Consider the following 56,879-nt stretch of genomic DNA (forward strand, 5'->3'; position numbering starts at 1 on the left):
TCTGCATATCAGGTTCACGCATGACATCTTCCTCCCAGATTGATGTGGCGTTTCTTCGGATACATTCGAAGACTTGAAAATACTCCTGAGCGTAGTCGTAAGCAACGACATAGCAAGGCGAAGTAATACTCGCCCTGCTTGCAAAAATAGATCTTATTATTCTGAATTATCTCAGCTTTTATCCTATTTGCCGCGGACTTCAGCCAGCGCGAGCCAGTTCTTTTTCCAAAACGGAGAGCAGGCGCGGATCGTCGGCTGTTACATCAGGCGCAAAGCGGGCAACAACGTCGCCGTCGCGACCGATCAGGAACTTTTCGAAATTCCAGACGATGCCCCCGTTCTGCCCGGTCTCGAGGCCATGTTTGGCGAGCCGTTCGCGCATCGACCCGTCTCCTACCGTCTCGACGCTGGAGGCGATCAGGCTGTCATAAAGCGGATGGCGGTTTTCACCTGTCACGGCGATCTTGGAAAACATGGGAAACTGCACGTCATAGGTCAGCGTGCAGAACTCCAGAATCTCTTTATCGCTACCCGGCTCCTGGCCCTTGAAATCGTTGGCCGGGAAGCCGGCGATGACAAGACCTTCGTCCCGCTTTTCCTCATAGAGCTTTTCCAGCCCTTCATACTGCACCGTCAGGCCGCATTTGGACGCGACATTGACGACCATGATGACCTTGCCGCGATAGTCGGCAAGCGTCGTATCGCTGCCGTCGATCTTCTTTACCGGAATATCGAGCACGTTATCGGTCATATCATTCACTCCAAAATGATTTTGATCTACCCTATAATACGCTGCGATCCCAAAGTACACTACGATATCAATATGTTGCGTTGACGGATTGTCGCATTTGCCGCTACCTTTATCCTCCCATTTCCCATCGCGGTGGTATCCCGGTGGCACCCTGACCAAGGTCCTGGAGGTAGTATGTGGGCAAGCGAAGTACGGTACTTCTGACGAAACGTGTCGTCGACGCGGCTCGTCCTGATCGTGACCGGTATCACATTTGGGACAGCGAGCTTCCAGGCTTCGGTCTTCGTGTCGCACCCTCAGGCGTGAAAACCTTCATCATCAAATATCGAACGGATGGCGGTGGGCGATCAGCGACCCAGCGTATCATGTCCATAGGGCATTTTGGTCCGATCACCGTCGAACAAGCAAGACGAGCCGCCAAGACCAAACTTGGATGCGTTGCGGCTGGTCAAGATCCTGCCGAAGATCTCCAGATCAAGCGTCGCGACATGACAATCAGCGACCTCATTGATCTCTACGAGAAGCAGGGCTGCTTCGTCCGGCACGGTCGGCGGCAAGGCGAGCCGATGAAGCCGAAGACCAAGACCGAAACCGTGGCGCGGCTGCGTAACCACGTCATGCCTCTGCTCGCCCAACGCAAGTCGCGGAGCCTAAACCCAGGCGACATCGAGGGACTTGTCGCGGATGTGGCGTCCGGAAAGACTGCTCGCGAGGTTAGGAACAGAAATGGCAGGCGCATCGTTTTAAGAGGCGGAGTGGGGATGGCGGGTAAGGTGGCACGCGACCTCTCCGTCGTTTTCAGTTTTGCCATCCGGCACGAAATCGTCACCACGAACCCGGTTACGCATGCAATCTTTCGAAAAATTGACAATCGAAGGATGCGATTTCTCACCGTTGAGGAGCTTGCCAGCCTGGGCGCTGCCTTGGATGAACTCGAAATGGGAAAATGCAACCCCAAGGGCATCAATATCATCCGCCTCCTGGCTTTGACGGGTTGCCGCCGCAGCGAAATCGCCGGACTGGAATGGTCGGAAGTCAATTTAGCGAAAGGACTGATCGAACTTGAAGACAGCAAGACAGGACCGTCGACCCGCCCCCTGGGCGGGGCGGCGATTGATTTGCTGAAATCAATCCCGAAGGAGGGCAGCAAGTTTGTTTTTCCTGCTGAACGAGGAGAAGGGCATTTTACACAGACGCCCGTGGTGTGGTGCAAGGCAGTAGCAAAGGCCCAGATCTCCGGCGCAACGCTCCATACACTGAGGCATACAGTCGGTTCCATTGCTACTTGCTTAGGAGAGAGCCTGGCGTTGACTGGAGCTATTCCTGGCCACGCGAGACTAAGCTCGACCGAAGGTGTTCTGTTGCAAAATTTGATGTAGTCGCGTCGGCCGATTGCCACGGCTGCTCAGAACGCGGCAGCCAGGCTCTCAACCTGATCAGAGATTGACGGATTGGCAGCGTAAGCGTCCTGCAATTGGCGCTTTCGTAGCATGTGGATCATCTCAATTCCGGACAATGTTGCCACGGCCGATTTAAATGACTTGAAGCCGAGCATCGGTCTGACACGCCGCTTGATGCGTCGGTGATCCTGCTCGATGCGGTTGTTCAGATACTGACTCTGTCGAATGCATGGGGATTCAGGACGACGGCAGGACCGATCCTGAAGGCGGCTTGTGGTGTCACAGGAAATGATCGCTTCCCGGTTGGTCTGGCTGCCATCGATGACGATGCGCTCCGGCCGGCCGTGCCGGGCGAAAGCCTTTCTGAAGAAACGTTTGGCGGCGGAAAGATCACGATGCTCGCTGAGCCGAAACTCGACCGTGTCGCCGTTGCTGTCGATGGCGCGATAGAGATACGTCCATCGGCCGCGAACCTTGATATAGGTCTCGTCGGCGTGCCACTTGCCAGTGACGGCGCGCTTGCGCCGATTGAACCGATCCGCCAATAGGGGCGCAAAGTGGACGACCCAGCGATGGATCGTCGAATGATCGACGCTGATGCGGCGTTCGGCCATCATTTCCTTCAGGTCGCGCAGGCTCAGGCCATAGCTCAGATACCAGCGCACGCACAGCAATATCACCGACTGCTCGAAATGCCGACCTTTGAACATTGCCAGTCTCCGCGACTTCCGGAGATCAATGCCATGTCACCAGTAACCAGGAAGTTTGCAACAGAACCCGCTCAGGTCAGGTGAACTTTCAGACGAACGAACTCGTCGAGCGCACCCGGGTTCGCCAGAGCGTTGAGGTTTGCAATCGGCAGGCCGTGAATAGCGTTTCGCACGGCCAATTCGACGATCTTACCTGATCTTGTCCTGGGGATGTCTGCCACCTGCAGTATCTTCGCGGGCACGTGCCGCGGCGACGCGCCGGTCCTGATCCTTTGCCTAATCTTCGCTTCCAAAGCGGGGTCGAGTTCGCTTCCGGCGTCAAGGCGAACAAAAAGGACAACGCGCACGTCGTCGTCCCACTCCTGTCCAATGCATATCGCCTCAACGACCTCAGGAAGCTGTTCCACCTGATTGTAAATCTCCGCTGTCCCGATCCGCACTCCGCCAGGATTTAATGTGGCATCGGATCGACCGTGGATGATAAGGCCGTCATGCGAGGTCCATTCAGCGAAGTCGCCATGACACCATACATTCTCGAAGCGCGCAAAATAGGATGCTCGATACTTTGCTTGATCCGAGTCGTTCCAGAACCCGATCGGCATGCTCGGGAATGGTCTCGTGCAAACTAGTTCTCCCTTTTCGCCGCGGATCGGACTACCGTCCTCGTTCCAAACATCGACAGCCAAGCCAAGCCCCGGCCCCTGTATCTCTCCTCGCCAAACGGGAAGGGTCGGATTGCCCAGTACGAAGCACGAGATGATGTCGGTGCCACCGGACACCGAGGCGAGTTGAAGGTCTCGTTTGAGACCGTGGTAGACGTAGTTGAAACCTTCTCTCCCAAGGGGCGAGCCTGTGGAGGCGATAACTCGCAGGGCGCGGAGGTCGAAGTTCCCTTCTGCCTTGAATTGGGCTTTGCGGAGACTGTCGAGATACTTCGCCGAGGTACCGAAGAAGGTGAAATGCTCCTCTTCGGCATACTCCCAAAGAACCTCTGCGGCTGGGGCGAAGGGCGAACCATCATAGAGGCAGAGCGTAGCACCTGAAGCGAGAGCCGACGCGAGCCAGTTCCACATCATCCAGCCGCACGTCGTGAAATAGAAGACCTTGTCACCAGGCCTGATGTCGCAGTGCAGGCGGTGCTCCTTCACATGCTGGAGCAGGGTGCCTCCCGCGGAGTGAACGATGCATTTGGGCGCTCCCGTCGTACCCGAAGAGAACATGATATAGAGCGGGTGCGAAAACGGGAATTCAACGAACTGCACCTCTCTGGGCGGATGAACCTGTTTCACTTGGTCGTAGGTCGTACTGAGCTTAAGCGAGGCTGCCAGCGCCACCGCATCGCCGCCGTATGGGACAATAAGTGAACTGCAGTCGAACTTCTCAGCGAGGGTCCTGATCTTGTCCGAAACGTCGTGCCGCTTGCCGCCGTACCAGTAGGCGTCGCAAGCGATGAACAGCTTTGGTTCGATCTGGCTGAAGCGGTCGAACACGCCCTCCACGCCGAAGTCGGGCGAGCACGACGACCAGATAGCTCCCAACGAAGAGGCGGCGAGCATGCAAGCCACGGTCTCCGGTATGTTCGGCAACATAGCGGCGACACGATCTCCGGACACGATGCCCATGGCGATGAACGCCTGTTGCAAGGCGGACACCTCCGCCCTCAAGCGATCCCAGCTCCATCGATAGGCGATCTTGTCCTCTCCGCGGAAGACGATCGCATCCTCCGGACCACTGCGGCACAGGAGATTGCGGGCGAAGCTGAGCTTGCCATCAGGAAAGAAACGAGCCTGAAGCATGCTCGAGCCATCCACGAGCGTGCGCGCTCCCGGCGCTCCCTTGATGCCGCAGTAATCCCATAGCCCGCGCCAGAAGTCGCTTGGCTCATCCACGGACCACCGATGCAAATCCTGATGGTCACGAAGGTCAGTCCTAAAGGTATGCGAGCACCATTCCCGAAACGTATTCATCTCGGTATTGCGAGCGCGGTCCGTTGAAGGCGACCACGACGGATCGAGTTCGGGTAACGTCATGGGATTCTCCTGATCACCGTACTAAGCGCCGTCGACGGCGGCGATCTCGGCAATCGCCTGTCGAGCCATTACTCTCACCAGGTTTTCCCGGTACGCCCGGGAGCCATGGCGATCCTCGAAAAACTCAAGAGCCGACAAATCGATGGTGTCGACGACTGATGCTTCGAACTGGGCTTCCAGCTTACCCTCGAGTTCTTGCAGCCTAAAAGCGCCATCGGAGCCCACCCCGGTCACTGCAACGCGGACGTACGAATCCCCGCGACAGACGAATACGCCCGCCAAGGCATATCCTGACGCCGGATGAGGGAACTTGGCATAAGCCGCTCGCTCGGGCGCTTCGAACTCGATCGAGGTTATGAGTTCGTGTTCATCGAGCGCCGTTTCGAAAATGCCACGGAAAAAGTCCGAAGACCCGATCTCACGCCTGTCTGTATGAATAGTCGCATCCAATGCCAGGATCGCGGCGGGATAGTCGGCCGCCGGATCGTTGTTGGCCAGGGAACCGCCGATGGTTCCTCGGTTGCGCACATGGCGGTCGCCGATCTTTCCGGCGAGTCGGCCTAGCGCCGGGCATAGCTCCCGAATGCGTCTTTCGTTTGCGACGGCTGCGTGCGTCGCACCCGCCCCGACGGAGAGCCTGCGACCCTCGTTCGAGATTTCCCCGAAGGCGGGAAGGGAAGTCAGATCGATCAAGTCGCTCGGTGTGATCAAACCGAGCTTCATCGACGGCAGCAATGTCATGCCGCCCGCAAGGAACTTGGGATCGCTCGATGAAGCCAACATCGCGCTGATCAGGTCAATTGCCGACGGTCTGTGGAGGGTGAAGGGGTTCATGTGCAGCTCCTATGCCACTTTCGAAACGCTGCTCATGGCGTATTTCTCGGCAGCGTCGAGAATGGCGGACACGATGTTCTGGTATCCCGTGCAACGGCAAAGATTGCCCTTGAGCTCCTGCCTGACGGTCGCCTCGTCCAGAGGGCCCTGGGCCTTCTCGATGATGTCGATCGCCGTGATGATCAGGCCGGGGGTGCAATAGCCGCATTGAAGCGCATGGTGGCGATGAAACGCCTCCTGCACGCGATGGAGCCTCTCCCCGTGCGCCACGCCCTCGATCGTGGTGATAGAACACCCGTTCGCGCCCGCGGCGAGGGATGTGCAAGACTTCACGGTGTCGCCATCGATATTGACCACGCATGCTCCGCATTGGGTGGTGTCGCAGCCCACATGCGTTCCGGTCAGCCCGAGGTCTTCGCGAAGGAAGGTCACCAGCAGACGGTTGTCGTCGACGGTTTTCGTCACTTTCTTGCCGTTGACGACGGCTTCGATTCTGGTCATTTCGCTCCTCCCTGGGAATGCGTTCAGGCGCCGCGGGCGATCTCGGCGATGCGTTCGAAGAACTGGCCGGAGAGCTTTTTGGATGTGGATTCGATCAGCCTGCTCCCGAGCTGGGCCAGCTTGCCGCCGATGGCCGCGTCCACAGCGTAATGAATGGTGGTGCCGCCGTCCGTCTCTTCGAGCCGGACATTCGCTCCGCCTTTGGCGAACCCTGCGATACCGCCGCTTCCTTCGCCGGAAATTCGGTAACTTTCCGGGGCCTGCACATCCTGCAGCTTGACCCGGCCGTTGAACTTTGCCTTCACCGGACCGATCGCGATGGTCACGGTTGCCGCATAGCCCTCGTCGACCGCTTCGAGCGATTGGCATCCCGGGATCGCCTGGCGCAAAACGTCCGGGTCGTTGATGAGCGCCCAGACGGCCGCCCGCGGCTTTTCGACGAAGAAGTTGCCTTCGAGATTCATGTGCATTTCCTATTCATTGGGTTTGGGTGTGGGCCGCATGGAGCGCATCCCATAGCTTTCCCGGTGTCACGGGCATGTCGATGTCCAGCACGCCCGCCGGGCGAACCGCGTCCAGGACTGCGTTGACGATCGCCGCGGGGGTTCCGATCGTGCCGGACTCGCCGATGCCCTTCACACCCAGCGGATTGCTCTGGCTGGGTATTTCGATGAGTTTCGATCTGATCGTCGGCATGTGTTCGGCACGGGGAAGACAGTAGTCCATGAACGAGCCGCTGATGAGCTGACCCTCGTCGTCGTAGACGACTTCCTCGCAAAGCGCTTGCCCGAGGCCCTGGGCACAACCTCCATGGATTTGGCCTTCGCAGATCATGGGGTTCAAAGCCTTGCCGACATCGTCCACCGAAAAGAACCGATCGATGGTCACGACACCCGTGTCCGGGTCGACCTCCAGTTCGACGACTTGGCTGCCGTTGGGGAAGTTCGGTTGAGCGCCTGGCTTTCCGGCAGAAGTGCCTTCGCCGTACAAGCCGAGCGAAAACCGCATGACCGGACCAGCCGGGAGATAGAAGAACTTCGCCACGTTCTGGATGGGCATGCTTTCGTTGGAATTCCGAACCTTGAAAAGTCCGTCTTCGAAATAAACGTTCGCCTCCTCGGCCTTGAGCAGCAAGGCCGCCATTTTCGACGCCTTGACGATGACATCGTCGACGGCCCGCTTGAGGGCGGTGCCCCCGAGCATGGAACTGCGAGCCGCGAATGTTCCGCGACCAATCAGGACCTTATCGGTGTCACCCTGGACGAAGCGGATGTCCTTCTGGTCCATGGAGAGCCAATCGGCCACCATCTGCGTGAAGACGGTCGCGTGCCCTTGGCCATGGGAATGCGTGCCCGCTATGATGGTGAGGGTACCAGAAGGATCGAAACGCACTTCCATCCGCTCGTTCATCACGCCAGCGATCTCGATGTAGGACGTGATGGAGCGCCCCCTGAGCCGACCGCGTCTTGCGCTTTCCGTCTTGCGCGCCTCGTAGCCGATCCAGTCCGCGAGTTCGGCGCATTCATCGGCGAGCCGTTCGAATTCGCCGCTGTCATAGGTCAACCCTGCGGGGTTGGAATAAGGCATCTGGTCGGGTTTGACATAGTTGCGCCGGCGGAACTCACGAGGATCGATCCCGAGCTCGTAGGCGGCCTCGTCCATCAGGCGTTCGATCGCATAGGCCGCCTCTGGTCTTCCAGCGCCGCGATAGACCGACATCGGACAAATGTTGGTGAAGACTGCCTGCGTCTGCAAATCGACCGTCGGCACGTCATACGTGCCCGGTATGAGTTGCATCGAAAAGAAGAGCGGCGGCGTCGCAGTTCCCCAGAAATAGGCCCCCAGATTGTGGAACGCCCGGGCTCGGATGCCTAGAATCTTGCCGTCTGCGTCGAGAGCCAAATCCGCGTAGACTATCTGTCCCCGCCCCTGAGTGTCGGTCTGCATCGACTCCGAGCGTGTTGCGATCCATTTCACCGGACGCCGCACCCTGCGTGAGGCCCATAGAACAATGGCGTCTTCCGGATGGATGTGCGCCTTGAGGCCGAAGCCGCCGCCAACGTCTGGCGAGACAACCCTCAGCGTCGACTCGGGAATTTTCAACACGACGGAGGCCAGTACACGTCGAAATCCGTGAGGGTCCTGCGAACTTGTATAGAGAGTGAATGTATCGGTTCCGGTGTCGTAGTCTCCCAAACATCCCCTCGGCTCCAGCGACGCCGGTGTCACCCGGCCGCTCGCCAGCCGCCGGGATACAACGAGACTTGCCCGCTCGAACGACGCCGCAGTCTTTTCTGCATCACCGAATTTCAGATGCACGGAGAGGTTTCCTGTCTGGTTCTCCGGCCAGATGACAGGGGCTCCCTCCGCCAATGCGGCTTCAGCATCGACAACCGCAGCGAGGGGAGCGTATTCCACACACACGTGTTCCGCCGCGGCTCTGGCCTCATCGACCGTCTCGGCAATGACCACCGCAACGCGCTCGCCGACACAGCGGACGCGGTCGGCTACGAGTATGGGACGAAGTGTTGCGAAGCCTTTGGGGCCGCCCCAGACTTCAGGCATGAAGAAGGGTGGCACCGAGCCAAGACCGTCGGCAGCCACATCCGCTCCGGTCAGGACGGCGATCACTCCCGGCATCTCCGACGCCGCCGAAATGTCGATCGACAGAATGTCCGCATGTGCGTGGGGAGACAGTACCAACGCCGCATGACACTGCCGCGGCAGGGAAAAGTCATCGACGTACTTTCCCTCGCCAGTCAGAAAGCGGCGATCTTCGATCCGTAAGGCGGGTTTTCCTATCGTCATTTTGCTTCCTCCATCCTCCCAGAACGATCAGTTGTCGGCCAATACGGCGGCGAGCAGGCTGTTGACATGCGGTGCCGCCTCGAAGAGCGGGATGTGGGCCGCTCCGGGGATTGTCGTTACCGCGACACCTCCCAGGGCGGCTGCGAGTGCTTCCGAGGCGGCGCGGGGCGTTGCCTCGTCGAATTCGCCGAGGGCGATCGTTACAGGCATTCGCAGGGCAGAGGCGTGCGCCCTGCAATCAGCATCGGCAAGGGCTTCGCATGAAGCGGCATAGCCCTCGTCCGGAGTCCGCGAGAGCATTGTCGCAAGTGCCCGCCCCCCCACGGATTGCTGAAAGCCTGGGGTCGTCCATCTCGACAGAACCGCCTCCGCAATGGATGGCAGACCATCCTCGCGGCATTTTTTGGCGCGCTCGCGCCACATCGGCGGATTTAGGCTGACGAGATTCGAATCCAGGAGCGTGAGGGTCTTCACCCGATCCGGACGCCCGGCCGCGAACGCCTGGGCGACAAGGCCGCCGATCGAAATGCCGCAGACATGATAGCTATCCAGGTTCAAGGACGCGACGATCGCGTGGACATCGTCGGCCAGGGATTGAATCGAGACCGCGGACCGTGACACCTCACTCAGTCCGTGCCCCCTCAAGTCGGGGCAAACAATGAAGTTGTCCGCGGACAGGGCCTGGACCTGCTTCTCCCAAACGCTGGCGCAAGTGCCCAGCGAATGGATGAGTATCAGAGCAGGTTTGGCGGGATTGCCATGGGTTTCGGCGTGGAGGACGTGGTCCTCAAATTCCACGAACATTCTCAGAATTCCTGGTTGAGTTGGACGAGCGCCTTCTCGACGACGGCGGTCTGTGCTTCCGGAGCCGCTTGCTCCCTTTCCAGCCGGCTGATTTCCAGCGAGGAATCCACCACCAGTTTGCAGCGCCCGTAGCGGCGCGACATGAATGCATCCAGCGCGGTTGCGACATCCGGAGCTTTCGAAACCTCCTGTGCCAATACGAGGCCGTCTTCGATCCCCATGCCGGCGCCGGAGGCGAGTTGCGGTGTGGTGGCGTGTGCCGCGTCGCCGATCAATACGACATTGCCGTTGCTCCAGTTCCCGTCCACGAAAACCGTTTCGAGCGGCCGGCAGATGATGTTCGACGTCTCCTTCAAGGCCTGACGGACCTCGGCCAACACACCCCCGTAGCCCTCCATGAGGTCATGGAGGATCTGGTGCTGTCCTGCCTCGTCGCGGCGCAGCGGCTCCCGCTGTGCTTCTAGGTAGAACATGTACATCTGGTTCTTCGAGACCGGGTTCAAGCCTACCTTCGCGCGACCACCGAGGAAGAAGGTACGCCGTCCGATCGACGGATGCCTTTCGGTCATCAGCCGCCAGCAGAGCTGTCCGGCGTAACGTGGGGCGGAGGTCTGCGGAAACAGGCGTGTGCGCGTCTCCGAGTAAATGCCGTCGGCACCGACGATCAGATCGTATTCGGCGACTTTGCCGTTTCCGAAGCGAACTTGGCTCCTGGTCTTCCCGGAAACGATGCTTTCGACTTCCACGCCGAGGAGCGGCGCAACGCCGATCTTCTGCAGGCGGCGTTGCATGATGTGATGAAGAACCGGACGGAGGATGCCGCCAGCGCTCGGAATGCCACCGAGCGCCTCGTTCGTTGTATCCACGGTGAACAGGTGTTTGCCCTGCGCCGAGCAGATGTCGATGCCGTCGGCCGCATAGCCTTCCTCCAGCACCTCGTCGAGTATGCCCAGCCGCCCCATCGCTCGCAGCGTCGGCCCCGTAATCGTGATGCCCGCCCCGTAGACCTTCCACTGCGGATCGCGCTCGCAGAGATCGACGGCGATCCCTCGGTCGCGCAGTGCGATCGAGGCGGCCATGCCGGCTATCCCCCCGCCCAAGACAAGGATTTTGATGTCTTTCAGCATTCAGGCCACCTTCACGTTTTCGCCGACGAAGTGACCGATTCCGATACCCGTGTACCAGTCGTTCACTGCCTTGTAGAAGGCGCGCTTAAACTGCAGGCCGGAGACTTCGGCCGTGCCCATCGCCGCCATCCACATCCGGATTTCTTCGGCACCGTTGCCCGCGGTATGGACGAAGTCAGTGGCATAGGCGATCACCTTGTCAGGATCGCCCGCCTCGAGCAGCTGGAGGAGGTTCTCATCGAATTCCCGATTGACCATGCCCATGCGCGGCGTCGCTATATCGTGGCTGATGCCGCCTGTCGCCAGGATCGCGACGCGCTCGACGCCTTCGTATTCGCGGATCGCCTTGCCGAGGAACCGACCGAAATTGTAGCACCGACGCATCGTCGGCATCGGCGGCTGGACGCAGTTGAAGAGAACCGGAACGATCGGCAGGTCGGGATCTAGGCCCGCCAGCTCGAGCGGCGTCAATGATCCGTGGTCGAGCACCATGTCCATGGAGAACGCCGGATCGAAGTCGGCTTGCAATGCGGCTTGCAGAAGGTACGAGCCGAAGGCCTGGTCTCCCTGGAACGTTCTGCGCTTTGCCTTGAGCCAGTGCTCGATCGGGCTCTCGTAGCTTTCGCCCGTCCCGATGCAGAGGGCAGGAAAGTTGTCGAGGAAGAAGTTGTGCAGATGGTCGTTCGAAAGAACGATCAGGGCGTCGGGTTTACCGGACTCGAAGTCGCGACCCATGTCCTCGTAGGCCCCGAAGATTTCGTTGCGAAGTTCCGCCGGAATCCGGTCCGGGAAGTTGAGCATGACGGGCGTGTGGCTCGCCGTATAGATTCCGGTTATTTCAGCCATTTGTCGTCTCCTTCTTTCATGAGGCTGCGCAGTGCGGCGAGCGAAACGTCCTCGGGGATTTTCACGCCGATGCAATGCGCCCGCAGGAGATAGGGGTTGACGCCGGCTTCATAGAGCGCGGCCACATCGTTGCCGCTGATCTTCGCCTTCATCTCGGCGGTCAGCTTGTAGCGGGAGAGGTATTGGTCCTTGTCCTGATTGTAGGCTGCCAGGTCGTCGGGCTTGTGATGCAGCTCGAAGAGGACCTTGTCCAAAAGGTAGGCCTCCGTCGTCGGCATCATCAATCGCCAGTTGCTCATGGTTTTTCCTTTCGTGTCATTGCAGGCGCTGTTCGATCCAGCGCACAATGGTGGGAACCGTATGTGGCCCGAACCCCATGTGGCCGCCGGGAAAGAGGCGCACCGTCTTGGGGCTGCCATGCTCGAGAAGCAGGTGAATGTCCGCGATGGGGCACTGCCTGTCGTCCTTGCCGTTTACAAGAAGCAGCGGCGCGGAGGGACGGTCGAGAATGCCCTGGTCGAGCAGGGACAGGATCCGGAAACCTTCGGCGTATTCCTCGTCGTTCGACGCGCCGAGCATCCGGCTGCGGGTTTCGACCAATTCCATGAGGTAGCTGTCGGGGTACCTGGACTGTTCGACCCAGTCGCGCTGGAACATATAGTGGACGCCGCCACCCCAGTTCACGGCACCGCGAAGCGCATCCGGAATGAGATGGGCGAGTTTCGTCGCCCAATGGCCGCCAAACGATCGTCCGATAAGAACCAAGCGAGTGCCGTCGAGGTCCTCGTTCTGCCGAGCCCACTCGATGACCGGAAGAAACTGTTTCTCGCCATCGGCTTTGGCCTTGATGGGCGACTCCCCGGTCCCAACGTTGTCCATGGCAATGGACGCGATGCCCGCTGCCGCCAGCTGTGAGGAGAGCTCGGTCATCTCCTCTTTCCAGGCATCGACACCGCCCCACATAATGACGACAGGCGGCTTGGCGACATCAGTCGGCTTCCTCACATAGAAGCGCACGCGGTCACCATGAGTCCCTTCCTGAAAAGGAACCGTCACGGGTTCGATCGGTGGCTCGGCCAATCGGCCGAAATTGCCGTACGCCTCGAGCTCCAGTTCGTAGCTGGCCAACTTGTGGGGGTGGTTGGGACACGGGAAGCGCCCGAGGAAAAAGAACCCATAGGCTTGATAGTAGGCGGCACGAGCGGCCTCGAGGTCGCCGCGCTCTTCGGCCAACCGACCGTTGGCGAGGAATTCCTTACCGGATGCGACCCACGATTTTGCCCAGTTCGCACCGTCGAGGCCTTCGAGCCGATCGATAGCCCTGATTGTCTCCGCCGGGTCGGTGAGACCGAGGGGATGCACCCGCTTGCCAAGACGGTCCTTCATCCATGCCTTGGCGTTCTCAAGGCTCCTAGGCCCGCCGGGATCGGTTGTCACGTTCTGTACGTTCATTCCTTGAACTCCGAATTCATTGCAGTCTGGAAAATGTTTCCCTCAAGCCATCGGCGGTCTCCAAGGGAAGGCTCAGCGAGGTGAGCGCCTTCGCCACAACGGAGACGGAGGCGGCGTTCGAGGGAGCGATCGCGCCCGTCGGAAGATGGAGATTGTTCTCGAACCCGATCCGCGCGTTGCCGCCAAGGAGTGCGGAGGCCACGACGCAGGCAGCTTCATGTTGCCCGAAGGCGCAGACGCTCCAATGTGGCGCGTCATCGGTCCGTACGAATGGCAGAACGTCCGCCGGAATGGAGGTTTGGCTAGCGCTATAACGCCCGAGTACATACAGCAAGGGGACCTGATCGCTGACAAGGCCGCGCGACCGCATGTCGCGAAGAGCCTCCTGGTCAACCTGGTCATACAGGATGATCTGCGGTGTGACGCCTTCCCGCGACATCCACTCCATAAGCCTTGCGAAGGGTCTCTCGTCGCTCTCGTCGCGGACGATCTCCCGCAGCGCGATAGAGGCCGCTTCCGGCCTGACCGCGCGGACGGTCTCGATCATCTCTGATGGAGAATAGATGCCCAGGGATTCAGTGGTGATCTGCACCACGAGTTCCCGACCGACTTGCCGTCTGATCGCGCTCGTCGCCTCGCGATAGGCCTCGGCGTCGAGCGAATGACGGCCTCGATCGTCCCGGACATGCACGTGGATGAGACTGGCTCCCGCATCCCGGCACTCGGCGGCGCAGCGCGCCAACTCGTCTGCCGACAGCGGCAGGGCCGGGTGGTCGGCCTTGGTCTTCCGTCCGCCGTTTGGGGCAACGGAAACCATGACCCTACGCTGCTCTGAAGAGCCAGCCTCATCCCGTGAGGGTATGTCTTGGAAGGACATGGTCATGAGGAAAATCCGCCGTCGACCATGATGGCCGACCCATTCGTGTAGCGACTGCGATCGGAGGCCAGGAAGCAGACTGCTTCGGCGACCTCTTCAGGCTTGGCATGACGGCCCAAGGGTATTTGCTCGTCGAAGAAGGCTCCGGCATCCCGGCCGAGGACGACCGACATGGTCTTCTCGGCAGTACGCATGAACTCATTGTCGACCGGACCTGGATTGACGGTATTGACTCGAATGCCGCGATGGCCGAGCTCCTTCGACAACCCCCTCATCAGTCCGGTGAGAGCGTGCTTCGCCATGACATACGAGCAGTTCCCGGGAACTCCCTTCAGGCCGACGATGCTCGACATGATGACGATGCTGCCGCCGTCGCGCATATGAGGCACGGCATACTTGCAAGTATAGAAGCCGCCATAGACGTGTGTCTTGATGATCTTGTCGAACATGTCCTCTGGATAGTCTGCGATTGGGCTAAGCGGTCCATCGTTGCCCGCATTGCTGAAGAGGACGTCGATGGGGCCGAACGCTTCTACCGTTTGCAGAATAAAGTCGCGAACCTGTGCAGGGTCCGTGACGTCGGCCACGCAGGACCCCGTCCGTGCTGGATCGAATTCCCGAGCGACCTCGGCGAGCCTGGCGGCATTGAAGTCAACCAGCATCACCTTCGCGCCTTCGCCTGCGAGCAGTTTCGCCGTGGCGAGGCCGATGCTTCCCGCCGCGCCAGTCACGATGCAGGTTTTGTTTTCCACAAGTCCCATCACAAACTCCTACCGGGCATTTCTTCGGCCATCAGTGTTGCGGGCTGGGCGGGCGCGATCCGCATCCTGGTGGACAGGAGGGCGCGGATGCATGGCCATAGACCCTTGGGGGCGACGAGGATGGTGGCAATAGCCACGATTCCCATCGCGGTGAGGTGCCAGCTGCCGGAAAGGCCAAAACCTACCATCATCAGTTGGCGCAGGCCGTAGTAGAGCAGCGTGCCGACGACAGGCCCGCCGATCGTGCCGATACCCCCGACGATCACGATGAAGATCATCGTCACCACCCAGTTCACATCGAAACCGCTCGACACCGTGACGAACATCGCGCCCGAATAGTTTATTGCCCCCGCCAGGCCGCAGACGGCTCCGACGGTAAGCAAAGCGATAAGGCGGTTTCGACGGACATCGACCCCGATGCTGACGGCCGCGAGTTCGTTGTCACGGACGCCCATCATCGCCAGCCCCGTTGGAGACCGCATCAGGAGGCCGATCCCGAAGACCGTAATGATGGCGAGGCCGGCGCTCAGCCAGAACGTGATTCTCAGAAACAGGTCGAAGTCGAGGTCGCGCGTCGCCTCGAGCGTGAGCCCGGTGACGTTACCCAGATTGGGGGCTATGAGTACCAGCATCGCGACGACCTCTGCGATGACCCAGGTGCTGATGGAGAAATAGGCGTCGCGCAGCCGAAGCAGGAGCACCGAGCTGAGAGCTGCAAGCGCCATTCCCGCAAGCGGCCCCGCGACGAGCGCCGGATAGGGCGAAACTCCCAACGCATTGGATGTGTAGATCGCCGCATAAGCGCCCAGGCCCACGAAGGCCTGCAGTCCTAGCGACACGAGGCCCACATACCCGGCCATCAGGTTCCAGGCGCTCGCCATGGCGAGCATCAGGCATGCCTCGCCGACCACCGCGGTGACGCCTTCGTCCGCAAGCAACGGCATCGTGGTTGCTGCGACGACAGCGAGAATGAAGATCGAGATTTCGGAATGTCGCCTGGTCATGCCCGCGCTCCAAAGAAGCCGTTCGGGCGCGCAAGCATGAACGCCAGAAAGAGGAGGTGAGCGTAGAGAAAGCCGGCATTCGGGTTGAGCTTGAGGCCGACGAGTTGGGCTATCCCCAAGGCGATGCCGCCGAGCATGGCTCCCCAGAACGAGCCCAAGCCGCCAAGTACGACCACTTCGAAGGAAATGAGAAGCCGCTCAACGCCGGAGAACGGCGTGAAGGTCGTGCGCATGGCAAGCAAGACGCCTGCCACTCCCGCCAATGCGAACGAGATGCCCGTGACAAGGCTGTAGACGCGGTCCGGCGTAATGCCCATGACCCTGGCGATCTCCGGATTGTCCGCGGTCGCGCGAACCATACGCCCGAACTTCGTCTTCTTGAGCGCGAATTCGAGGCCCAGGAAGAGAGCAATAGCTATGAGCATGGTCGTGACTGGGAGAACGCCAATCTTCATTCCGGCGATGTCAAAGCTCTGTTGCGCGAAATCGCCCTGCTTGATCATCCTTGGGCTCACGCCGAACCCTTCCGCCATCATGTTGCGCGCGACCACGGAGATGCCGAATGTCAGCAACAATGGGGCGACCATGTTGTTGAGCTTTAGCGCACGATTGATCAGCCCTGCCTGCAGCACATACCCCAAAGCGAACGAAACGGCCGTCACGGGAACAATGAGCAGCAGCGGGTGCAGGAACGGCAGTAGTGTCGATGCGCCCAGTCCGATGAACGCCGCCAGGGCGATGAACTCGCCATGGGCAATGTTCACGATGCGAGTGACACCGAACACGAGCGCGAGGCCGACACCGAACAAGCCGTAAAGCCCGCCCAGGAGTGCGCCGTTGATGATCGTCGAGACCCAGGTCAATGCATCATCTCCCCCAAACCAAAATAGGCACGCGCCAACTGCTCGTCGGTCAGGTCGGCACTGTTCCCATGAAGGGTCATCCGCCCTTCGAGTAGGCAATAAAGTCGGCTAGCGAACGATCGAGCACGATGTACGTCCTGTTCGACAAGGACAATGGAAGTCCCGTAACGTGAGATCGCCTCGAAAGATCGGTAGATTGCTTCCACCGCCACCGGGGCCAGCCCGAGCGATATTTCATCGCAGAGCAGAACTCTGGGGTTCGACATGAGCGCGCGGCCGATTGCCACCAGCCCCTGCTGCCCGCCGGAAAGCGTGTTCGGACGCTGTGAACGCCGCTCTTCGAGCAAGGGAAACAGCTCGAAAATGGACTCGAGGTTCCAGTGTCCGGGTCGCCCGGAGAATGCGCCGATCTTGAGATTTTCCTCCACATCCAGCGACGGAAAGAGCGCGCGCCCCTCGGGCACCAGAGCGACGCCGGAACGCGCGATGTCCTCGACCTTCCGACGCGTGATCTCCTTCCCGTCATAGGTCACACGACCTTCAACTCGGCCAACAAGACCGGCTATGCTGCGAAGCAAAGTCGTCTTGCCAGCGCCGTTCGCCCCGACGACTGCGACGCATTCGCCCGCGTCCAACGACAGCGACAGACCGTGCAGCGCGCGCAGATCGCCGTGGAACGCTTCCAGATTTTCGACCTCAAGCAGCTTCATCGGCGGGTATTCCCATGTAGATTTCGCGAACGAGCGCGCTGTTCATCACATCGTCAGGGAGGCCCTCCATGACCTTTCGTCCGAAATTGAGAACCATGACGCGGTCCGCGACGGCCTTGAGCGCGTGCGGAATGTGCTCGATCCAGATGATCGAGTGCATGGCCTTCAGCTCCTGGATCAGCTCGATCAGTGACGCAGTCTCGGCGTCGGTGAGTCCGCCGGCTATTTCGTCGAGCAGCAGGAGGCGAGCGTTCGAGGCGAGGGCTTTCGCGAGTTCCAGACGCTTTCTGTCGAGCAGGCGGAGCTTGCCCGCATGCATGTCCGTCACTCCGGAAAGCCCGGTCCGCCGAAGGGCTTCCGTAGCCAGCTCCCGGGCGCGCGCGCCGCGCAAACGGGCGGCGGAGTAGGACGCCAGGAGCACGTTCTCGTTCACCGTCAGATTCTCGAAACATTGCGGTATTTGGAATGCCCTGACGACACCCATTGAAGGGCGTCGATGAGGAGACAACTCGGACAGCTCGTTGCCGTCGAGCACAATGGAGCCGCTGTCCTGCCGGACCACCCCGGTGAGCAGATGGAACAATGTACTCTTTCCGGCTCCGTTCGGTCCGATCACGCCCAGGCAGCCGCGATGCGGCAGTTCCAAGTCGATGTCATCGGCGACGACAATCGACCCGTAGCGCTTCTTGAGACCTGATATGCGCAGCAGCACATCGCTCGCGGCCATTTCCTTCAGCTCCGAATCTTCGAGAGCGGCACCAACTCGGCCGTGGGCGTCACGCCACTCGTGCCGGCGTTCACGATGACAAGCTCGAAGGGGAATTTGCCGTCCTTGGTCTTGCGCCATTGACCGCCGACGAGTTTTTGGATCGCGACGTTCTTCACGGGCGATCCCGCGAAATCCAAGGGGCCGACGACCGTGTCGACTTTGAGCGAGGCGATGGAGTCCCGGATCGATTTGTTATCCTTGGGATCGGACGCACCTCTAAGGGCCGCGAAACCAACCTCCCAAAGCGAGTGGGAGATGCCAAGCGGCTGCGTCCACTGCGCGCCCGTGTCCTGTTCGAACTCGTCGGCCAGTTCCCGCGCGCTCTGCCCGGTCATCGAAGACTTGTAAGGGAGAGCGGGGTTCCAAAGGACCTCGGTCGACATGCCGTCGCCGAGATCGCCGAGGCCCTCGAGCGCGCTGGGGAAGAGGAACGGACCTGCGACGGTTACCGCCTCAGGTTGGAAGCCGTTCTGCGCAGCCTGGTTCCAGAAGGTTGCAAAGTGATTGGGATAGCAGCTGCCAGACAAAATGCCGACGTCGCCGCCGATCAACTCGGCTATCTGATTGGTGAAGTCATCGTTGTTTAGCTGGAAGAAGCCTGTGTTGACTTCGGTGTAGCCGTTCTTCTGCAGGAGAACCGGCAGGCCATGCTGACGATCGGCGAATCCGCGCGCCGCGGCGGAGTCCATGTAGATCGTTCCGACCTTCTTGTTGGTCTGCATTCCGTTCCACATATCGGTGTAGAGTTTGAAAACGTCACCCGCGCCGATGCAATAGTGGAAGGTGAAGGGGAAGCCCTTGTCTGGAGCGCCGTGCCTCCCAAACACCCAGGCTTCCCAAGGCGACAAAGTCGAAATCATCGGTACGCCACGGGCATCCGCGAGTTCGGCTGCAGCGCCCGAAGAATTGTCGCCGTCGTCGGTAAGAATCAGGTCGCACTTCTCGCGCAGGACGAGATCGCGCGCCGCCACGGCCGTCTGGTTGGGGTCGGACTGGTTATCCTTTACGATGATCTCGACGGCATAATTCGTTCCGCCGATATCGAGGCCATTGGCCACAGATTTTTGAACGCGTTCAACAATCCATGAATCTACGGCCCCGAAATCCGATCTCAGACCAGATATGCTCGCCAGCATGCCGATCTTCAGGGAGCGCGTTTCAGTCCGGGCGAGGAGGGGAGCCGGAAATTGGGCGATAGCTCCTGCGGCAATCGCTCCACCGATCCTGGCGAGTGCGCCTCTTCTGGTCAGCTGCGTGTCGGATTTGTCGTGTTTCGGCATGTTCCGATCCTCCCAGATCACGTGCGATTTCGCCCTGTCATGCGCTTTCTCGGCAACGGAAACTCGGTCGCGCGGGCGGTCGTCCACGCGGTTGGTCGCTACCGAAACTAGCCTACTGACGCCTCCTGCTCGCGCTTGTCGACATCCTCTCGTCGACAATAAAATGAGCACGCTCAATTTTGTGATACAGCGAACGACAATTGTCAATACTGATCATGATCAATATTTTTGAGAGGCATGGCTTTCCCCGCCATGTCGGGCAGCTTCGATCAGGCCAGGGCTTCTGGTCGGGGAGAGAGGCCCTTCATGAGGACCTTGAGTTGGTGCCCGAGATGCTCCATGGCGGAGTCAAGGTTCAGGTCGTCCGTAGAAAGCCAGCGGCGAAGGTCGACCTGGTAGATCGCGAAGATCGTTTGTGCGATGGCTTGCGTCGATTCGTCGGAATGGATGACGCGGGCGACGCTTGCCTCTTCGATCAGGCGTTCCAACAGACCGCTCAGCCGTTCGCGGGTCCTCATGAAACGCTCGGCCTGTTTGCCAGACTGATAGAAATACATTTCCCGGAGAGCCTGCCTGGAAAGTACTGGAAGTCTCGAGAAGTATTCGTAGTGGATGCCTAGGATCGCCATGATGTTCTGAAATAGCGATCGCTCGGTCGAGCATGCTTGGATCGATCGATTCACGCAGTCTTCGAGGTCGTCGTTGACGATGAGAAAGAGAAGGTCGCGCTTGGTTTCGGCGTAGACGAACACCGTCCCCAGGCCGACGCCCGCCGCGCTGGCGATCTCCCGGGTCGTCGTGTCGTCGAAACCTTTCGACACGAAAAGTTCTAGAGCCGAGGACTTGATCCTCCTCAGCTTGTCGTTCTTGTTCCGCTCGCGGGTGCCAATCTTCCGCGACTTGTCCAGCGCTGCGTCCAACTCGATCTCCCATGCCGCCATTTACTCACGATAATGGTGCAATGGGTTTCCGTATCAAGTTTCTTGAGCGCGTTCAAAGAAAATCAGAAGGCAACCCGGAGGCATGATACCTCACATGAGTTTCGCAGTGATCACCGTATCGACTGAGTGGGGCTCCGCCTTCGGCGAGATCGTGGGCGACGAACCAGGGTCGCCAAGCTCTGTGGCACTGCTCGCCCCACATCTTCGCGACGATTTTGGATGTGTCGGTGACGAGGGCAACCCTGTTGGATATCAGGGCGATTTGGTGCGACGATTTTAGAGTGGCTGTCCAATCGATTGCGAAAAGTCGCAGTTGATCACATACCTCCAAATTATATCGAATCCTTGATGTCAGTACCGTAGCTTTAAGTGCGCCTGTGTCTCTCAGCCTCCACAAGGCACTTCCCTGGAGGCGAAATGGTACCCCAGAACTACTTCTGTGGGTCATGCCCGGGCGATTGTCCGATGATGGTTGGAAGAGATGTCGTGGCGGGGAATATGGAACAGGTTGAATAGCCCCGAGATTTGTAGACGCCTTCTTTCCTAATTTTGAGGCAAGAAGAGCATCATGAGCAAATCGAATTTTAGCGAAGAGTTTAAGCGTGACGCGGTGCGCCAGATCACGGAGCGAGGCTATCCGGTTGCGGAGGTCTCGCAGCGCCTCGGCGTCAGCCAGCATTCGCTCTACGAATGGAAAAAGAAGTTTGCTGCGTCGAACACCAAGGGCAACGACGAGGCCGAGGAGATCAGGCGGCTGAAGAAGGAACTGGCTCGCGTCACCGAGGAGCGAGATATCCTAAAAAAAGCGGCCGCGTATTTCGCCAGGGATGCAAAGTGAAGTACGCGTTCATTGCTCTGCATTGCTTGCAGTTTTCGGTGCGGACGATGTGCCGCCTTCTGCGGGTTCATCCCAGTGGGTTTTATGCCTGGCTGAAGAACCCGCTGAGCAGGCGAGCCAGCGAGGACAAGCGACAGACCGACCTGCTCCTGAAGGCATGGGAAGAGAGCGGCAAGGTCTACGGTTATCGCAAGCTGCACGACGACCTTCTCGATTAGGGAGAGACATGTTGCCCGAACCGGGTTGCGCGTCTGACCCGCCTTGCCGGGATCAAGGCGCAGATTGGCTACAAACGCCGTCCCGGCATCCACGGCGGCAGGCCTTCGGTCGTCATCGACAACACGCTCGACCGGCAATTCGACGTGACGGCTCCAGACACTACCTGGGTGACGGACATCACCTACATCCGAACCTGCGAGGGCTTCGCCTATCTTGCCGTCGTCATCGATCTTTATTCGCGTCGTGTGATCGGTTGGGCAATGCAGAGCCGCCAAACCACCGATGTCGTTCTACAGGCTCTGCTTATGGCCGTGTGGCGACGCAAGCCGAAGGAAAAGGTGCTGATCCACTCGGACCAGGGCTCGCAGTTCACCAGCATGGACTGGGCCGCGTTCCTCAGGCATCACAATCTGGTTCATTCCATGAGCCGACGCGGCAACTGCCATGATAACGCGGTGGCCGAGAGCTTCTTCAATCTTCTCAAGCGAGAACGGATACGTCGCAGGGTCTACCGTTCACGCGATGAAGCTCGCCAGGACGTGTTCGACTACATCGAAATGTTCTACAACCCGAAACGCAAACACGTCAGGAACGGGATGCTGTCGCCCGTCGAGTTCGAAAAGCAGCAGAAAATCTAACCCGAGGGCGTCTAGGAAACTCGGGGCTATTCACAGGATGCCGATATTTGCCCGGAATTCGGTGGCGTCAAGGTCAGAATGCGCCTCAGGCGGCCTCTTCCATTTGAACCAGATGGCCTTTCGAGACTTCGCGATACGCGCGGGCTGGCGGCTGATAACCGACGGGGCGCACCGGGCTCTTCAACTCGTCGACGGCGAGGTTGCGCCGGATGCCGCGTCGGGACGGATCCGGCACCGGGACGGCCGCCATCAGCTTCCTGGTGTAGGGATGCTGCGGATTTTCGAACACCGACGCGCGCGGTCCGATTTCGACGATCTCGCCGAGATACATGACGGCGACCCGGTGGCTGACGCGCTCGACCACGGCCATGTCGTGCGAGATGAAGAGATAGGAGAGGTTGAGGCTCTGCTGCAGATCCATCAGCAGATTGCAGACCTGCGCCTTGATCGATACGTCCAGCGCCGAGACGCTTTCGTCCGCAACGATCACTTTCGGATCAAGGGCGAGCGCGCGGGCGATGCAGATGCGCTGGCGCTGGCCGCCTGAGAATTCGTGCGGATAGCGGCTCATCATATCCGCTTTCAATCCGACACGTTCCAGAAGATCGGCGGCCTTTTCCCGGGCTTCGGCGCGTGTGCCCAGGCGATGCTCGATAATGGGTTCCGCTACAGCAGCGCCGATCGTCATGCGCGGATTGAGGCTCGCGAAAGGGTCCTGGAAGATCATCTGGATGCTGCGGCGCATCCGGCGCAGTTCGAGCGCGTCCAGCTTCATCACATCATAGCCGTCGAGACGAACTTCGCCGGACTTCGGCGTGATGAGGCGCATGATGGAGCGCCCCGTCGTCGACTTGCCGCAGCCGGATTCTCCGACCAGCGACAGGGTTTCCCCCTGAGCGAGATCGAAGGAGACATTTTCGACGGCGTGGATAGCGCCTGTCGGACGGGCAAGCAGGCCACCGCGAAGATCGAAGCGGGTGACGAGGTTCTTAACCTCGAGAACCGGCGTCTTGCGGTGATCGACGGTGTCTGTGAGCGCCTTTGGCTCGCTGCGCTCGCCAGTGCTTGCGTCAACGACCGGGAAGCGCAGCGGCTGCGGCTGGTCCTTCATCGAACCCAAGCGCGGCACGGCTGACAGCAGGGCTCGAGTATAGGGATGCTGGCCGCGATGGAAGATATCGTCGGTCTCGCCGGTCTCGACTGCCTCGCCACGATACATGACGATGGTGCGATCGGATATCTCGGCCACGACGCCCATATCGTGGGTGATGAAGAGGACGGACATGCCTTCCTCTTCCTGCAGCACCTTGATGAGGTCGAGGATCTGGCCCTGGATCGTCACATCGAGCGCGGTCGTCGGCTCGTCGGCGATCAGCAGTTTCGGGCGGCTGGCAAGTGCCATGGCGATCATCACGCGCTGGCGCATGCCGCCGGAAAACTGGTGCGGATATTCGTCGAAGCGAGAGGACGCGTTGGGGATGCGCACCTTTTCTAGGAGGCGGATCGTTTCCGCCTTCGCTTCAGCCTTGGAAATATTGCCGTGGCAGGTCAGCGCCTCGGAAATCTGCCGGCCGATGGTGAAGATCGGATTGAGAGAAGTCATCGGCTCCTGGAAGATCATCGCGACATCCTTGCCGCGCACCTTGCGCATCTCGGCCTCCGGCAAAGTCAGAAGATCTCGGCCGTTGAGTCTGACTTCACCCTCTATGCGGCTGCTGGCCCTGGCGAGCAGGCGCATGATCGAGAGCGAGGTCACGCTCTTGCCGGAACCGCTTTCGCCGACGATGGCGACCGTTTCACCCGGCATGACGTCGAAAGAGATAGCCTTGACGACCGTGCGCCACTCGCCATCGACGAGAAATGAGGTGGAGAGATTGGAGACCGAAAGAACAGGCTGGGTGCCTTGGTTGGTTGTTCGAGCTGCAATGGTCGGCATGAAGTTCCCTTTTATGATTTTACCATTGGTCAGGCTTCAATTGAGGTTGCTCACGACGGAGCTGCCATCGTCGCACGGGAAGCCGAGGGTCGGCCTTCGGCCACCCTTTTGGCCTCAAGCGCGGCAATCCTCTCGTCGATTTCGCGGCGGTCGATCATGCCGCTGGGGTTCTGGCGCGTCGGCATGGTCTCGGCGACATGAAGATAACGCTCCTGAGCGACGGCATAGAGCCGCTCCAGTTCGGCAAGCGGATCGGCACTGTCGTCGATACGGATGTTCAGCCAGGCGTAATCCTGGTCGCGGTGGATGACGAGTGCTGCCGATTGCTTGCCACGCTTATCGCCGCCCGCATCTTCGCCCGCCCGCATGGCTTCGAGCAGCCGTTCGGCGAGTGGTTTGCCGGCAGTCTTCTTGAAGGTCGCAAGCGTTTCAGAAATCACCTGTGGCCCGGCCAGCATGTTGCCGGCAACCGACACGTTGTCGTCCACCAGATGACCGGCCCAATCGATGCACTTGGCGCCGGTGAAGGCGGCGTTGCTGCCCTTACTGTCGATCAGGTGAAACTGCCGCTGCTCGCGGCCTTCGTCGCGAGCACTCAAAGCCTCAACGATTTCGCCAGGCGCATGACCTGCTGCCAGCATGGCCAGTCCGTCGATACCGTAAAGCGGGCTGGCAAAGGCCTGCGTCGCAACCGCGCCGATGCCGCCGCGAATATGCGGCACGATGCTGCCGACGGCAAAGAAGCGGGTGGCGACGGCGATAGCAAGATTTCCGGTTTCCGGCTCTCGTACAACGATCGACCAGGTCATCGGCTCTACCTCCCAACGGCGTAGGCTTGCATCAAACGCGGAGTCGCTGCGGCGCGCAAGAGACCGTCCGCATCACGCCGCGCTGCGGTGAGGCGTCCCACGGTCCACTCCGGAGCGACGGTCAGCTGGTGGCCCTTCTTGCGCAGCGTATCCAGCACGTCGGCGCTGAAATTCGCCTCTGCCGTCAGGCCGCCGGGTTCGCGCGTGCGCGGATAGAAGGAACTCGGGAAATGCGTGCTGTGGAATAGCGGCTTGTCGATCGCTTCCTGCAGGTTCAGCCCGTGATGGACATAGCGCAGGAAGAAGGAGAGCTGCCACTGTTCCTGCTGATCGCCGCCAGGCGTGCCGAAGGCGAGCGTCGGGCGTCCTTCATGCAGCGCCATCGTCGGGGTCAACGTCGTGCGCGGCCGTTTGCCCGGTGCAAGTGAAGAGGGCAGGCCGGGTTGCAGCCAGAACATCTGGGCGCGGGAATTGAGGCAGAAGCCGAGGCCGGGAATGATCGGCGAGGATTGCAGCCACCCGCCCGATGGTGTCACCGACACCATATTGCCTTCGCGGTCGATGACATCGATATGCACGGTATCGCCGCGCTTCTCGGTGAGATGCGACATTGTCGGCTCGTAGACCGCGCCGCTCTTGGCTTCTGGCGCATCGAGCATCGCCATAGTGAGATCGTACTGGCTTTCAAAGCCGGGCAGCTTGCCGGGGCGCAGGGCAAGCGACGCCTCGGACGAAATCAGCCGGCGGCGCTCATCAGCATAGGCATCCGAAAGCAGGGTTTCGAGCGGTACATTCGTGAAATTGGGGTCGCCGTAATAGACCTCGCGATCGGCAAAGGCGAGCTTCATGGCCTCAGTAACGGTGTGGACGAAGTCGGCTCCGGCGGGGTCCATGCCGGCCAGATCGAAACCCTTGAGGAGCGACAGCGTCTGCAGGAAGACAGGCCCTTGACCCCAGGGACCGATCTTGGCGACCGTCCAGCCGTGATAGTCATAGGTCAGCGGCTCCTCGATGGTGGCGCGCCAGTTGGCCATGTCATCCGCAGTTAACACGCCCTTGTGGCGGGCGCCGCTCGCATCCATGACTTCGGTCTTGCTGACATAGCTGTCGATCGCTTCAGCGACGAAGCCGCGGTAATAGGCATCGCGCGCGGCTTCGATCTGCGCTTCGCGATCGCTCCTGCTTTCCGCCTCGGCAACGACACGCTTCCAGGTTTCGGCAAGAATCGGGTTCTTGAAGTTGGACCAGGGTTCGGGGGCGGCACCGCCGGGAAGCCAGGTGTCATAGGAGGTCGGCCATTCCTTGCGATAGAAATCGGCAAGTTCTGCAATAGTTGCGGAAACGCGCGGCAGGACGGGATGGCCTTTTTCGGCATAGTGGATCGCCGGTTCCAGCACGTCGCGGACGGTCAGCCGGCCATAGTCGCGCAGCATCAGCATCCAGCCGTCGAAGGAGCCGGGAATGACGGTCGCGAGCAGGCCATCGCCGGGGATGAGCTTCAGCCCCTCGCGCGTGTAATGTTCGATCGTTGCGCCGGCCGGTGCCGGCGCCTGGGCGCAGATGACCTCGATCTTGTCCTTCTTCTTCGAATAGAGGACGGCCGGCATATCGCCGCCCGGCCCGCAGAGATGCGGCTCGACGATCTGCAGCACGAAGCCGGTCGCAACGGCAGCGTCGAAGGCATTGCCGCCCTTCTCGAGAATGCTCATGCCGACGGCGGATGCGATCCAGTGCGTCGACGTGACGACGCCGAAGGTGCCGAGGATTTCGGGGCGGGTGGTGAATGCGGTCATTGGGGCATCCTTTTGAGTTTATTCATGCTTCGCGCGGGTCGAGCGCATCGCGCAGGCCGTCGCCGAGGAGGTTGAAGCCGATCACGACGAGAAAAATGGCGGCACCCGGCCACATGGCCATCCAGGGCGCCTGTTCGAGATAATTCTTGGCGACGTTGAGCATCGAACCCCAGCTCGGGGCAGGGGGCTGCTGGCCGAGGCCGAGGAAGGAGAGGCTGGCCTCGGCGATGATCGCGGTCGCGATAGTGAGCGTTGCCTGCACGAGGATCGGAGCGAAGACGTTCGGCAGGATATAGCGGGAGATGATGCTGAAATGGGTGAGACCGATCGAGCGGGCACCCTCGACATAATCCTCCGTCTTGACCGCCAGCACCTGGCCGCGGGTCAACCGTACGAAAACGGGCGTTGCCGAAAGCCCGATCGCGATCATCGCATTGATAAGGCTCGGGCCGAGGAAGGCGGCAAGCGCAATGGCGGTGATGAGGAACGGCATCGCCAGGAAGGCCTCGGTGATGCGCGAGATGATCTGATCGATCCAGCCGCCATAGTAGCCCGAGATCAGGCCCGAAGGCACGCCGATCGCAACGGCGATGGCAACCGAGAAGACGCCGGCCATCAGGGACGCTCGCGCGCCCCAGATCATGCGGGAGAGAATGTCCCGGCCGAGATCGTCGGTGCCGAGCCAGTGCGCGGCCGATGGCGCCTTGCGGATCGCCGACCAGCTGGTGGCGACCGGATCCGGGATCGGCAGGAGCGGCGCAAGTGCCGCAATCGTTGTAAAGAAGAGGATGATGGCAAGCCCGACCAACGCGCCCTTGTTGGCCCTCAGCTTTCGCCAGGCCCGATTGGGCGCCCGCTTGGCAGAGGGAGCAGCTGCGGCCGTCTGAACGATCGTGCTCATAGGGCTGCCCTCATGCGCGGATTGAGGAGGACGTAGAGAATATCGGCAATGAGGTTCATCGCGATAAAGCCGACGGCTGTGCAAAGCACCACACCCTGGACGACCGCATAGTCCCGGTTGAAGACCGCGTCGACAATCAGCTTGCCGAAGCCGGGGATGGTGAATATCTGCTCGGTGAGCACAGCGCCGGCCAGAAGCTCACCGAAGAGCAGGGCGCTGACGGTGACGACGGGCAGAATGGCGTTGCGGAAACTATGCTGTAGGACCACTGCTGTCTCCGGCAGGCCCTTGGCGCGGGCGGTGCGGATATAATCGCTATTGAGCACGCTCAGCATCGAGGAACGAGTATGTCGCATCAAGGTTGCCGCCAGCGCATTGCCGAGCACGAAGGACGGCATCAGCATCGTCTGAATCGAGCGCCAGGGATCTTCGAAGAACGGTTGATATCCGGAAGCCGGCAACCAGTGGAGTTTCACCGAGACCAAGAGGATCAGCATGATGCCGAGCCAGAAGTTCGGCACCGACAGACCGCACAGGGCGACGATATTGGCGAGGAAATCGATGAAGGTGTTCTTCTTCACCGCCGCCAATATGCCCATCGGAATACCGATCGCGAAAGCGAAGATCATCGACATGACGGCAAGCTGGATCGTCACCGGCAGTTTTTCGGCAACGAGCGTCAGGACCGGCTGGTTGGTGCGCAGCGAAACGCCGAGATCGCCCTTGGCGACACCCTGCAGCCAATAGCCATATTGATAGATGACCGGGTCGTTCAGCCGGTATTTCTCGCGAAGCAGCTCCAGCACCTGCGGATCGCGCTCCTCGCCGGCCATGGCAAGCACCGGATCACCCGGCAGCAGCTTCTGCAGCGAGAAGACGAAGATCGAAATGATCAGCAGCGTCGGGATGGCGACGAGCAGCCTCTTTCCGATATAGCTATACATGGGCAGTTCCTTGCCGCGATGTCGAATGTGAAAGAGCCATGCGGGAAGGAGCCCGCATGGCTTTGGTCGCTCAGCCGTTCTTCTTCACGCCCACGAGACGGATCATGCCGTCCGGGGAGGGCACGAAGCCGGATACCTTCTTGTTGTAGGCCCAGATCCAGGCCTGATGTCCGAGGAAGATGATCGGCAGATCCTGGCTGAGGATCGCCTCGGCCGCATCGTACTTCTGCTTGCGTACGGCATTGTCCTGCGACTGACGTGCCTCCAGCAGTAGCTTGTCGACTTCCGGATTGCTGTATTTGGAATCGTTGAGACCGGCGCCTGTCGTCACGAACTGCTGGATGTTGCCGTCGGGATCGGAGCGGCCGGACCAGTCGGAGCGGCTGAGCTGGTAGTTGCCGCTCGACTGCGCGTCGAGCAGGGTTGCGAATTCCGTCGTCTTCAGCGTCACGTCGAAGCCGGCTTCGGCAACCATCGACTGGATGATCTGCATCATCTGCATCGAGACTGGATTGTTGGCGACGGCAAGTTCGACCGGAATGCGATCGAAGCCGGCTTCTTTCACCAGCGCTTTGGCCTTGTCGACATCGCGAGCGGGCACCGGAATATCCTTGTCGAACCAGGGGCTGTTCGGTGCAAACGGCTGATTGCCGGCAAGCCCGGTGCCATCGAAGACGATCTGCATGGCGGCTTCGCGGTCGATTGCCAGAGAGAAAGCCTGGCGCAGGCGCTTGTCCTTGCCCATCGGATTGTCGGCGCGCGCGCCGTTGCCGACATTGGCGTAGACGCCAAGCCAGCCGGTGCCGATCGCATCGGCATAAACGAGATTGGGGTCGCCTTTGACCGTACCGACATCGGATGCCGCCACGCGTTCGATCATGTCGAGATCGCCGGAGCGCAGGTTAGCGAGGCGAACCGTCGTGTCGGGGATAGGCAGATAGGTCACCTTATCGATGAAGATCTTGTCCTTGTTCCAGTAATCCTGGAATTTCTCGAGCACGATGCGGTCCTGCTGCACGCGCTCGACGAATTTGAACGGGCCGGAGCAGACGGGATGATCGCCGAATTTCGCGCCGGCGGCCTTTGCCGCGGTCGGCGAGACCATCATGCCGGAGCGGTCGGAAAGCTGCGCAAGCAGCGTGACATCGGGCGCCTTCAGGGTAAAGGTGGCTTCGTACTCGCCTGATGCTTCGACTTTGGCAACGGAGGAAAGCTCGCTCTTGCGGCGCGATTCCGGCATGGTCTGGTAGCGCTGGATGTTGTCGACGACGGCTTGCGCATTGAACGGCGTCCCGTCCTGGAATTTCACGCCTTGGCGCAGCTCCATGACAAGCTGCTTGCCGTCGGCGGACCATTTCCAGGATGTGGCGAGCTGGGGGACGAACTTCAGGTCCGGTGTTACATCGACGAGCTTGTCGCACAGCGCGGTATAGACGATGCGGCCGACGAAAGTGCGCGATTGGGCAGGGTCCAGCGCATCGGCATCGTCCTGCAGGCCGATCTTGAGTTCGACGGCTAGCGACGGCAGTGCGATCAGGGCGCCGGCGGCAAGCGATGCCATGAATTTGGCGATCTTCATTCTGTTCTCCTGTTTATAGTTTTCGTTCCTTGCGGTCCCGACCGGTTTCCTCTCCGGTCGTGGCGGGCAGGCAGGCTTTTGGGTCAGCCCACCTCCTCAGTCAGCGGTTCCTCGGCTTGGCGTGCATCCAGCGAGGTGATGCGGATCAGGCTTTCCTGCAGCATCAGCAGATGTTCGCGCATGGCTTCGGCCGCCTTCATCGGATTGCGTGCGGCAATCGCATCGATGATCGTCCTATGCTGTGCGTAGGAGACCGGGCGGGTCTTGTTGATGCTGCGGGCCAATTCGCGAATGGTTTGCCAGGCTTCATCCTGACGGACATGGTTGATGACATCGAAAATGGTCAGGAAGAACTGGTTGCCGGCGCTTTGTGCAATCAGCCGGTGCAGCGCGCCATCCCAAAGCTCTCGGCTGTCGGCATCGTCGCTGGCGGCGATCTTCTTCGCCAGTTCGTACATGCGGTCGATGTCATCGGGTTTGGCGCGCATGGCGGCGAGCTGAGCCAGTTGCGGCTCGATGCGCAAACGAACTTCCATGACCTCCATGAGATCCGTGCCGGCCACAAGCGTGCTGACATGCTGGCTCCAATCGTCCGGGCGCTGCCCGACATAGGTTCCCGAGCCCTGCCGGCGCCAGACGCGGCCTTCCGCCTCCAGCACTTCTAGCGCCCGCCGGATCGCCCGCCGGCTGACACCCAGCGTCTCCGATAGAGCCCGCTCGGTCGGCAGCTTTCCATCTGCCGGGAGATCGGCCGAATTCAACAGCCCACGGAGCCTTTCCAGGGCATGGACCGAATTTTCCGGAAGGCTGTCGATTGCCATATTGAGAGGTGAACCAATTTGAAATTGGTTCAATAGAAGTTGAACTCGCCCGCCTCGTCAAGCGCTTTTTTGTGCAATTTTGGCGATGCACAATGTTTGTGCGCGGCGCGGAAAGGCGACTCGCAAAAGCGATCGCCTTCTTGAGACGACGGATTAACGATGTCCGCTCTTGCGGTTCTGGGACTTGAGCTTCAGCGACCGGCGCGCGCGGAAATCGCCGTCTCCGGCGTGAAGTCGAAATCCTTGTCGAAGGGGTAGGTCGGCTTGGTCTTGCGCAGGCGCGGCAGGCGTTCGACGAACTGATCGACGACACCGGGAGACAGAGCCATCAGGTTCGGGTTGGCGATCGGCGCCAGCTCGGGCGAAAGGTAGCCGGATTTGACGACAATGATCTTCGCTTTGTGCGGAGCGAGGCCGAGGCGGGTGAAATCGGCGATATTATGATAGGGGCGGCGCTTGGCCGACAGCACGAGGTCGATGCCGTCGATGGAAACCACGGCCTGCCTGTCGGTCGCTTCTTTAGTCTCCAGCAGATACTTGACGGTGAAGCTGCCCGTCACCGGCTTGCTGCCCTTGGTGTCGAGCGATGCGCCGACGGAAAGATTGAGAGTGGCGCCGAGGCCGGCGGCATAGCAGGCTTCCGTCGCGGCCCTGTCGGCGATGCCGGCAAAGATGACACCTTGTGCTCCCTGGGCAATCAGTTCCGCCAGCACGTCGGCGCGATCACCGACGCCGCCACCCGTTGGATTATCGCCGGATTCCGCCAGAACCACGGGCGTAGTCGCGCTGGCGATTGCCTTGGCGACACATTCTTCGAGCGAGCCCGTCTCCGAGCCGAAAACGAAATCCTTGCGCACATCCCAATAGGCTTGTGCCAGTCGTTTCGCTTCCCGCTCGAGCACGGCGCGATCCGTGCCGGTCATGATTGCGGCGGCCGTTGCGCGCGGTTCGTCGGCCCAGACGTAACCGACCATGAGGGAGGCATCCCAGACGCCGTCGATCGCATCGATTCCGGGCAGCATGTCGTAAAGGCTCTTGGCCGGCTCATCGACCGTGCTGGTGCGTTCGCCCGGCAGCACCACGGGGATCGGCGCCCAGAGCAGGATAGGTTTTACGCCGGTCTTCAGGCTCTCCGTCAGCATCTTCACGGCCCGACGCATGGTTTCTTCGACATCGATATGCGGGGCGGTGCGATAGGTGGAGTACATGTCGAGCGCATCGATGATGCGCTGGGTGACATTGCCGTGCAGGTCGTAGCTCGCCGAGACCATGCAGTTATCGCCGACGACGGCCCGAGCCGCGCTGATCCAGTCGCCTTCGGCGTCTTCCATGCCTTCGACATACATGGCGCCATGCATGGCGAGATAGAGCCCATCGAGCGGCAGTAATGACTTCAATCCTTCCAGAAACTCTGTCTTGAAGGCTTCGTATGTATGACGGGCGACCGGACCGCCGGCGATCGCTCTGGCATGAATGCTTGGCAGGAACTCGCCGTCGTAATCCCTAAGGAAGGCGAAGTAGGGCGAGGCAGTCAGCTCCGGGCCGCGAAAAACGCGAAAATCCTTCTCTTCGTTCAGGACGGGATTGTAGGTGCTGCATTCGATGTGAATGCCTCCGACGGCGATGCGCATGGGAACCTCAATAGGGGTTGGGACCAATCAGGAAATTATGGACGGCAATGCTGGCGGCGTCCCGTGCCCAGACATCGGCATCATCTTTCTGCGGGTACATTGTTGACCGGGAAGTTGCGTTCGTAAACTCTTACAATGTCAAAGCTCCCGTCAAGTAGCTTTCGGTTGGCGAGATGGTTGCAGGAATTAGCACCTCTTGCGTCAGCTACAGGAGCGGCCACTTTCCACCGCAGATCATTTTTCAGCAATCCGAAATCTCTTCGTTCCCCCGAATTGGAAACGCTCGGCCCTTTCCACTCACACTCATCGGGTCAGTGCAATGGCGCAGTGGAAAGCCGTGAGCGGTACGACCGCCTGACCTCACAAACAAGCGTCTCATTCAGGCCTCCATGACATAACGCGGCATCGCCAATCAGTGGCCTAAAAGGCCTGAAGCCTCCACCGAATGACGGACGTAAAGCTCAGCGAATTCTGAAAGGTTTAGAACGGCAAGCGGCAATTGCGCCGCCAGGGTGAAGATTCCCCCGCGAGGCTGGGAGCAACTGGAGCAGGCGAAGCATGACGGATCGTTCTGATGTGAAACGCACCGCGGGCCATGCGATCGCCGCGGCTTGGCAAAGAACCGTGCTTGCACGGCGTCCTCGACTTCAAATAATGCGGGCTGTAGGGGGGCTTCAACTGCAGTATGCGCCGACATTTTCTGAAGATCTCGGCACACACTCGCACGATCCGCGTGGCCTGAAGTACATCAGGCTGACAATCACGATCATGGTGGACCTGATATGCGCTGCAAACCATTGCATCGAATGGATACGGCGCCATGCTTGACGGTTTCGAAAGTCCGGCAGGACATTTGATATCTTTCGGTTTGTCCTATCTTTTGGTAGCCATCTCTCCTGGGCCAAATTTTATGATTGTCTCCGCCGCCGGATTGCGCTCGCAGCGTACAAATGCGATTGCCGCAGCTCTTGGCGTCGCGCTAGGCGCATGCTTTCTTTATCTCGCAGTGACACTTTGTGCCGGTGCCGTGCCTGTAAGCGAAACGACGAAACGGCTTGGCGCGATATTTTTCGGAGCTTGCCTCGTCTATCTTTCTGCCAAATCCCTGAGACGTACGCGCTTAGTTTCGCAATGGATGCACTCACCGATAGCGGAACGCACATCGGGTTATTTCAGGATGGCTTTTCTTACAGCGATCGCCAATCCGCTCTCGGCCATGTTTTTCGCGTCCTCTCATCTTGTCGCCCCTTCCTCTTTTCTAACGTTTATGTGTGCTGGTCTGATCTTCGCTATTGCAGCAAGCTGGTTTACCATCGTCGCCGTGATGGCATCCAACGGGAAACTCCGGTCACTTTCGAGGGCCTATCTTGATTGGTTCGATCTATTTCTTGCAGCGGCATTCCTATTTCTCGGTATAACGACGCTGTTGTCTTCTCTTCGATAAGCATCCGTATCCAAACCCTTTGACGGTAATCCGGGTTCTTTCTCACTTTGTGTGGAGATCGGCCAATTTGAGTGGCATCATCCGCGCTCGGAGAAGCTCCGGTTCTGCTCTGCCGTACATTGCGCGCTTAATCGTCTTCAGTCGGTTGATTTGACCGTCACCCTGACGACCTGCGTGACCATCTGGCTGATCCCGGTTACGCGAGATGCCGGTCGCGCGTCGTCGGCGCCCAAGGCGGATGCACAGGAAGCCATGACCCATCAGTGCAAGGCCAAACCACCGGGGGCAGGGTGTGATCTGTCAGAAGCCGTAGTCGCGCGCGAGCCAGGCTTCCAGCAGGTTTCGCGATGCCCTGATTGCGGCGTCCGTATCCTGTGCGAGGATGGCGTCGAGGATCGCCTTATGGAGGGGCAGGGCGCGCTTTTGTCCTTCGGCTATGTCCTCATGGCCCGAAAGCGTGCGGTTGGCGTAGATCCCGACCGCGATCAGATCGATCAGCTGCGAGTAGATCATATTGTGCGTAGCGGCGAAGATCGCCGTATGGAAGCGCAGATCGGCATCGGCATTGCTGTTGACGTCGCCGATGGTGGACGCCATCTCTTCGTAAGCGGATCTGATGGCCGCAATGTCGCTTTCGGTGCGGCGGAGTGCTGCGCGCGCCGTCGCCTCCGGTTCGAGCGCCAATCGCAGATCCTTGATCGACCGCATAATTTCGACCGATGGGCCGGTCTCGTAGTACCAGACCATGACGTCCGTATCGAGATGATGCCAATTGGAGCGTTCCTTGACGCGCGTGCCGACGCGGGTCTTGATCTCAACCAATCCCTTGCCGGCAAGGCATTTCATCGCCTCGCGGATGACGGTGCGGCTAATGCCGAATTGTTCGACGAGATCTGGCTCATTCGGCAGTGTCGTGCCGACCGGATAGTCTCCGCCGACGATGCGGCGACCGAGTTCGTGGACGAAATAGCCGAAGACGCCGCGCCGCGGGATCGTACCGTATTTTCGCACAAAGGCATCGAAGGGCGACTGCGTTACGATCAGTTTCGATTCCGGGGTAGCCCTGGAGGTCATTGCGTCCTGGCCATGTTTCATTATGCGGGGCTCTCGTTCCTTATTGATGCGCCGTTGGTACGAACAATCGTCAGCCTATGTCGATGCGGAGGTTCCTTGCCAGCATCTCGGCCGGCCTGGGGCTGCTCCATAGCGTTGTGGTATCGATCCCATTGTACTTCCCGCGGCATTTTCCGATGAAAACCCTAGCATGTCTTCCATATACATGCCTACTGGCAACGAATTGATCGATCTGTTCACCGATTCAAACAGGTTTCCGCACCCAGCCTCGGGGCAATCTGGGTCGGCAATGGTATCGGCACGGAGATCAAATTGCGTACCATCCGCTAAGCGAAACGTGATCGCTCAATCGATTGATGGGACGATTTCGGCTATCGTAAACGTTCCCGAACCGGTTAAATGCAGGCGGGATGCGAGGCGGATTCGGAGTTGCTGATCCATGAATGATATGTCCACACCTGGGCACAGGGAGGAGGTGCGGGAGGCGGGCTCGCGTTCGCTGTTGATAGCACTGCTCGTGGCCGGCGCCTTCTTCATGGAGAATCTCGACGGTACGGTCATCGCGACCGCATTGCCGCAAATGGCCATTTCCTTCGGAGCCCGCCCCGTCGATCTCAATATCGGCATGAGCGCCTATCTGCTGACGCTTGGCGTCTTCATTCCGATCAGCGGCTGGATCAGTGATCGCTTCGGCGCGCGTCTGGTGTTCACGACCGCCGTCGTCATTTTCACGCTCGCCTCCGTCCTCTGCGGTTTTGCCAATGGCGTCGGCTCCTTTGTTGCCATGCGCATCCTGCAGGGCATTGGCGGCGCGATGATGGTGCCGGTGGGCCGGCTTGTGGTCTTGAACAATACGCCGAAGGACAAGCTGATCTCGGCCATTGCGACCATCACCTGGCCGGCGCTGGTGGCGCCGATCCTCGGGCCACCGCTCGGTGGCTTCATCACCGACCATGCAAGCTGGCGTTGGATCTTCTTCCTCAATCTGCCGCTCGGCATATTGGCTTTCATCTTTGCGCTCATGCTCATTCCGGAAACGAAAAGCACAGCACGCCCGCCATTCGATTGGATCGGCTTCGTCGTCAGCGGCATTGGGCTTGCGAGCCTGATGTATGGGCTGGAACTGATCGGACGCCCTGATCCAGTCTGGCTGGAGGCCTGGACCTATGTGATCGTCGGCTTCGTCCTGCTGGCCATCGCCGTTTTTCATTTTCTCCGGACGCAGCATCCGCTCATCGATCTCTCAGGACTGAAGCTGCCGACGTTCGCCATCACCATCTCAGGCGGATCGCTGTTCCGCACCGCGATCGGCGCGGTGCCCTTCCTGCTGCCGCTGATGTTTCAAGTCGGCTTCGGGCTCAGCGCCTTCCATGCCGGCATGCTGACGCTTGCCGTTTTTGCCGGCAATCTGGCGATGAAGCCTGCAACGACGCCCATTCTGCGCCGCTTCGGTTTCAAGCCGGTACTCATCGTCAACGGCCTGTTGAATGCCATCTTCATCGCCGCCTGTGCGCTGTTTTCGCCCGATACGCCGCTCTGGTTCATCGTGCCGGTGCTCTTCATCGGTGGCATGTGCCGGTCGATGCACTTTACGGCACTCAACACGATCGCTTTTGCCGATATCCCACCGGGGCAGATGACGGGTGCCAACACGCTGTTCAGCACCGTCTTTCAGCTGACGATGGGCATGGGCATCGCTGTTGGCGCTATCGGCATTCGTATCGGCCAGGCAATCAGTACGCCATTGGGCGTCGACGGTGTCGTCGCCATCGAGTTCCGTCTGGCCTTCGTGCTGCTCGGCATCATCGCGCTTTTGGCCGTGCTGGATTGTTTGCCCCTTGACCGTAAGGCAGGCGAAAACGTCTCGCGCAAGCCAAAGCAGAACGCAAGGAAGGCGGCGTAACGATGTCAACATTCGAAGTGGTTAGTATGGGAATTGGATGAGATTATAATGCAGCAATATCGCTGGAATCGCCATCAGGATGATCAGAAGCATTGCGACGCTTGCCACGCGCATCATCTTCCTCCGGCGGGTGCGCTGACCGGTCCAATCATATACTGCCATAATGAGCCCCTCCTTCTCATTAGTGATTAGAAAGACAAGAAATGGAACGCCAGTCAATATCGGCAATAGCGAGCTAAATAATAAGTATTCTCTAATATTTTGAAGGTGGGGCATACTTTGATGGCCGAAGAGAGCCGTCGAACTTCATCTGCAAGAGCCTAGAGAGCGTTCTATGATGCTGGCTCAGACGAGATAACGAACAAGGATTTCGTGCCCCGTGTCAGCGGGACATTGGTTGCTTTGGAAGAGGAAAAGGCAAATGAGCAAGATGCGCGCCCTGGTTTTGGAACGTCAGCATGAGCTGGCGATCCGCGATATCGATCTGCCGCAGCAGGTCGGGCCTGGCCAGGTGAAAATCAAGATCCATACTGTCGGCGTCTGCGGATCGGATGTGCACTATTACACCCACGGAAAAATCGGCCCCTTCATCGTCAACGAGCCGATGGTGCTTGGACACGAAGCGGCGGGAACGGTGGTGGAAGTGGGCGCAGGCGTGACGCATCTGAAGATCGGCGACCGTGTCTGCATGGAGCCCGGCATTCCCGATGCCAATTCCAAAGCCAGCCGTCTCGGCATGTACAATGTCGATCCCGCCGTCACCTTCTGGGCGACGCCGCCGATCCATGGCGTGCTGACCCCCTTCGTCGTGCACCCGGCCAACTACACCTTCAAGCTGCCCGATAATGTCAGCTTTGCGGAAGGGGCGATGGTCGAGCCCTTCGCCGTCGGCATGCAGGCAGCCACCAAGGCGCGCATCACGCCTGGCGACACCGCCGTCGTACTCGGCGCCGGCCCGATCGGTATTATGGTTGCGGTTGCAGCCCTTGCCGGCGGCTGCGCGCGGGCGATCGTTGCCGATCTCGCCCAGCCGAAACTCGATATCGCCGCGCAGTATCAGGGCGTCATTCCGGTCAATATTCGCGAGAAGAATCTCGTCGACGAGGTCGACCGCTTGACCGATGGCTGGGGTGCGGATGTCGTCTTCGAATGCTCGGGCTCGCCTAAGGCTTGGGAAACGGTGATGGCACTGCCGCGCCCCGGCGGTGTCATCGTTGCCGTCGGCCTGCCGGTCAATCCGGTCGGCTTCGACGTCTCGACGGCATCGACCAAGGAAATCCGCATCGAAACGGTCTTCCGCTATGCGCATCAGTATGAGCGTTCGATCGCGTTGATCGCCTCCGGTCGCGTCGATCTGAAGCCCTTGATCTCCGAGACATTTGACTTCGAGGACTCGATCAAGGCTTTCGATCGCGCTGTTGAGGCACGTCCGACCGACGTCAAATTGCAGATCGTTCTCAAGCAGTAGGCTTTTGCTGCCCATCGCCTTGCCGCAAGCCCACGACAGGCTTCGTGCATCGGCAAGGCGATGTTTTCCCTTAGGTTTCATATCTCCCGTAGACGGCCCGGCAAAAGCGATGCTAGGTAGCCTTTCAAAGAGGGAAACAGGCTTTAACGCCGTGAAACGGGAAGGACAGCCGTGCCGCACGACGTTGCATTGATCGCATTGATTGCCGCGGGCTTCGTATTCGCGGCCATTTTCGGCTATCTGGCCGACAGGCTGCATCTGCCGCCGCTGGTCGGTTATCTGGTGGCCGGCGTCATCATTGGCTCGTCCACCCCTGGTTTCGTCGCCGATGTTTCCCTCGCATCGCAATTGGCCGAGATTGGCGTCATCCTGCTGATGTTCGGCGTCGGCCTGCATTTCTCGGCCGCTGATTTGCTGGCGGTACGCGGTGTCGCCATTCCCGGAGCCATCGGCCAGATTGCGATCGCGACGCTGCTCGGTGTGGGTTTGACGTCGCTATGGGGCTGGAGCGTCGGCGCCGGCGTGGTCTTCGGCCTCAGCCTTGCCGTCGCCAGTACGGTCGTGCTGCTGAAGGCGCTGGAAGAGCGCAATCTCGTGAGTTCGACCAATGGCCGTGTCGCCGTCGGCTGGTTGATCGTCGAAGATCTGGCCATGGTGCTTGCTCTCGTGCTCTTGCCGGCCTTTGCCGGTGTTCTGGGCGGTCATGCGGACGCCGGCGGCCATGCCGCTTCCGGTTCGATCTGGCTGACGATCGGCATGACGCTGCTCAAGGTCGCAGCCTTCGCGGCTGTCGCGATCTTCATCGGCCCGCGTGTGGTGCCATGGCTCCTGACCTCGGTTGCGCGCACCGGTTCGCGCGAACTTTTCACGCTGTCGGTGCTGGCAATTGCGCTCGGCATTGCCTTCGGTGCGGCAGAAATCTTCGGTGTGTCCTTTGCGCTCGGCGCCTTCTTTGCCGGCCTCGTGATGAGTGAATCGCATCTCAGCCACAGGGCGGCGGCCGACTCCCTGCCATTGCAGAATGCCTTTTCGGTGCTGTTCTTCGTGTCCGTTGGCATGCTCTTCGATCCGTCGGTTTTGATCCGCGAACCGCTGATGATTATCGGCGTGCTTGCTCTGATCATGCTCGGCAAGGCGTTGATCGCTTTCTGTGTCGTGCTGCTGCTGCGCTATCCCGCCAGCATCGGCTTTGCAGTTGCCGCCGGACTTGCGCAGATCGGTGAGTTCTCCTTCATTCTGGCCGGGCTCGGCGTCTCACTCGGGCTGCTGACGCGGGAAGGACAGGATCTCATCCTTGCCGGTGCGATCCTGTCGATCACGCTCAATCCGCTGGCTTTCTACGCCACCGAAAAGCTGGAAAACTGGGTCTTTGCGCGCTGGCCCTTCCTGGCGAACAAATATGGCATGGCCAAGCAGGAGGCTCTTCGCCGCCAGTTGACCATCATCAACAAGCAGCGTGAGGAGCGGGATCGCCAGCATCATCTCGAGATCGAACAGCTCATCGAAACCTTCCCGATGTTTGCCGAACTTGATGATAACGAGCATGAGGAGCTTCTGCTGCTCTTCCGCCCGAGATCGGCGTCGCCCGGCGACCGGGTGATCAGAACCGGCGATCGCGGCGACAGCATGTTCTTCATCGCTTCGGGCGCTGTTGAGGTACAGCTGGAGGATGACGAGATCCGGCTCGGCGCCGGGGCTTTTTTCGGCGAAATGGCACTGCTGACGGGCGCGCGCCGCACGGCCGATGTCGTCGCTGTCGATTTCTGTCAGCTCTTCGTGCTGGACCGCCGCGACTTCAATCTGTTCATGTCGCGTCATCCGCAACTGCGTGCCGCCGTCAGCCGCATGGCGCGGGAGAGGCAGGAAAGCAACGTGTCGCGCCAGCGGCGCGACCTTTCCCAAGACGCAAGCTGATATTCTATCGGCGTTTTAGCCAGGATTTCGAGACACGGCAGGCCATTGTGTAGGCGGGGTCGAAGACGTTGCCGACATCGTAGCGCACGACCTGACCGAGCAAGTGGCTGGCCGCCGTCTTGTCGAGACCGTAATCTGAGCCGAGCCAGCGCAGCATTTCGCTGGTGGCGTGTTGCAGGGCCTGATCGAGAGGCCGGGCATTGCCGATGGTGAAAATATCCTCTGCCGTCTCGCCGCGCGGCCAGATGATCGTCTTTTTCTTCTCGACGCTGAGGCGCACCGTCACTTCGAAAGTAGTCTCGATCCCGGTGCCGACGATCTCGCCGTCTCCCTGCACCGCATGGCAATCACCGAGGAAGAAGAGAGCGCCAGGGGTCGATACCGGAAACCAGATGGTCGTCCCTGGCCCGAGCAGACGATAATCCATGTTGCCGCCGAATTCGCCGCTTGTCGCGGTCGATATGGCCTGACCGAGAGACGGTGCGACCCCGAAACAGCCGATCATCGGAGCAAGCGGCAGTGTAAGAGTTTCGAGACCCGCCACCGGTTCGGCCAATCGCGCCGTGAGATTCTGGCGGTCGATCTGCCAGATCACCTTCTCGCGTGCCGGTAGCGCCCGGACATCCTGTGGATCGACGACATTGGCGGCGACCACGCTGCCGGTGAAGCCCGTATCGCGCGTCGGCACCATTGCGACGATCTCAACCTTGAGAGAATCTCCCGGCTCCGCGCGCTCGACAAAGATCGGCCCATTCATCGGATTGGGGCCGGATATCTGGCGGACATCATGCTTGTCGTAGCCGGCGGCATCAAGTGTTTCGGTGACAACAGTATCGCCATCGGCGATATGCAGGGCCGGTGGCAGCGAGCCGATGACATTGTGATAATGGGTGGGGGCGAAACGGTGTACTGCCATCTTGCTTAAGCCTTGTGTGGGATCCGGTTGCGGCAGCCTATGACGACTCCGAATGTCTGGGAAAGAGCGCAGCGATCATATTTATGCATAAAGGCCATTTCGCTTGAGGTGCGGGCAAATGTTTGCCTGTCGCAGACTGGCTTCAAGCAAAATGATCGCGAAATGCTTGCGGTGTGGTCCCGAATTTTCGCATGAAATTGCGCCGCATGGTTTCTTCCGAACTGAAGCCGCAGCGCATGCGCGCCTGATGCACGCTCAGGCCTTCCTCCAGAAGGCGGCGGGCCGCTTCGATGCGGATGTCTTCCACGGCGCGGGCAGGTGTTCGCCCGGTCGCCTTCAAATAATGGCGCGAGAAGCTGCGTGCGCTCATATTCGCCTGCTCGGCGAGCGTCGGCAAGGAAAGATCGGCGCGCAGATTGTCCATGATCCAGCCATGCAGACGGTCGAAGCGTTCGCCGCCCTCCTGAAGTCTCAGTGCCGCGCTGAACTGCGCCTGACCGCCGGGACGCTTGAGGAAAACGACGAGTTCGCGAGCCACGGAAAGTGCCGACGAGCGACCAAGATCGGCCTCGACCAAAGCGAGGGAAAGATCGATGCCGGCAGTCACGCCGGCGGAACTCCAGATCTGCCCATCCTGGACGAAGATCGGATCGGGCTCAAGCTTCACCTGCGGAAAGCGCTTGGCAAATTCTTCGCAACGGTTCCAATGGGTCGCTGCCCGTCGCCCATCCAGAAGACCGGCTTCCGCAAGCAGAAAGGCGCCGCTGCAGACCGAGGCTATCCGTCGGGCGTTCGCGGCTCGCCGGCGCACCCATTCGATCAGCTCGAGGTTCTCGCAGGCTTTATTGACGCCCCAGCCGCCGGCGATGATCAAGGTGTCGAGCGGAGTATCGGTATCGGTGAGCGGCGTAGTTATGAGCGAGAGACCTGAACTCGTTTGGGTCTGCGTGTTTTCCGCAACCACGATAGCCTTGTAGGGTTTCGGCTGGTCCGGCTCATGCGCCGCCTCGTTGGCGCTGGTGAAAACCTGCAGCGGACCCGTAATGTCAAGCAGTTGGGCGTTGTCGAAGGCAAGAATTTCGATGCGGCGCATGATTGGCAAGAAATGACGGTGGTTTGGCAAATGTGCCAGAGCATTGTCGCATAGGCTTGGAAAAGTCAATCATCGGAGACATGTTATGACAATCCGCTTCGGCCTGCTTGCCTTTCCAGGCGTCCAGCAACTCGATCTGACCGCACCCTACGAGGTATTCGCCTCGATGGATGATGCGGAGGTGCATCTCGTGTGGAAGGACACGTCGCCTATCGTATCGGCAACGAAGCTGGCGTTGCAGCCAACAACGACGTTTGCCGAATGCCCGCCGCTTGACGTCATCTGCGTGCCCGGCGGCGTTGGCGTCAATACATTGCTGGAGGATGCGGACGTTCTGAGCTTCGTCCGGAAACAGGCGGCCCAAGCCCGCTTCGTAACATCGGTGTGCACCGGTTCTCTCGTCCTTGGAGCGGCCGGCCTGCTCAAGGGCAAGAAGGCCACGACCCATTGGAATGCGCTTGATTTCCTCGAGAATTTCGGAGCCGTTGCCACGCCGGGGCGCGTCGTGCGGGATGGCAATCTCTTCACCGCGGGCGGCGTTACCGCCGGTATCGATTTCGGACTGACGATCGTTGCCGCCTTGCGCGGTCGAGAGGAAGCCGAAGCGATCCAGTTGTCGCTGGAATATGCGCCGGAGCCGCCATTTCATTCCGGATTGCCCGAGAAGGCCAGCGTTGAGGTGTTAGGCAGAACCAGGCAACGCCTTGCGGGCTCGAGAATGGCACGGCAGGCGATCATCGCTCGCCTCGCGGCGGCCAGACATGGGGCCGAATGAAAAGGATTTGTCCACTGGCACTGCCAACTCAATGAAACGGAGCACCGATAGGGAAGCGATCATAGGTTGATCGTGTCGAGGCGATGAATGATGGGCAGGCGGATGAATGGAATTCCTGTCCCATCTCGCCCACCATACTTGACACAAATAGCTTTTCTGCGACCGTGGCATCACGATGGCGTCCACGGCCTTGCGGGGAAAAGGCTTATTTGATGAACGAGTTCCGATCATTGCGCTGGATATGTTGCTTCGTCATGGCAATGGCCGTTCTGTTAGGCGCAGGCCCAGGGTTGATATCGCAAGCTGCAGCCGCTGAAACCTCCGAGATCGCCCCGCAGACAAAGGCTTCGAGCGAGCAGATCGAGAAGCTGATCGGCACTTTGCGCGATAGCGGTGTGGTGTCCGGAGCCGATCTGTTGCAGCGCCGCTCCGCTTTCGAGAAGCTCATGGCGTCGACGCCAGGTCCGGCGCGTGTCCAGATACGACGTGTCGACGCCAACGGTGTGGATGGCGATCTGATCTGGCCGGCACGGTTGCATCATCCAATCGGCCGGCGTGCCATTCTTTATCTGCATGGCGGCGGTTTCTATAGCGGCTCGCTTCGGACGCATGCCAACATAGCGGGTTCGCTCGCCAAGGCGGCCTCGGCTGATGTGCTGTTGGTCGACTATCGCCTCGCGCCCGAAAATCGCTTCCCCGCGCAAAGAGATGATGCCATTGCGGCTTATCGCTGGCTTCTGACATCGGGATACAAGGCCGGCAACATCGTTATCGCCGGCGAGTCGGTTGGCGCAACTCTGGCCATCGAAGTCGTTTTGAACCAGCTTAGGCTGAGTGGTCCGCTTCCCGCTGCTGTGGTCGCGATGAGCCCGATCACCGACTTCGCCGCAACGGGGGCGTCCCCGGCCGCCAACGCCAACAGCGATCCTTTTATGAACAAGGCCGAGCTCACTCTCATCCACGATGCGTTTGCGCGTGACCGCCCTGCAGCCGATCCCGACATATCGCCGTTCTATGGCAATGTCTCGGGGTTTCCCCCACTGTTGATCCAGGTCGGCGCGCGTGAGGCACTGCTCGATGACACCTCGCGGTTTGCGGACAAGGTACGCCAGGCAGGTGGCAATGTGAGCCTGGAAGTCTGGCCCGGGATGATCCATCAATGGCAGATTTTCCCGTTCTGGCTCGACGATGCGAGGAAGTCGAACGAACGCGTCGCGCAGTTCGCGATCGCGCATTTTGTCGATAAGCCGATGCAATAGTTGTTGCGCAGTTAATCGGCACCTGATTTCGAAGCTCTCGTTCGAAAGGCCGCTGTGGCTTCACAAGTCTGCGAACCCAACCACCGCCCTTCAATTAATTATCGCAATAAATAATCGCTAGATAATTTTCTTATGGACATAGGAGTCGAAATACACTAGGCATATAGATGTCGCGATAATAAATCGCACGATAAATTTAAGTGGAGATTGAAATGAGCCAGTCGATCCCTCAAGCTACTCGTCGGGGCGTTATGACAGCCGGGCTTGGCCTTGCCGCCGCTGCAGCTATCAGCCCCTTCGCTCAACCTGCACAAGCCTCTACAAAGCAACCAACTTCGAAAGGTAAGGACACCATGAGCAGCAGCACGATCACCACTAAGGACGGAACGCAGATCTTCTACAAGGACTGGGGGACGGGCCAGCCGATCGTCTTTCATCACGGATGGCCCCTGAGCTCCGACGATTGGGACGCCCAGATGCTATTCTTCCTTCATCAGGGCTACCGCGTCATCGCCCACGACCGTCGCGGCCATGGCCGCTCCAGCCAGACCGCAACAGGCAACGAGATGGACACCTATGCCGCCGATGTCGCGGCCCTCGCCGAGCATCTCGATCTCAAGGGCGCCATCCATGTCGGCCATTCCACAGGCGGCGGCGAAGTTGCCCGCTATGTCGCCCGGTATGGCGGCCATGGCCGTGTTTCGAAGGCTGTACTGATCGGCGCAGTACCGCCGATCATGGTCAAGTCCGACAAGAACCCCGGCGGTCTGCCGCTGGAAGTCTTTGACGGCTTCCGCACCGCACTTGCCGCCAACCGGGCTCAATTCTTCCGCGATATTCCGGCGGGACCGTTCTACGGTTTCAATCGTCCCGGTGCCGCCGTTTCTCAAGGCGTCATCGACAATTGGTGGCGTCAGGGCATGATGGGCGGCACCAAAGCCCATTATGATTGCATCAAGGCTTTCTCTGAAACGGATTTCACCGAAGACTTGAAGAAGATCGAAGTGCCGACGCTCGTCATGCATGGTGACGACGACCAGATCGTGCCGATCGCAGACTCGGCCCTTCTGTCTTCTAAGCTGCTTAAGAACGGCACGCTCAAGGTCTACAAGGGCTTCCCGCACGGCATGGCTACGACGCATGCGGACGTGATCAACACGGACCTGCTCGCCTTCTTCAAGGCCTAAGCAATCCGAAGATCATGCGCCCGCCGAAAGGCGGGCGCTTCACAGCCTGCCGGGTGCTGTTATCGCCCCCACCATTTCAGCTGTCGAGTTTCAACGAAAGCTGAACGGCGCGCGGCAAGGGCGGTAGCGGCCGGCTGATTTCGACACGGCGCGTCCATGTGGCGCGCCGTTCCTGTTCGCGCTCCCGAAGGGCCTTCGAGACAGCGACAAAGGTCATTGCACGTTCGATGACTTGCTCGGCTTTGGTCATGGATATCTCCATATGTTCACTTTATGTTCTCATATTGATCTCATAAAGTCAAGCTTCGGGCGTTGTGCCGGTAGGTCTCCGATATTCCGCCCGCGCGTTTCATGATGGCTGGAAAGCTGGAGCGGCACCTTCTATCGCGGCCGAGGGCCAACCTTATTGGCAGCCCAAGCTTGAAATTTCCCTCGTCTTCCGCCACCTCTTCGGCGCGACTTTCAACATTCCCAGGAGACTAGACGCATATGACAACCACCGCCGCAGAAATGACCGCCGAGAGCCACGTCTTCGAGGCCGACGTTGCCCGCCTTCTGCATATGATGGTTCACTCGGTTTATTCGGATAAGGATGTCTTCCTGCGCGAGCTGATCTCGAACGCGGCCGATGCCTGCGAGAAGCTGCGTTACGAGGCGATTGCGCAGCCCGGCCTGCTTGCGAACGATCCCGACAGCCGTATCCTGCTGACGCTCGACGCCGATGGCGGCAAGCTCGTCGTGGAAGACAATGGCATCGGCATGAGCCGCGACGAGATGATCGAGGCGCTGGGCACGATCGCCCGATCCGGCACGCGCGCCTTTATGGAGCGCATCGAGGCCAACAAGCAGGGCGAGGGAGCGCAGCTCATCGGCCAGTTCGGCGTCGGCTTCTATTCCTGCTTCATGGTCGCCGATCGCGTCGACGTCATCTCCCGCCGGGCCGGCGCCGAAGATGCCTGGCTTTGGTCTTCCGACGGCAAGGGCGGCTACAGCATTGCGCCCGTCGACGTCAGCGAGGCGCCGGCGCGCGGCACCCGCATCACGCTGCATCTGATGGAGGATGCCAAGAGCTATGCTTCGCGCTGGAGCGTCGAGCGCATCGTCAAGGAACAGTCCGGCCATGTGCCTGTGCCGATCAAGATCGCCGAAAAGCCCGGCGAGGAGGCAACGCAGCTCACCGACGGCACCGCGCTCTGGACGAAATCGAAGAGCGACATCACGGCCGAGGAATATACCGATTTCTATCGCGGCGTTTCAGGCCAATATGACGAGCCGGCGCTGACGGTGCATTTCCGTGCTGAAGGCCGCCATGAATATTCGGCGCTTGCCTTCGTGCCCGGCTCGCAGCCGTTCGACCTCTTCGATCCGGACCGCAAGGGTCGCATGAAGCTCTACGTGAAGCGCGTCTTCATCACCGATGAAGCCGAATTGCTGCCGCGCTATCTCCGCTTCGTACGCGGTCTCGTCGACACCTCGGACCTGCCGCTCAATGTCTCGCGCGAGATGATCCAGGAAAGCCCGATCCTGACGGCGATCCGCAAGGGTGTCACCAATCGCATCATCACGGCGATCGAGAAGCAGGCGGAGAGCGATCACGACGCCTTCCTGAAGATCTGGGAAAATTTCGGCAGCCTCATCAAGGAAGGCATTTACGAGGACTTCGAGCGCCGCTCTCAGCTGCTGGCGCTGTCACGCTTCCGCACCACGACCTCGGGCGACGGCTATCGCTCGCTTGCCGACTACATTAGGGATGGCAAGGAAGGCCAGCAGTCGATCTACTATCTCGTCGGCGGCAGCCTCGAGCAGCTGAAAGCTTCGCCGCAGCTCGAAGGCTTCCGTGCCCGCGGCATCGAAGTTCTGTTGCTCACCGATTCCGTCGACAGTTTCTGGGTGACCAACGCGCCTGAATTCGAGGGCAAGAGCTTCAAGTCGATCACGCAAGGCTCTGCGGATCTCGCCCAGTTCAAGAGGCAGGATGAGGATAAGCCGGAAGGCGAAAGCGCGCCCGCCGAAGTCCAGGCCTTCCTCGACTATGCCAAGCAGAAGCTTGCCGATGAGGTATCCGATGTCCGCGCCTCCGATCGCCTGATCGAAAGCGCCGTCTGCCTCGTCGCGTCCGAGCAGGGTTACGACCGCCAGCTGGAAAAAATCTTGCAGGGGGCTGGCCGCCTGCAGTCCGGCGCCAAGCCGATCCTCGAAATCAACATGGATCACCCGGTCGTCAAGGCCATTGCCGCCAAGGCCGATTCACCGTCCCTGCGCGATGATGCCGCCTTTCTGCTGCTCGATCAGGCCCGCGTGCTCGATGGCGACAAGCCCGCCGATCCGCGCGCTTTTGCCGAGCGCCTCGCGCGACTGATGGAGAAGGCGCTGCAGTAATCAATCAGGTCGGCGCGGCTCTGACAGGTCGTGCCGACCTGCTCGGCAGAGCTGGCGTCCGCGTGGGCGGTTGATGCAAAAACTTGCCTCTAATTATCATCTTTTCGTTGCGCAAGGAGACGTCCTCTTTTATAGAGGACCTGCACACTGGCCGGATCGCTCGGCCACGTAAGCGTTAACGTCACTCAACGCGTATGATCGAACGGCTCTGCGGCTTCGGTCTGCGCGGCTATGTCCTGCGGATCGAGATCGAAGCGCCTCGAAAGGACACCCATGGATACCCCCCATAATTCCAACATGGCCATTTCCGCCCCGAAGATCGAGCGCGTGCGCCATGAACTGAAGCGGCGCACCCTGACGGTAACGGGCATTGATAGGATCACTCCCGGCATGCTGCGCATCCGGCTGGCCGGCGAAGATCTCGCTGATTTCGTAAGCCTTGCGCCCGACGATCATATCAAGGTGATGGTGCCGGGTGCCGGCACGGAGCTGGAGCGGCGCGACTATACGCCTCGCCAATACGACACCGAGGCGCGAGCGCTCGTTCTCGATTTTGCCGTCCACGAGGCAGGCCCCGCCACGCAATGGGCGCTCGACGCTCGCGTCGGCGACAGGCTGGAGATCGGCGGCCCTCGCGGCTCGGCCGTTGTGTCTGCAGATATCGAGAATTGGCTGCTGATCGGCGACGAGACGGCGCTGCCGGCCGTCGGCCGCCGGATTGAAGAGGCGCGAGCGGGTGCGCGCATAACGGCTATCGTCGCGGTTGCCGATGCGCGCGAACATCAGGCATTTCAGAGCGATGCGCAGCTGGATATGCGCTGGGCATATCGGCCTCTCTCGGAGGCGGCGGATCCGTCCTCGCTTCTGAAGATACTTCAGTCGATCGATGTGGCCCCCGGTACTTTCGTCTGGATCGCCGCCGAAGCCTCCGTCACACGCGCCTTGCGCTCCTACCTAGTCGAAGAGCGCGGCTATCCACTGAGCTGGATCAAGGCATCCGGCTATTGGGTCAAGGGCAGGGCCGATACGACGGAGAAATTCGACTGAATGCAGGCGCGCGGGCGGCGGCATGTCGCCCGCTTCGGCCGGATGTGAGCTCAAAGCGTCTTGCCGGAACCGGCGACTGCCCCATTTCATGGCGCAATTGTCCCGCAAATGGACAGGGTGTCCTATGATAAGATTGGGTTCACCGAAACTGCATTTCGAGCAGATTTCGACTTCCTAAATTACATGGGATCACCGAAGGTTAGGTACGAAGCGAGTGGCGGCTGATACCGTTGTCGATCGCCTCATAGGTTTATGGTGCCGAACGGGAGGCGGCGCCATGAACTTGATCAGAAGCCCTGCCGTGAGCGACGGCCAATGTTGAGGATCGACGCAAGGTGCTTGCCGTCCCGAAAGACCCGCCGCAGACATTCGCCGCACTGATGGTGTCGGCGCTTCGCAAGGCCCTCATCGGCATAGCTCTGGCGAGCGCTGCCATCAATGTGCTGGCGCTAACCGGTTCCTTTTTCATGCTGCAGGTTTACGATCGGGTCATTCCGAGCCATAGCTTGCCGACATTGTCCGGTCTCGTCATCATCGTCGTGACCCTCTATCTGTTTCAAGGCTTGATCGAATTCCTGCGCTCCATGCTGCTTGTGCGCATCGGCATGTCGCTCGACGAGCGCCTAAACAGGAAGGTTTTCGGCGCGCTTCTGTTCCTGCCAAGCAAAAAACAGACGTCGGACGATGGGCTGCAATCGGTGCGTGATCTCGAGCAGATCCGCTCCTTCCTTTCCGGCAGCGGTTCGACGGCGCTGTTCGACCTGCCCTGGGTGCCGTTCTATCTGCTTCTTTGTTTTCTGTTCCACTTCTGGATCGGCTTCACCGCTCTTTGCGGTGCCTTGTTGCTCGTCGGCATTACCGTGGCTGCCGAGATGCTGTCGCGTCGACCAGCCCTGGAGGCGGCAAGGTCTTCCGCCGCGCGTCTCGGCTTCGCCCAGGCCGCGCGGCGGAATTGGGAGGCTGCCATTGCCATGGGGTTTTCCCGCCGCCTCACCGATAAATGGGCTGTTATGAATGAGGATTACCTCAGGCACCAGGCGATAGCGAGCACCCGCGTCGGCGCGCTGACCATTGCCGCAAAGATCGCGCGCATGATGCTGCAATCCGGTGTCCTTGCCGTCGGCGCGATCCTTGTCATTCGGCAGGAGGCGACGGGAGGCATCATCATCGCCAGCTCGATCCTGGTGACGCGAGCGTTGGCGCCCGTCGAGCTTGCAATTGCCCAGTGGAAAGGCTTCGTTGCTGCTCGTCAGGGCTGGACGCGGCTTGCCGCACTCCTCGACGCCGTGCCGCCCGCGCCGCAGGCCTTCGTCTTGCCCACGCCGTCAGGGGAACTCAGCGTCGAGAATATCACCGTGACGTCGCCCGGCAGTCGCGATTTTATCCTGCGCAATATCTCGTTCAAGATATCGGCGGGAACCATACTCGGCGTCATCGGCCCGAGCGCATCGGGCAAGTCTTCGCTGGCACGTGCGATTGCTGGCTTGTGGCCGGTTGCAATCGGCTCCGTGCGGCTCGATCGCGCCGCACTTTCGCAATGGGATACCGACGAGCTTGGGCAGCACATCGGCTATCTGCCGCAGGATGTGGATCTGTTCGACGGCTCGATCGCCGAGAATATTTCGCGTTTTGCCGAGGACATGCCGCCGGAGCCGATCATCGCGGCGGCGAAGGCGGCCGGTGTCTACGACATGATCGTCAAGCTCCCAGACGGCTTCGATACCAAGATCGGCGAAGGCGGATCGCGCCTTTCGGCTGGGCAAAGGCAGCGTATCGCCTTGGCGAGAGCGCTTTACGGCGATCCATTTCTAGTGCTTCTGGACGAGCCGAATTCCAATCTGGATGCGGAAGGCGAGGCCGCACTGACGGCGGCGCTTGCAGGCGTGAAGGATAGAGGCGGCATTGCAATCGTCATTGCCCACAGGCCAAGCGCTCTTGCTGCTGCCGATACGGTGTTGATCATTGCCGGCGGTCAGGTTCAGGCGTTCGGGCCAAAGAAGGATATCCTTGGTCCATCGCCCAAGCAGCTCGGAACAACGCATCTGGCCATCGCCGGTGGGGAGACGCACGGATGATCGGCACGGCCTCGTCATCGAACGAACGTATGATCCGCCGCCTGTCGCTGCTGGTGGTAGCGGTCATCCTTCTATTGTTTGGTGTCATGGGCGGCCTTGCCGCCGCCACCAAGATCGCCGGCGCGGTGATCGCGTCTGGCACGCTTGTCGTCGACAGCTATGTAAAGCCGATAAAGCACCTGAAGGGCGGCATTGTCCGCGCAATCCTCGTGAAGAACGGCGAGCATGTCGCCGCGGGCCAGGTGCTCGTCCGGCTGGACGACACCCAGACCCGAGCCAATCTTTCCATCATCCGCAAGCGGCTCAACGAGCTTTCCGCCCGCACGGCGCGTCTAACGGCGGAGCGCGACGGCAAACAGGAGATCGCTTTTCCAGCAGATCTCCTTTCATCCGCCGGAAACGCGGATGTCGCGGCCATTCTCGCCGGCGAGCGGCGGCTCTTTTTCGATCGGCAGGCATCGCGCGAAGGGCAGAAATCGCAGCTGCATGAGCGCATTCAACAGCTTAACCAGGAGATCGAAGGGCTTATCGCGCAGGAAGAGGGTAAACGGCGGGAAATCGCGCTCATTGCGAAGGAGCTCGGAAGTCTCGAAGGCCTGCTCAACCAGGGCATCATCTCGGCGACAAAGGTCTATTCCCTGCAGCGGGAAAGCGCCTCGCTGAACGGCGATCTCGGAAACCTCGTCTCGTCCATCGCCCAGACCAAAGGCAAGATTGCGGAAACCGAACTGCAGATCCTGCAGATCGATGCCGACCGTAGTTCGGAAGTGTCCGAGCAATTGCGTCAGGCCGAGAGCGATAGCGGCCAGTTTTCCGAGCGTCTGGTTGCGGCTGAAGATGACTTGAAGCGGATCGACATCAAGGCGCCTCAGGCTGGCATCGTCGACCAGCTAAACATCCATGCTGCAGCGGCCGTCATCTCGCCTGCAGAAGCGATCCTGCAGATAGTCCCCGATAAGGATGCGCTGGTGGCGGAGCTGAAACTTGCGCCGCAGGATATCGACCAGATTACCGTAGGCCAGGCGGTATCCCTGCGCTTTCCCGCCTTCAATCAGCGGATCACTCCGGAGCTGAACGGGCATGTCGATACGATCTCGGCGGATCTGACGACCGATCAGCGTTCGGGACAAAGCTACTATGTCGTGCGGGTCAAGGTGGCAAAGCCTGAATGGGAAAGGCTCGGAGCCCTGACGCCATTGCCGGGCATGCCGGTGGAAGCTTTTCTGCAGACGGGCGAGAGAAGCGTTCTTGCCTATCTGACAAAGCCGATGACCGACCAGATCAGGCGGGCGTTCAGGGAGGATTAGGGTGGTCTCGACTGAGCTGCGGTATTTACCCAGCGGCCGCCCGATTTGCGTCGAACGGCCGCTGCGGAATGGATCAAGTTCCGAGACCGGTCAGATATGCCAGTCCGTCGTATGGGCGGATTGCGCCGAGGTGGTCAGCTGGGCGGCGTGATCGTCCAGCGAATAGGCCTTGATATAGTCGATCTTCATCTCGGATCCGTTCGGGAGTCCATCCGTTGGAGTGCCCGCCACACCGCCCACTGCGAGATCGACGAGCATATACATCGGGCCATGCATATCGGCGGGCGTATCGGCATGGGCGACGGCGACGTCATCGAAATACCAGACGATCTGATCCTTATCCCAGAGCACGCCATAATTATGGAAGCCGTTGGTACTCGGCACTTCCACCGGAATGGACGTCTTCGTGTGCTCGCCGGTGGCATTCGAATGGACCGTGACATTCACCGTGGTGGGGTTCTGCCCGCGCATCTCCACCACATCGAGTTCCGGTGGCCAGGAGCCATCCTCCGGCAGCAGCCAGAAGGCAGGCCAGACGCCCTGATTGTGCGGCATCTCCGCCCGCATTTCGAAATATCCGTAGGTCTGCGAGAAGGTGGAGTGGGTGGTCAGAAGCCCGGATGTGTAATCATGGTTCTCGACGATCGATTTCAATGCGTCCGGCGTTTGCTTCGCCGTGATCGTCAGAACACCGTCCGAGACGGAAAACGGGTTTGCGGATGCCGTCGGCGCGTAGGACGGATTGATATACCATTGCAGCTCGTCGTTCAGGCTGCTGCCCTTGTCCGGCGCCCAATGGTATTTAGCATCCCAGGTGCCCTGCGTTCCCTCGTGCAGCGAGAGCGTGTTGAAATCATCCGAAAAGGTCTGCGTCAGCGACGATCTGTCAAGCCCGAGCTGAAACTGGTCTTCATGCAGGTCGGAGATGGTCTTGTTGGCGAAGACCAGGCTTTCGCCATTGCCGAGATCGAGCCGGACATTGGCGCCTTCCTGCGTGGAATGGCTGACAACCTGATCGAAGGACGACAGGCCATACTGATTGAGCCTGACCTTGTCGTCATCGCTGAAATCGGTGATGAGATCGCTGCCGTTGCCCTTGCTGATGATGAAGGTATCGGCCCCGCCGCCGCCAATGAGCACATCGTTGCCGCCGCGTCCATCGATGGTCTGGCTGCCGCTGCCGCCGGTGATGATGTTGTCGGCGTCGTTGCCATAGGCATGGCGATTGTCGCCCGTAACGGTAAGATTTTCGACATTGGCGGGCAGCGTGTAATCCATCCAGGTGTTGATGGTATCGACGCCGGCATTGAGGCCTTCAGAGACCCGATTGTTGCTCGAGTAGATATAATAGATGTCGTCGCCTGTGCCGCCCATCAGCGTCACGTTGACGGTGTTGTCGCCCCATATGGAATCGTTGCCCGCGGTGCCGTAAAGCACCGGTCCCGACCCGGTGGCGGAAAAGAAACTTGTCGACGTACCGCTATAGTAAAGGGGCTGTCCAAGGGCATTCAAAACTGAATTGGGCATCAGAATCCTCTTCCTTTGTGCCGGACGACCTCCTCCACAGAGCTAATATTTCCTCCCACTCATGTACGCCATATAGCGTGCATTGTTTTTCCGCCCACCCCTGCGGTTAAGTTTTTTCGCCGAGCGTGGCTGCGCCTCATTCCTTCGCAGGTGAAGGGCTTTTGACGCGTCTTGCAATCTGCATGCAGTGGTATTTCTCTCAGTAGAATTCAAGTTGAAGTAAATTTTACTGTAAGAATATATAAATATATATCACACGAGGCTTATTAATGTATTTCGTATAATGCGTGAGTGCTGCCTACAGTAAATATTCGACATAATCGTTGAATATGGCCAAAAAATTCTTAGAGTTACACCAAACGGAGGATGCGGTGGCGTAAAATTGCCAATATGAGATCGCAAGAACTCAGTCGCTGAGGGACGGAAGTTGAGATGCGATATGCGATATTGCGGCGATACGCCAGGTAAGGGGGTCGGATATGGACGAGATAACGCCATTCAAGGCGATAGTGGGCGTCGAGGGAGGCTGGTCAACATCGATATATCGACCGGATAGTGGATTGTGATGGCCGGCAAGGCGACCATCGGCGCTTCAAATTCAGGCGCGTTGCAGGAGCGTTACGGCGACTGGATCCTTACCATCGTCAATCAGGGTACTGCCGATCTTGCCCGGCTATCTTATGCTATTTCATACACGCTGTATGATCTGCAGACGAACACGCCGGTACTGTCGATTGAACTTACTCCAGGGGGCAGGAGTCTCCGGGGCATGTTGGCTCTACCGCAGGGACTCTATCTGCGCAGCGTCGGGCTACCACCAGGCGGCAAGGCCGCTCCCGGTCTGGCCTCGCCATTCGCCACCGCTTTCCCACGTGGCTGTCTTGTCGAGCTGAACCTAAATAAAGCCATGCTTGCCGGTCTGCGGCGCCGGCGCAATCTCACTGTGACGTTGGCTGCAGCCGATACTGATCGCGAGGTGAGTTATGTCATCTCGCTTCATGGGTTTGCCGAAGCTCTCAACCGGGCGCTCTCCATCGTCGATCCTTACGCAGCGAGAGCAGACCCCGGGCCAGGCATGACCCTTCAGTAGGCCGGGTCTGGCAGCACGCTCGAATTCTCAAGTCTAGCTTCTCGGGTGATGCTTGCAAGCAATGTCCGGCGCGCCTCACTAAGATGTGCCGTACACGTCTGGCTGATTTTCTTCTGATCCCTTGAGAGAATCGCGTCGATATAATCCAAATGCTGATACACCGCCGCTTCGTTCCGGCTGCGCTCGTCTTTCTTGTTCCATTGATAATGATAGAAGAAAATCAGCGAGATGACGTGATAAAATTCGGTGACGAAGCGGTTGCTGGAAGCGCTGTTGATCAAACGATGCAACTGCTCGTCCAGGAGCGAGAACCGGTGATAGTCGGTCTCGATCGTCTCCAGCAACTTGAGATGTTCGCCGCGCAATCTGCGCAGTTCGTTCCAGCTCGGATCGCCGTCATCGAGTTCCGCAAAGCGCATGACGGATCGCAGTTCGAAAATTTCGCGGATATCGGAAAGCTCGTTGGCGAATTCCAGCGTCATGCCGCGGAAGACCCATTTGCCGCCGGCCTCGCGCTCCATCAGGCCAAAATGCCGGAAACTCTGCAGAAATTCGCGGATCGTTGTCGACGACACGCCGAATTGCCGTGCGAGCTGAAGCGCGTTGATGGTCTGACCCGGTCCGCTATCGGATTGGAGAATCCATGTCAGGAAAGCGCGTTCGACCATCAATGTCGGCGGGATGGTTTCGGCTTCGCAATAGAGCTCTGATGGTTCTACCTGCCGCAGGACTGCGCCGTCCCTGGAAATCAGGCCGCTCTCCTTAGCCGCAGCAAGGCACTTGCGGACAGTCGTTCTGCTGGTGCCAAGCGTTCGACCGATCTCGCGTTCCGAGCCAAGCGGGTGTCCATGGCCGACCGATTGCACGTGGCGCAGGAATTCGTTGAACTGCCGTTTGAAGAGGTTTTCAGAACGCATGCCGCCCGCCCTTGCTGGTTTTTTAAACATAAAATACCACTTTAAATCGCTTATCTCAACCGTGTAAATTCAGCGCAAGCAGGCGGTGAACGAGCGCAATCCAGTGTGGAAGTTCGAGGTGAAGATGGTGGCCAAGTTATTCCTGTACGCCATCGGCGTGTGCAAGGGCGAAGCTACCCTGAAGCCGGTTCGATCTACCGGTCGACATCGCCGCCCTGAACTGATCTATGTTTAGTAAACCGGGCGCAAGCGTCCGGTTTACTCCCCAATCCAGGAAAGGTTTCGTCACGTGAAAGCCCTGTTGATCGAAAGTGAAGGCATCAGCCGTTTCACCGATGTCGCTCGCCCGCAGCTCGGGGAGGGCGATGTCCGTATTTCCATCCGCCATGTCGGCATCTGCGGGAGTGATCTCAACACGTTTCGAGGCCTCAATCCCCTGGTGCAATTGCCGCGCATTCCTGGGCACGAGATCGGCGGCGAGATTGTCGAGACCGGGGCGGGTGTTCCGCCTACCTATCGACGCGGGCAGCGCGTTATCGTGCTTCCCTATACCAGTTGCGGCACGTGCTCCTCCTGCCGCAAGGGGCGCGTGAATGCCTGCCGCTACAATCGTACGCTCGGTGTCCAGCAGGATGGCGGGCTTGCCGAAGAGATCGTTCTTCCGGCGGAGAAGCTGATTCTCAATGATACCCTTGAGCCGCGCTTTCTCGCCTTGGTCGAACCGCTGTCGGTAGGCTTCCACGCAGTGGCGCGCGGCCGCGTGTCGGCGAGCGATCGCATCGTCGTATTGGGCTGCGGGATGATCGGCATGGGCGTCGTGATCGGAGCCGTTGCTCGCGGAGCCGAGGTGATTGCCGTCGACCTGAGCCCGGAAAAGACCGCGCTGGCAAAACAGTTCGGAGCCCGCTACACAATCGATGCCGGCAC

At 59.7% G+C, this 56,879-nt stretch carries 50 protein-coding genes and 2 pseudogenes (2 of these 52 only partly in view); 16 read left to right on the forward strand and 36 right to left on the reverse strand.

Annotated features, from left to right (window positions below; translation table 11 throughout):
- On the reverse strand, positions 1–22 hold the beginning of the coding sequence (locus tag RTCIAT899_RS25040; RefSeq protein ID WP_015342615.1) for a class I SAM-dependent methyltransferase. It extends 1,040 nt beyond the left edge of the window; only the first 22 of its 1,062 coding nucleotides appear in the window; it begins with the start codon at positions 20–22; the stop codon falls past the left edge of the window.
- 177 nt (positions 23–199) lie between these two features.
- Complete coding sequence (locus tag RTCIAT899_RS25045) at positions 200–751, reverse strand: glutathione peroxidase (RefSeq protein WP_015342616.1); 552 nt, start codon at positions 749–751, stop codon at positions 200–202.
- Positions 752–927: 176 nt separating this feature from the next.
- Here RTCIAT899_RS25045 and RTCIAT899_RS25050 point away from each other — a divergent pair, with 176 nt between their 5' ends.
- On the forward strand, positions 928–2,130 hold the full coding sequence (locus tag RTCIAT899_RS25050; protein WP_015342617.1) for a tyrosine-type recombinase/integrase: 1,203 nt from the start codon (positions 928–930) through the stop codon (positions 2,128–2,130).
- Between the two features lie 26 nt (positions 2,131–2,156).
- Here RTCIAT899_RS25050 and RTCIAT899_RS25055 read toward each other — a convergent pair whose 3' ends face one another.
- From RTCIAT899_RS25055 to RTCIAT899_RS31770, 19 genes are all read right to left on the reverse strand, one after another.
- Positions 2,157–2,861: an IS6 family transposase gene (locus RTCIAT899_RS25055; RefSeq protein WP_015342618.1), complete on the reverse strand. Its 705-nt coding sequence runs from the start codon at positions 2,859–2,861 to the stop codon at positions 2,157–2,159.
- A 71-nt stretch (positions 2,862–2,932) separates the two neighbouring features.
- Positions 2,933–4,891: an acetoacetate--CoA ligase gene (locus RTCIAT899_RS25060; RefSeq protein ID WP_015342619.1), complete on the reverse strand. Its 1,959-nt coding sequence runs from the start codon at positions 4,889–4,891 to the stop codon at positions 2,933–2,935.
- A 21-nt stretch (positions 4,892–4,912) separates the two neighbouring features.
- Complete coding sequence (locus tag RTCIAT899_RS25065; protein WP_015342620.1) at positions 4,913–5,725, reverse strand: FAD binding domain-containing protein; 813 nt, start codon at positions 5,723–5,725, stop codon at positions 4,913–4,915.
- Positions 5,726–5,734: 9 nt separating this feature from the next.
- A complete protein-coding gene (locus tag RTCIAT899_RS25070) occupies positions 5,735–6,226 on the reverse strand; it encodes a (2Fe-2S)-binding protein (protein ID WP_015342621.1) in 492 nt (163 codons plus the stop codon).
- 23 nt (positions 6,227–6,249) lie between these two features.
- On the reverse strand, positions 6,250–6,690 hold the full coding sequence (locus RTCIAT899_RS25075) for an SRPBCC family protein (protein WP_015342622.1): 441 nt from the start codon (positions 6,688–6,690) through the stop codon (positions 6,250–6,252).
- A gap of 13 nt (positions 6,691–6,703) precedes the next feature.
- Positions 6,704–9,034: a xanthine dehydrogenase family protein molybdopterin-binding subunit gene (locus RTCIAT899_RS25080; RefSeq protein ID WP_015342623.1), complete on the reverse strand. Its 2,331-nt coding sequence runs from the start codon at positions 9,032–9,034 to the stop codon at positions 6,704–6,706.
- A 27-nt stretch (positions 9,035–9,061) separates the two neighbouring features.
- The gene (locus tag RTCIAT899_RS25085) at positions 9,062–9,838 is read right to left on the reverse strand and encodes an alpha/beta fold hydrolase (protein WP_015342624.1); all 777 of its coding nucleotides are present in this window, start codon (positions 9,836–9,838) and stop codon (positions 9,062–9,064) included.
- A 2-nt stretch (positions 9,839–9,840) separates the two neighbouring features.
- Entirely contained in the window at positions 9,841–10,965 is a 1,125-nt protein-coding gene (locus RTCIAT899_RS25090; RefSeq protein ID WP_015342625.1) for an FAD-dependent monooxygenase, read from the reverse strand.
- Positions 10,966–11,811: a DODA-type extradiol aromatic ring-opening family dioxygenase gene (locus tag RTCIAT899_RS25095; protein WP_015342626.1), complete on the reverse strand. Its 846-nt coding sequence runs from the start codon at positions 11,809–11,811 to the stop codon at positions 10,966–10,968.
- The gene (locus RTCIAT899_RS25100; RefSeq protein ID WP_015342627.1) at positions 11,799–12,110 is read right to left on the reverse strand and encodes a subunit of meta cleavage enzyme; all 312 of its coding nucleotides are present in this window, start codon (positions 12,108–12,110) and stop codon (positions 11,799–11,801) included. The genes RTCIAT899_RS25095 and RTCIAT899_RS25100 overlap by 13 nt, the downstream gene beginning before the upstream one ends.
- A gap of 16 nt (positions 12,111–12,126) precedes the next feature.
- Complete coding sequence (locus RTCIAT899_RS25105; RefSeq protein WP_015342628.1) at positions 12,127–13,263, reverse strand: alpha/beta hydrolase family protein; 1,137 nt, start codon at positions 13,261–13,263, stop codon at positions 12,127–12,129.
- Positions 13,264–13,279: 16 nt separating this feature from the next.
- Positions 13,280–14,140, reverse strand: coding sequence for a beta-keto acid cleavage family enzyme (locus tag RTCIAT899_RS25110; RefSeq protein WP_135488129.1), 861 nt, complete (start codon positions 14,138–14,140; stop codon positions 13,280–13,282).
- Positions 14,141–14,142: 2 nt separating this feature from the next.
- Entirely contained in the window at positions 14,143–14,901 is a 759-nt protein-coding gene (locus tag RTCIAT899_RS25115) for an SDR family NAD(P)-dependent oxidoreductase (RefSeq protein ID WP_015342630.1), read from the reverse strand.
- Complete coding sequence (locus tag RTCIAT899_RS25120; RefSeq protein ID WP_015342631.1) at positions 14,901–15,905, reverse strand: branched-chain amino acid ABC transporter permease; 1,005 nt, start codon at positions 15,903–15,905, stop codon at positions 14,901–14,903. Before RTCIAT899_RS25120 ends, RTCIAT899_RS25115 begins: the two co-directional genes overlap by 1 nt.
- Positions 15,902–16,768: a branched-chain amino acid ABC transporter permease gene (locus RTCIAT899_RS25125; protein ID WP_015342632.1), complete on the reverse strand. Its 867-nt coding sequence runs from the start codon at positions 16,766–16,768 to the stop codon at positions 15,902–15,904. The genes RTCIAT899_RS25120 and RTCIAT899_RS25125 overlap by 4 nt, the downstream gene beginning before the upstream one ends.
- Entirely contained in the window at positions 16,765–17,478 is a 714-nt protein-coding gene (locus tag RTCIAT899_RS25130) for an ABC transporter ATP-binding protein (protein WP_015342633.1), read from the reverse strand. The genes RTCIAT899_RS25125 and RTCIAT899_RS25130 overlap by 4 nt, the downstream gene beginning before the upstream one ends.
- Entirely contained in the window at positions 17,465–18,205 is a 741-nt protein-coding gene (locus RTCIAT899_RS25135; protein WP_015342634.1) for an ABC transporter ATP-binding protein, read from the reverse strand. The genes RTCIAT899_RS25130 and RTCIAT899_RS25135 overlap by 14 nt, the downstream gene beginning before the upstream one ends.
- A gap of 5 nt (positions 18,206–18,210) precedes the next feature.
- The gene (locus tag RTCIAT899_RS25140) at positions 18,211–19,527 is read right to left on the reverse strand and encodes an ABC transporter substrate-binding protein (RefSeq protein ID WP_015342635.1); all 1,317 of its coding nucleotides are present in this window, start codon (positions 19,525–19,527) and stop codon (positions 18,211–18,213) included.
- Positions 19,528–19,796: 269 nt separating this feature from the next.
- Complete coding sequence (locus tag RTCIAT899_RS31770) at positions 19,797–20,447, reverse strand: TetR/AcrR family transcriptional regulator (RefSeq protein ID WP_161624414.1); 651 nt, start codon at positions 20,445–20,447, stop codon at positions 19,797–19,799.
- A gap of 589 nt (positions 20,448–21,036) precedes the next feature.
- Between RTCIAT899_RS31770 and RTCIAT899_RS25155 the strand changes: the two are divergent.
- Positions 21,037–22,163, forward strand: a pseudogene (locus RTCIAT899_RS25155) (IS3 family transposase).
- Between the two features lie 85 nt (positions 22,164–22,248).
- Here the strand turns inward: RTCIAT899_RS25155 and RTCIAT899_RS25160 are convergent.
- The 8 genes from RTCIAT899_RS25160 to RTCIAT899_RS25195 form a co-directional block, all read right to left on the reverse strand.
- Positions 22,249–24,099: an ABC transporter ATP-binding protein gene (locus RTCIAT899_RS25160; RefSeq protein ID WP_015342638.1), complete on the reverse strand. Its 1,851-nt coding sequence runs from the start codon at positions 24,097–24,099 to the stop codon at positions 22,249–22,251.
- A 50-nt stretch (positions 24,100–24,149) separates the two neighbouring features.
- Positions 24,150–24,908, reverse strand: a complete 759-nt coding sequence (locus tag RTCIAT899_RS25165) for a DUF1028 domain-containing protein (RefSeq protein WP_015342639.1) — start codon at positions 24,906–24,908, stop codon at positions 24,150–24,152.
- 5 nt (positions 24,909–24,913) lie between these two features.
- The gene (locus RTCIAT899_RS25170; protein WP_015342640.1) at positions 24,914–26,701 is read right to left on the reverse strand and encodes a gamma-glutamyltransferase family protein; all 1,788 of its coding nucleotides are present in this window, start codon (positions 26,699–26,701) and stop codon (positions 24,914–24,916) included.
- Positions 26,702–26,723: 22 nt separating this feature from the next.
- Positions 26,724–27,602, reverse strand: a complete 879-nt coding sequence (locus RTCIAT899_RS25175) for an ABC transporter permease (RefSeq protein ID WP_015342641.1) — start codon at positions 27,600–27,602, stop codon at positions 26,724–26,726.
- Positions 27,599–28,546 (reverse strand): ABC transporter permease, encoded by a 948-nt coding sequence (locus tag RTCIAT899_RS25180; protein ID WP_015342642.1) that lies wholly within the window; start codon positions 28,544–28,546, stop codon positions 27,599–27,601. Before RTCIAT899_RS25180 ends, RTCIAT899_RS25175 begins: the two co-directional genes overlap by 4 nt.
- 70 nt (positions 28,547–28,616) lie before the next feature.
- On the reverse strand, positions 28,617–30,125 hold the full coding sequence (locus RTCIAT899_RS25185) for an ABC transporter substrate-binding protein (RefSeq protein WP_015342643.1): 1,509 nt from the start codon (positions 30,123–30,125) through the stop codon (positions 28,617–28,619).
- An 83-nt stretch (positions 30,126–30,208) separates the two neighbouring features.
- Positions 30,209–30,946, reverse strand: coding sequence for a FadR/GntR family transcriptional regulator (locus RTCIAT899_RS25190; RefSeq protein ID WP_015342644.1), 738 nt, complete (start codon positions 30,944–30,946; stop codon positions 30,209–30,211).
- Positions 30,947–31,137: 191 nt separating this feature from the next.
- Complete coding sequence (locus RTCIAT899_RS25195) at positions 31,138–32,577, reverse strand: M81 family metallopeptidase (RefSeq protein ID WP_015342645.1); 1,440 nt, start codon at positions 32,575–32,577, stop codon at positions 31,138–31,140.
- Between the two features lie 238 nt (positions 32,578–32,815).
- On the opposite strand from RTCIAT899_RS25195, the pseudogene RTCIAT899_RS34295 reads away from it, so the two are divergent.
- Together RTCIAT899_RS34295 and RTCIAT899_RS25200 are read left to right on the forward strand one after the other, a co-directional pair.
- Positions 32,816–32,935, forward strand: a pseudogene (locus RTCIAT899_RS34295) (IS6 family transposase); the annotation flags it as partial.
- A gap of 462 nt (positions 32,936–33,397) precedes the next feature.
- Positions 33,398–34,021: a LysE family translocator gene (locus RTCIAT899_RS25200; protein WP_015342646.1), complete on the forward strand. Its 624-nt coding sequence runs from the start codon at positions 33,398–33,400 to the stop codon at positions 34,019–34,021.
- Positions 34,022–34,321: 300 nt separating this feature from the next.
- On the opposite strand, the gene RTCIAT899_RS25205 is transcribed toward RTCIAT899_RS25200, so the two are convergent.
- On the reverse strand, positions 34,322–35,116 hold the full coding sequence (locus RTCIAT899_RS25205) for a FadR/GntR family transcriptional regulator (RefSeq protein WP_015342647.1): 795 nt from the start codon (positions 35,114–35,116) through the stop codon (positions 34,322–34,324).
- 427 nt (positions 35,117–35,543) lie between these two features.
- On the opposite strand from RTCIAT899_RS25205, the gene RTCIAT899_RS25210 reads away from it, so the two are divergent.
- Complete coding sequence (locus RTCIAT899_RS25210; protein ID WP_051043393.1) at positions 35,544–36,998, forward strand: DHA2 family efflux MFS transporter permease subunit; 1,455 nt, start codon at positions 35,544–35,546, stop codon at positions 36,996–36,998.
- A 21-nt stretch (positions 36,999–37,019) separates the two neighbouring features.
- Here the strand turns inward: RTCIAT899_RS25210 and RTCIAT899_RS33900 are convergent, their stop codons facing one another.
- Positions 37,020–37,160 carry a hypothetical protein gene (locus tag RTCIAT899_RS33900; RefSeq protein WP_167540212.1) on the reverse strand — a complete coding sequence of 47 codons (141 nt, stop codon included), beginning with the start codon at positions 37,158–37,160 and terminating at the stop codon, positions 37,020–37,022.
- Between the two features lie 259 nt (positions 37,161–37,419).
- Between RTCIAT899_RS33900 and RTCIAT899_RS25220 the strand changes: the two genes are divergently transcribed.
- Both RTCIAT899_RS25220 and RTCIAT899_RS25225 read left to right on the forward strand, forming a co-directional pair.
- The gene (locus RTCIAT899_RS25220) at positions 37,420–38,466 is read left to right on the forward strand and encodes an NAD(P)-dependent alcohol dehydrogenase (protein ID WP_015342649.1); all 1,047 of its coding nucleotides are present in this window, start codon (positions 37,420–37,422) and stop codon (positions 38,464–38,466) included.
- Positions 38,467–38,637: 171 nt separating this feature from the next.
- The gene (locus tag RTCIAT899_RS25225) at positions 38,638–40,380 is read left to right on the forward strand and encodes a cation:proton antiporter domain-containing protein (protein WP_015342650.1); all 1,743 of its coding nucleotides are present in this window, start codon (positions 38,638–38,640) and stop codon (positions 40,378–40,380) included.
- A 4-nt stretch (positions 40,381–40,384) separates the two neighbouring features.
- Here RTCIAT899_RS25225 and RTCIAT899_RS25230 read toward each other — a convergent pair whose 3' ends face one another.
- Complete coding sequence (locus RTCIAT899_RS25230; protein ID WP_015342651.1) at positions 40,385–41,296, reverse strand: acetamidase/formamidase family protein; 912 nt, start codon at positions 41,294–41,296, stop codon at positions 40,385–40,387.
- Positions 41,297–41,438: 142 nt separating this feature from the next.
- A complete protein-coding gene (locus RTCIAT899_RS25235; protein ID WP_015342652.1) occupies positions 41,439–42,389 on the reverse strand; it encodes a GlxA family transcriptional regulator in 951 nt (316 codons plus the stop codon).
- A gap of 85 nt (positions 42,390–42,474) precedes the next feature.
- Between RTCIAT899_RS25235 and RTCIAT899_RS25240 the strand changes: the two genes are divergently transcribed.
- The 3 genes from RTCIAT899_RS25240 (at position 42,475) to RTCIAT899_RS25250 (ending at position 45,610) form a co-directional block, all read left to right on the forward strand.
- Entirely contained in the window at positions 42,475–43,164 is a 690-nt protein-coding gene (locus RTCIAT899_RS25240; protein WP_015342653.1) for a DJ-1/PfpI family protein, read from the forward strand.
- Between the two features lie 254 nt (positions 43,165–43,418).
- Entirely contained in the window at positions 43,419–44,423 is a 1,005-nt protein-coding gene (locus RTCIAT899_RS25245; protein WP_244441557.1) for an alpha/beta hydrolase, read from the forward strand.
- 212 nt (positions 44,424–44,635) lie between these two features.
- A complete protein-coding gene (locus tag RTCIAT899_RS25250; protein WP_041678164.1) occupies positions 44,636–45,610 on the forward strand; it encodes an alpha/beta fold hydrolase in 975 nt (324 codons plus the stop codon).
- A 76-nt stretch (positions 45,611–45,686) separates the two neighbouring features.
- Here RTCIAT899_RS25250 and RTCIAT899_RS33905 read toward each other — a convergent pair whose 3' ends face one another.
- Positions 45,687–45,860: a hypothetical protein gene (locus RTCIAT899_RS33905; protein WP_015342656.1), complete on the reverse strand. Its 174-nt coding sequence runs from the start codon at positions 45,858–45,860 to the stop codon at positions 45,687–45,689.
- 239 nt (positions 45,861–46,099) lie between these two features.
- On the opposite strand from RTCIAT899_RS33905, the gene htpG reads away from it, so the two are divergent.
- The 4 genes from htpG to RTCIAT899_RS25270 all read left to right on the forward strand — a co-directional run bounded on the left by htpG (position 46,100) and on the right by RTCIAT899_RS25270 (position 52,418).
- Positions 46,100–47,989, forward strand: a complete 1,890-nt coding sequence (gene htpG, locus RTCIAT899_RS25255) for a molecular chaperone HtpG (protein ID WP_015342657.1) — start codon at positions 46,100–46,102, stop codon at positions 47,987–47,989.
- 273 nt (positions 47,990–48,262) lie between these two features.
- Positions 48,263–49,036 (forward strand): siderophore-interacting protein, encoded by a 774-nt coding sequence (locus RTCIAT899_RS25260; protein WP_015342658.1) that lies wholly within the window; start codon positions 48,263–48,265, stop codon positions 49,034–49,036.
- A gap of 335 nt (positions 49,037–49,371) precedes the next feature.
- Positions 49,372–51,111 carry a type I secretion system permease/ATPase gene (locus RTCIAT899_RS25265; RefSeq protein WP_015342659.1) on the forward strand — a complete coding sequence of 580 codons (1,740 nt, stop codon included), beginning with the start codon at positions 49,372–49,374 and terminating at the stop codon, positions 51,109–51,111.
- Positions 51,108–52,418: an HlyD family type I secretion periplasmic adaptor subunit gene (locus RTCIAT899_RS25270; RefSeq protein WP_015342660.1), complete on the forward strand. Its 1,311-nt coding sequence runs from the start codon at positions 51,108–51,110 to the stop codon at positions 52,416–52,418. Before RTCIAT899_RS25265 ends, RTCIAT899_RS25270 begins: the two co-directional genes overlap by 4 nt.
- A gap of 90 nt (positions 52,419–52,508) precedes the next feature.
- Here RTCIAT899_RS25270 and eglC read toward each other — a convergent pair whose 3' ends face one another.
- The gene (gene eglC, locus RTCIAT899_RS25275; protein WP_015342661.1) at positions 52,509–53,945 is read right to left on the reverse strand and encodes an endo-1,3-1,4-beta-glycanase EglC; all 1,437 of its coding nucleotides are present in this window, start codon (positions 53,943–53,945) and stop codon (positions 52,509–52,511) included.
- 565 nt (positions 53,946–54,510) lie between these two features.
- On the opposite strand from eglC, the gene RTCIAT899_RS25280 reads away from it, so the two are divergent.
- Complete coding sequence (locus RTCIAT899_RS25280; RefSeq protein ID WP_015342662.1) at positions 54,511–55,035, forward strand: invasion associated locus B family protein; 525 nt, start codon at positions 54,511–54,513, stop codon at positions 55,033–55,035.
- Here the strand turns inward: RTCIAT899_RS25280 and RTCIAT899_RS25285 are convergent.
- On the reverse strand, positions 55,029–55,952 hold the full coding sequence (locus tag RTCIAT899_RS25285) for a GntR family transcriptional regulator (protein WP_015342663.1): 924 nt from the start codon (positions 55,950–55,952) through the stop codon (positions 55,029–55,031). The genes RTCIAT899_RS25280 and RTCIAT899_RS25285 overlap by 7 nt on opposite strands.
- 289 nt (positions 55,953–56,241) lie before the next feature.
- Between RTCIAT899_RS25285 and RTCIAT899_RS25290 the strand changes: the two genes are divergently transcribed.
- Positions 56,242–56,879: the 5' portion of a zinc-binding alcohol dehydrogenase family protein gene (locus RTCIAT899_RS25290; RefSeq protein ID WP_015342664.1), read on the forward strand. 376 nt of this gene lie beyond the right edge of the window; 638 of the gene's 1,014 nt are visible here — the first part of the coding sequence; it begins with the start codon at positions 56,242–56,244; the stop codon falls past the right edge of the window.

The sequence above is a fragment of the Rhizobium tropici CIAT 899 genome (assembly GCF_000330885.1).
Classification (GTDB): Bacteria; Pseudomonadota; Alphaproteobacteria; order Rhizobiales; family Rhizobiaceae; genus Rhizobium; species Rhizobium tropici.

What these genes read in the sequence shown, in the direction of transcription:
- RTCIAT899_RS25045 (WP_015342616.1), bottom strand. Translation starts at nt 751, where the DNA reads ATGACCGATAACGTGCTCGATATTCCGGTAAAGAAGATCGACGGCAGC.
- RTCIAT899_RS25055 (WP_015342618.1), bottom strand. Translation starts at nt 2,861, where the DNA reads ATGTTCAAAGGTCGGCATTTCGAGCAGTCGGTGATATTGCTGTGCGTG.
- RTCIAT899_RS25060 (WP_015342619.1), bottom strand. Translation starts at nt 4,891, where the DNA reads ATGACGTTACCCGAACTCGATCCGTCGTGGTCGCCTTCAACGGACCGC.
- RTCIAT899_RS25065 (WP_015342620.1), bottom strand. Translation starts at nt 5,725, where the DNA reads ATGAACCCCTTCACCCTCCACAGACCGTCGGCAATTGACCTGATCAGC.
- RTCIAT899_RS25070 (WP_015342621.1), bottom strand. Translation starts at nt 6,226, where the DNA reads ATGACCAGAATCGAAGCCGTCGTCAACGGCAAGAAAGTGACGAAAACC.
- RTCIAT899_RS25075 (WP_015342622.1), bottom strand. Translation starts at nt 6,690, where the DNA reads ATGAATCTCGAAGGCAACTTCTTCGTCGAAAAGCCGCGGGCGGCCGTC.
- RTCIAT899_RS25080 (WP_015342623.1), bottom strand. Translation starts at nt 9,034, where the DNA reads ATGACGATAGGAAAACCCGCCTTACGGATCGAAGATCGCCGCTTTCTG.
- RTCIAT899_RS25085 (WP_015342624.1), bottom strand. Translation starts at nt 9,838, where the DNA reads ATGTTCGTGGAATTTGAGGACCACGTCCTCCACGCCGAAACCCATGGC.
- RTCIAT899_RS25090 (WP_015342625.1), bottom strand. Translation starts at nt 10,965, where the DNA reads ATGCTGAAAGACATCAAAATCCTTGTCTTGGGCGGGGGGATAGCCGGC.
- RTCIAT899_RS25095 (WP_015342626.1), bottom strand. Translation starts at nt 11,811, where the DNA reads ATGGCTGAAATAACCGGAATCTATACGGCGAGCCACACGCCCGTCATG.
- RTCIAT899_RS25100 (WP_015342627.1), bottom strand. Translation starts at nt 12,110, where the DNA reads ATGAGCAACTGGCGATTGATGATGCCGACGACGGAGGCCTACCTTTTG.
- RTCIAT899_RS25105 (WP_015342628.1), bottom strand. Translation starts at nt 13,263, where the DNA reads ATGAACGTACAGAACGTGACAACCGATCCCGGCGGGCCTAGGAGCCTT.
- RTCIAT899_RS25110 (WP_135488129.1), bottom strand. Translation starts at nt 14,140, where the DNA reads ATGTCCTTCCAAGACATACCCTCACGGGATGAGGCTGGCTCTTCAGAG.
- RTCIAT899_RS25115 (WP_015342630.1), bottom strand. Translation starts at nt 14,901, where the DNA reads ATGGGACTTGTGGAAAACAAAACCTGCATCGTGACTGGCGCGGCGGGA.
- RTCIAT899_RS25120 (WP_015342631.1), bottom strand. Translation starts at nt 15,905, where the DNA reads ATGACCAGGCGACATTCCGAAATCTCGATCTTCATTCTCGCTGTCGTC.
- RTCIAT899_RS25130 (WP_015342633.1), bottom strand. Translation starts at nt 17,478, where the DNA reads ATGAAGCTGCTTGAGGTCGAAAATCTGGAAGCGTTCCACGGCGATCTG.
- RTCIAT899_RS25135 (WP_015342634.1), bottom strand. Translation starts at nt 18,205, where the DNA reads ATGGCCGCGAGCGATGTGCTGCTGCGCATATCAGGTCTCAAGAAGCGC.
- RTCIAT899_RS25140 (WP_015342635.1), bottom strand. Translation starts at nt 19,527, where the DNA reads ATGCCGAAACACGACAAATCCGACACGCAGCTGACCAGAAGAGGCGCA.
- RTCIAT899_RS25160 (WP_015342638.1), bottom strand. Translation starts at nt 24,099, where the DNA reads ATGCCGACCATTGCAGCTCGAACAACCAACCAAGGCACCCAGCCTGTT.
- RTCIAT899_RS25165 (WP_015342639.1), bottom strand. Translation starts at nt 24,908, where the DNA reads ATGACCTGGTCGATCGTTGTACGAGAGCCGGAAACCGGAAATCTTGCT.
- RTCIAT899_RS25170 (WP_015342640.1), bottom strand. Translation starts at nt 26,701, where the DNA reads ATGACCGCATTCACCACCCGCCCCGAAATCCTCGGCACCTTCGGCGTC.
- RTCIAT899_RS25175 (WP_015342641.1), bottom strand. Translation starts at nt 27,602, where the DNA reads ATGAGCACGATCGTTCAGACGGCCGCAGCTGCTCCCTCTGCCAAGCGG.
- RTCIAT899_RS25180 (WP_015342642.1), bottom strand. Translation starts at nt 28,546, where the DNA reads ATGTATAGCTATATCGGAAAGAGGCTGCTCGTCGCCATCCCGACGCTG.
- RTCIAT899_RS25185 (WP_015342643.1), bottom strand. Translation starts at nt 30,125, where the DNA reads ATGAAGATCGCCAAATTCATGGCATCGCTTGCCGCCGGCGCCCTGATC.
- RTCIAT899_RS25190 (WP_015342644.1), bottom strand. Translation starts at nt 30,946, where the DNA reads ATGGCAATCGACAGCCTTCCGGAAAATTCGGTCCATGCCCTGGAAAGG.
- RTCIAT899_RS25195 (WP_015342645.1), bottom strand. Translation starts at nt 32,577, where the DNA reads ATGCGCATCGCCGTCGGAGGCATTCACATCGAATGCAGCACCTACAAT.
- RTCIAT899_RS25200 (WP_015342646.1), top strand. Translation starts at nt 33,398, where the DNA reads ATGCTTGACGGTTTCGAAAGTCCGGCAGGACATTTGATATCTTTCGGT.
- RTCIAT899_RS25205 (WP_015342647.1), bottom strand. Translation starts at nt 35,116, where the DNA reads ATGAAACATGGCCAGGACGCAATGACCTCCAGGGCTACCCCGGAATCG.
- RTCIAT899_RS25210 (WP_051043393.1), top strand. Translation starts at nt 35,544, where the DNA reads ATGTCCACACCTGGGCACAGGGAGGAGGTGCGGGAGGCGGGCTCGCGT.
- RTCIAT899_RS33900 (WP_167540212.1), bottom strand. Translation starts at nt 37,160, where the DNA reads ATGGCAGTATATGATTGGACCGGTCAGCGCACCCGCCGGAGGAAGATG.
- RTCIAT899_RS25220 (WP_015342649.1), top strand. Translation starts at nt 37,420, where the DNA reads ATGAGCAAGATGCGCGCCCTGGTTTTGGAACGTCAGCATGAGCTGGCG.
- RTCIAT899_RS25230 (WP_015342651.1), bottom strand. Translation starts at nt 41,296, where the DNA reads ATGGCAGTACACCGTTTCGCCCCCACCCATTATCACAATGTCATCGGC.
- RTCIAT899_RS25235 (WP_015342652.1), bottom strand. Translation starts at nt 42,389, where the DNA reads ATGCGCCGCATCGAAATTCTTGCCTTCGACAACGCCCAACTGCTTGAC.
- RTCIAT899_RS25240 (WP_015342653.1), top strand. Translation starts at nt 42,475, where the DNA reads ATGACAATCCGCTTCGGCCTGCTTGCCTTTCCAGGCGTCCAGCAACTC.
- RTCIAT899_RS25245 (WP_244441557.1), top strand. Translation starts at nt 43,419, where the DNA reads ATGGCAATGGCCGTTCTGTTAGGCGCAGGCCCAGGGTTGATATCGCAA.
- RTCIAT899_RS25250 (WP_041678164.1), top strand. Translation starts at nt 44,636, where the DNA reads ATGAGCCAGTCGATCCCTCAAGCTACTCGTCGGGGCGTTATGACAGCC.
- RTCIAT899_RS33905 (WP_015342656.1), bottom strand. Translation starts at nt 45,860, where the DNA reads ATGACCAAAGCCGAGCAAGTCATCGAACGTGCAATGACCTTTGTCGCT.
- htpG (WP_015342657.1), top strand. Translation starts at nt 46,100, where the DNA reads ATGACAACCACCGCCGCAGAAATGACCGCCGAGAGCCACGTCTTCGAG.
- RTCIAT899_RS25260 (WP_015342658.1), top strand. Translation starts at nt 48,263, where the DNA reads ATGGATACCCCCCATAATTCCAACATGGCCATTTCCGCCCCGAAGATC.
- RTCIAT899_RS25270 (WP_015342660.1), top strand. Translation starts at nt 51,108, where the DNA reads ATGATCGGCACGGCCTCGTCATCGAACGAACGTATGATCCGCCGCCTG.
- eglC (WP_015342661.1), bottom strand. Translation starts at nt 53,945, where the DNA reads ATGCCCAATTCAGTTTTGAATGCCCTTGGACAGCCCCTTTACTATAGC.
- RTCIAT899_RS25280 (WP_015342662.1), top strand. Translation starts at nt 54,511, where the DNA reads ATGGCCGGCAAGGCGACCATCGGCGCTTCAAATTCAGGCGCGTTGCAG.
- RTCIAT899_RS25285 (WP_015342663.1), bottom strand. Translation starts at nt 55,952, where the DNA reads ATGCGTTCTGAAAACCTCTTCAAACGGCAGTTCAACGAATTCCTGCGC.